48 protein-coding genes are annotated in these 52,204 nt (G+C 61.2%); 3 read left to right on the forward strand and 45 right to left on the reverse strand.

All coding sequences use genetic code 11. From position 1 onward, the window contains the following. Positions 1–48 precede the first annotated feature (48 nt). The 27 genes from DWX39_RS03435 to pyrR all read right to left on the reverse strand — a co-directional run bounded on the left by DWX39_RS03435 (position 49) and on the right by pyrR (position 27,094). Complete coding sequence (locus DWX39_RS03435) at positions 49–2,295, reverse strand: polyribonucleotide nucleotidyltransferase (protein WP_117758516.1); 2,247 nt, start codon at positions 2,293–2,295, stop codon at positions 49–51. A 150-nt stretch (positions 2,296–2,445) separates the two neighbouring features. Next, positions 2,446–2,724 (reverse strand): 30S ribosomal protein S15, encoded by a 279-nt coding sequence (gene rpsO / locus DWX39_RS03440; RefSeq protein ID WP_035138510.1) that lies wholly within the window; start codon positions 2,722–2,724, stop codon positions 2,446–2,448. Positions 2,725–2,862: 138 nt separating this feature from the next. Then, positions 2,863–3,612 carry a DNA repair protein RecO gene (gene recO / locus DWX39_RS03445; protein ID WP_117758517.1) on the reverse strand — a complete coding sequence of 250 codons (750 nt, stop codon included), beginning with the start codon at positions 3,610–3,612 and terminating at the stop codon, positions 2,863–2,865. 15 nt (positions 3,613–3,627) lie between these two features. Then, a complete protein-coding gene (gene era / locus DWX39_RS03450; protein WP_199411439.1) occupies positions 3,628–4,695 on the reverse strand; it encodes a GTPase Era in 1,068 nt (355 codons plus the stop codon). A 12-nt stretch (positions 4,696–4,707) separates the two neighbouring features. Further along, positions 4,708–5,085, reverse strand: coding sequence for a diacylglycerol kinase family protein (locus DWX39_RS03455; protein WP_022094706.1), 378 nt, complete (start codon positions 5,083–5,085; stop codon positions 4,708–4,710). Between the two features lie 9 nt (positions 5,086–5,094). Further along, positions 5,095–5,604, reverse strand: coding sequence for an rRNA maturation RNase YbeY (gene ybeY / locus DWX39_RS03460; protein WP_117758518.1), 510 nt, complete (start codon positions 5,602–5,604; stop codon positions 5,095–5,097). Continuing rightward, positions 5,601–6,587, reverse strand: coding sequence for a PhoH family protein (locus tag DWX39_RS03465; RefSeq protein WP_117758519.1), 987 nt, complete (start codon positions 6,585–6,587; stop codon positions 5,601–5,603). The genes ybeY and DWX39_RS03465 overlap by 4 nt, the downstream gene beginning before the upstream one ends. After that, the gene (locus DWX39_RS03470) at positions 6,568–7,860 is read right to left on the reverse strand and encodes a MiaB/RimO family radical SAM methylthiotransferase (RefSeq protein ID WP_117758520.1); all 1,293 of its coding nucleotides are present in this window, start codon (positions 7,858–7,860) and stop codon (positions 6,568–6,570) included. The genes DWX39_RS03465 and DWX39_RS03470 overlap by 20 nt, the downstream gene beginning before the upstream one ends. 9 nt (positions 7,861–7,869) lie before the next feature. Further along, entirely contained in the window at positions 7,870–9,018 is a 1,149-nt protein-coding gene (gene dnaJ / locus DWX39_RS03475; protein ID WP_117758521.1) for a molecular chaperone DnaJ, read from the reverse strand. A gap of 81 nt (positions 9,019–9,099) precedes the next feature. Next, complete coding sequence (locus tag DWX39_RS03480; RefSeq protein WP_199408765.1) at positions 9,100–10,203, reverse strand: DnaJ domain-containing protein; 1,104 nt, start codon at positions 10,201–10,203, stop codon at positions 9,100–9,102. A 58-nt stretch (positions 10,204–10,261) separates the two neighbouring features. Further along, complete coding sequence (gene hemW, locus DWX39_RS03485; RefSeq protein WP_089573389.1) at positions 10,262–11,494, reverse strand: radical SAM family heme chaperone HemW; 1,233 nt, start codon at positions 11,492–11,494, stop codon at positions 10,262–10,264. Positions 11,495–11,496: 2 nt separating this feature from the next. Then, the gene (dusB, locus tag DWX39_RS03490) at positions 11,497–12,540 is read right to left on the reverse strand and encodes a tRNA dihydrouridine synthase DusB (RefSeq protein WP_089573390.1); all 1,044 of its coding nucleotides are present in this window, start codon (positions 12,538–12,540) and stop codon (positions 11,497–11,499) included. 4 nt (positions 12,541–12,544) lie between these two features. Then, positions 12,545–14,356, reverse strand: a complete 1,812-nt coding sequence (gene lepA / locus DWX39_RS03495) for a translation elongation factor 4 (protein WP_117735177.1) — start codon at positions 14,354–14,356, stop codon at positions 12,545–12,547. Positions 14,357–14,452: 96 nt separating this feature from the next. After that, the gene (gene rpsT, locus DWX39_RS03500) at positions 14,453–14,719 is read right to left on the reverse strand and encodes a 30S ribosomal protein S20 (RefSeq protein ID WP_022094714.1); all 267 of its coding nucleotides are present in this window, start codon (positions 14,717–14,719) and stop codon (positions 14,453–14,455) included. A gap of 133 nt (positions 14,720–14,852) precedes the next feature. Continuing rightward, complete coding sequence (holA, locus tag DWX39_RS03505; RefSeq protein ID WP_117758522.1) at positions 14,853–15,815, reverse strand: DNA polymerase III subunit delta; 963 nt, start codon at positions 15,813–15,815, stop codon at positions 14,853–14,855. A 78-nt stretch (positions 15,816–15,893) separates the two neighbouring features. After that, entirely contained in the window at positions 15,894–18,197 is a 2,304-nt protein-coding gene (locus DWX39_RS03510) for a DNA internalization-related competence protein ComEC/Rec2 (RefSeq protein ID WP_117758523.1), read from the reverse strand. Further along, positions 18,194–18,907, reverse strand: coding sequence for a helix-hairpin-helix domain-containing protein (locus DWX39_RS03515; RefSeq protein ID WP_117758524.1), 714 nt, complete (start codon positions 18,905–18,907; stop codon positions 18,194–18,196). The genes DWX39_RS03510 and DWX39_RS03515 overlap by 4 nt, the downstream gene beginning before the upstream one ends. A 213-nt stretch (positions 18,908–19,120) precedes the next feature. Then, positions 19,121–20,365, reverse strand: coding sequence for a tRNA uracil 4-sulfurtransferase ThiI (gene thiI / locus DWX39_RS03520; RefSeq protein WP_117758525.1), 1,245 nt, complete (start codon positions 20,363–20,365; stop codon positions 19,121–19,123). Continuing rightward, positions 20,366–20,647, reverse strand: coding sequence for a DNA-directed RNA polymerase subunit omega (locus DWX39_RS03525; RefSeq protein ID WP_035138532.1), 282 nt, complete (start codon positions 20,645–20,647; stop codon positions 20,366–20,368). 5 nt (positions 20,648–20,652) lie between these two features. Beyond that, entirely contained in the window at positions 20,653–21,222 is a 570-nt protein-coding gene (gmk, locus tag DWX39_RS03530) for a guanylate kinase (RefSeq protein WP_117629178.1), read from the reverse strand. Next, positions 21,223–21,531 (reverse strand): integration host factor, actinobacterial type, encoded by a 309-nt coding sequence (gene mihF / locus DWX39_RS03535; RefSeq protein WP_006236130.1) that lies wholly within the window; start codon positions 21,529–21,531, stop codon positions 21,223–21,225. Positions 21,532–21,770: 239 nt separating this feature from the next. Further along, positions 21,771–22,487: an orotidine-5'-phosphate decarboxylase gene (pyrF, locus tag DWX39_RS03540; protein WP_117758526.1), complete on the reverse strand. Its 717-nt coding sequence runs from the start codon at positions 22,485–22,487 to the stop codon at positions 21,771–21,773. After that, positions 22,481–23,389 carry a dihydroorotate dehydrogenase gene (locus DWX39_RS03545; RefSeq protein WP_199411071.1) on the reverse strand — a complete coding sequence of 303 codons (909 nt, stop codon included), beginning with the start codon at positions 23,387–23,389 and terminating at the stop codon, positions 22,481–22,483. Before DWX39_RS03545 ends, pyrF begins: the two co-directional genes overlap by 7 nt. Before the next feature lie 14 nt (positions 23,390–23,403). Then, positions 23,404–24,171, reverse strand: a complete 768-nt coding sequence (locus tag DWX39_RS03550; RefSeq protein ID WP_117758541.1) for a dihydroorotate dehydrogenase electron transfer subunit — start codon at positions 24,169–24,171, stop codon at positions 23,404–23,406. Positions 24,172–24,287: 116 nt separating this feature from the next. Continuing rightward, complete coding sequence (locus tag DWX39_RS03555; protein ID WP_117758528.1) at positions 24,288–25,577, reverse strand: dihydroorotase; 1,290 nt, start codon at positions 25,575–25,577, stop codon at positions 24,288–24,290. Continuing rightward, entirely contained in the window at positions 25,561–26,505 is a 945-nt protein-coding gene (locus tag DWX39_RS03560) for an aspartate carbamoyltransferase catalytic subunit (protein ID WP_035138537.1), read from the reverse strand. The genes DWX39_RS03555 and DWX39_RS03560 overlap by 17 nt, the downstream gene beginning before the upstream one ends. A 4-nt stretch (positions 26,506–26,509) precedes the next feature. Then, positions 26,510–27,094 (reverse strand): bifunctional pyr operon transcriptional regulator/uracil phosphoribosyltransferase PyrR, encoded by a 585-nt coding sequence (gene pyrR, locus DWX39_RS03565; protein WP_006236123.1) that lies wholly within the window; start codon positions 27,092–27,094, stop codon positions 26,510–26,512. Positions 27,095–27,546: 452 nt separating this feature from the next. Between pyrR and rpmB the strand changes: the two genes are divergently transcribed. The 3 genes from rpmB (at position 27,547) to DWX39_RS03585 (ending at position 31,775) form a co-directional block, all read left to right on the forward strand. Next, positions 27,547–27,735 (forward strand): 50S ribosomal protein L28, encoded by a 189-nt coding sequence (rpmB, locus tag DWX39_RS03570; protein WP_022094725.1) that lies wholly within the window; start codon positions 27,547–27,549, stop codon positions 27,733–27,735. Between the two features lie 538 nt (positions 27,736–28,273). After that, on the forward strand, positions 28,274–30,922 hold the full coding sequence (adhE, locus tag DWX39_RS03580; protein WP_117758530.1) for a bifunctional acetaldehyde-CoA/alcohol dehydrogenase: 2,649 nt from the start codon (positions 28,274–28,276) through the stop codon (positions 30,920–30,922). An 88-nt stretch (positions 30,923–31,010) separates the two neighbouring features. Continuing rightward, entirely contained in the window at positions 31,011–31,775 is a 765-nt protein-coding gene (locus DWX39_RS03585) for an aminoglycoside phosphotransferase family protein (protein ID WP_006236119.1), read from the forward strand. 177 nt (positions 31,776–31,952) lie between these two features. Here DWX39_RS03585 and DWX39_RS03590 read toward each other — a convergent pair whose 3' ends face one another. The 18 genes from DWX39_RS03590 to ppdK form a co-directional block, all read right to left on the reverse strand. Then, on the reverse strand, positions 31,953–33,674 hold the full coding sequence (locus tag DWX39_RS03590; RefSeq protein WP_233508850.1) for a proline--tRNA ligase: 1,722 nt from the start codon (positions 33,672–33,674) through the stop codon (positions 31,953–31,955). Then, on the reverse strand, positions 33,675–34,757 hold the full coding sequence (gene ispG, locus DWX39_RS03595; protein WP_117758531.1) for a flavodoxin-dependent (E)-4-hydroxy-3-methylbut-2-enyl-diphosphate synthase: 1,083 nt from the start codon (positions 34,755–34,757) through the stop codon (positions 33,675–33,677). A gap of 13 nt (positions 34,758–34,770) precedes the next feature. Continuing rightward, positions 34,771–36,132 carry an RIP metalloprotease gene (locus DWX39_RS03600; protein ID WP_117758532.1) on the reverse strand — a complete coding sequence of 454 codons (1,362 nt, stop codon included), beginning with the start codon at positions 36,130–36,132 and terminating at the stop codon, positions 34,771–34,773. Positions 36,133–36,157: 25 nt separating this feature from the next. Next, positions 36,158–37,345: a 1-deoxy-D-xylulose-5-phosphate reductoisomerase gene (gene dxr, locus DWX39_RS03605; protein WP_117758533.1), complete on the reverse strand. Its 1,188-nt coding sequence runs from the start codon at positions 37,343–37,345 to the stop codon at positions 36,158–36,160. Continuing rightward, positions 37,345–38,259, reverse strand: coding sequence for a phosphatidate cytidylyltransferase (locus DWX39_RS03610; RefSeq protein ID WP_233508851.1), 915 nt, complete (start codon positions 38,257–38,259; stop codon positions 37,345–37,347). The genes dxr and DWX39_RS03610 overlap by 1 nt, the downstream gene beginning before the upstream one ends. Positions 38,260–38,261: 2 nt before the next feature. Then, on the reverse strand, positions 38,262–39,056 hold the full coding sequence (locus DWX39_RS03615; protein WP_117758534.1) for an isoprenyl transferase: 795 nt from the start codon (positions 39,054–39,056) through the stop codon (positions 38,262–38,264). Position 39,057: 1 nt separating this feature from the next. Continuing rightward, on the reverse strand, positions 39,058–39,594 hold the full coding sequence (gene frr, locus DWX39_RS03620; RefSeq protein ID WP_006236112.1) for a ribosome recycling factor: 537 nt from the start codon (positions 39,592–39,594) through the stop codon (positions 39,058–39,060). Positions 39,595–39,596: 2 nt separating this feature from the next. Beyond that, entirely contained in the window at positions 39,597–40,319 is a 723-nt protein-coding gene (gene pyrH, locus DWX39_RS03625) for a UMP kinase (protein WP_040359955.1), read from the reverse strand. A gap of 117 nt (positions 40,320–40,436) precedes the next feature. Next, entirely contained in the window at positions 40,437–41,306 is an 870-nt protein-coding gene (gene tsf / locus DWX39_RS03630) for a translation elongation factor Ts (protein ID WP_022094736.1), read from the reverse strand. A gap of 45 nt (positions 41,307–41,351) precedes the next feature. Continuing rightward, a complete protein-coding gene (rpsB, locus tag DWX39_RS03635) occupies positions 41,352–42,080 on the reverse strand; it encodes a 30S ribosomal protein S2 (protein WP_006236109.1) in 729 nt (242 codons plus the stop codon). A 219-nt stretch (positions 42,081–42,299) separates the two neighbouring features. Further along, positions 42,300–43,220, reverse strand: coding sequence for a tyrosine recombinase (locus tag DWX39_RS03640; protein WP_117635268.1), 921 nt, complete (start codon positions 43,218–43,220; stop codon positions 42,300–42,302). Then, entirely contained in the window at positions 43,217–44,554 is a 1,338-nt protein-coding gene (gene trmFO / locus DWX39_RS03645) for a methylenetetrahydrofolate--tRNA-(uracil(54)-C(5))-methyltransferase (FADH(2)-oxidizing) TrmFO (protein ID WP_117635269.1), read from the reverse strand. The genes DWX39_RS03640 and trmFO overlap by 4 nt, the downstream gene beginning before the upstream one ends. A gap of 14 nt (positions 44,555–44,568) precedes the next feature. Beyond that, a complete protein-coding gene (locus DWX39_RS03650) occupies positions 44,569–45,504 on the reverse strand; it encodes a DNA-processing protein DprA (RefSeq protein WP_369832162.1) in 936 nt (311 codons plus the stop codon). Then, complete coding sequence (locus DWX39_RS03655) at positions 45,501–47,024, reverse strand: YifB family Mg chelatase-like AAA ATPase (RefSeq protein WP_117758535.1); 1,524 nt, start codon at positions 47,022–47,024, stop codon at positions 45,501–45,503. The genes DWX39_RS03650 and DWX39_RS03655 overlap by 4 nt, the downstream gene beginning before the upstream one ends. After that, complete coding sequence (locus tag DWX39_RS03660; protein WP_117758536.1) at positions 47,024–47,509, reverse strand: YraN family protein; 486 nt, start codon at positions 47,507–47,509, stop codon at positions 47,024–47,026. Before DWX39_RS03660 ends, DWX39_RS03655 begins: the two co-directional genes overlap by 1 nt. A gap of 189 nt (positions 47,510–47,698) precedes the next feature. Further along, positions 47,699–48,487 carry a ribonuclease HII gene (locus DWX39_RS03665; RefSeq protein ID WP_117583230.1) on the reverse strand — a complete coding sequence of 263 codons (789 nt, stop codon included), beginning with the start codon at positions 48,485–48,487 and terminating at the stop codon, positions 47,699–47,701. 93 nt (positions 48,488–48,580) lie between these two features. Next, positions 48,581–48,922 (reverse strand): 50S ribosomal protein L19, encoded by a 342-nt coding sequence (rplS, locus tag DWX39_RS03670; RefSeq protein WP_117583231.1) that lies wholly within the window; start codon positions 48,920–48,922, stop codon positions 48,581–48,583. A 210-nt stretch (positions 48,923–49,132) separates the two neighbouring features. After that, on the reverse strand, positions 49,133–51,883 hold the full coding sequence (gene ppdK / locus DWX39_RS03675; RefSeq protein WP_117758537.1) for a pyruvate, phosphate dikinase: 2,751 nt from the start codon (positions 51,881–51,883) through the stop codon (positions 49,133–49,135). Positions 51,884–52,204: the final 321 nt, after the last annotated feature.

The following is a 52,204-nucleotide window of genomic DNA, read 5'->3' on the forward strand; positions in this document are numbered from 1 at the left end:
GCGACCCCTGTCCGGAGTCGCCCTTGCGGTGCTGGTTATGTACGGCTGTTACTCGGCGTCGTGGTGACGGCGGGGCTTGCGGCCTCCGTTGTCGCCGGGACGGCGCGGACGGTCGCTGCGCTCGGAGCGCTCGCGACGCGGACGCTCACGACGCTGGAAGTGCTCGCCGTCGCCCTCGGAGGTACCCTCGGCGCGAGCCGGGGCCTCGGGCTTGTCAAGACGATCGAGCGAGATCTTGCCGCGATCGTCGACCTCGATGACGACGACCTTGACCTCGTCGCCCACATTGAGAACGTCCTCGACCTTCTCCACGCGGCCCTTGGCAACGCGGGAGATGTGAAGCAGGCCGTCCTTACCGGGCAGCAGGTTCACGAAGGCGCCGAAGGGCTGGATGGAGACCACGCGACCGGTGTACTCCTCGCCCGGCTCGGGAACCTTGATGATGAGCTTGATGCGCTCGACGGCCTGGTCCACGGACTCGCCGGTGCCGCCGACAAAGACGGTGCCGTCCTCCTGGATGTCAACCGAAGCGCCGGTCTCGTCCTGGATGCCGCGGATGACCTTACCGCCGGAACCGATGACGTCGCGGATCTTATCGGTCGGAACCTGGATGGAGACGATGCGCGGAGCGGTGCTGCGCGTGGTATGACGCGGCTCGGGGATCACATCGAGCATCTTCTGCAGGATGAAGGCGCGACCCTCCTTGGCCTGCTGCAGAGCGCGGGCCAGAATGTCGAAGGTAAGGCCGGTGGCCTTATTGTCCATCTGCAGAGCGGTAATGCCCTCGGTGGTGCCGGTGACCTTAAAGTCCATGTCGCCCAGGAAGTCCTCGAGACCCTGGATATCGGACAGGACCACGGTCTTGCCCTCCTCCTGGATCAGGCCCATGGCGATACCGGAGACCGGGCGCTTAATGGGCACGCCGCCGTCCATAAGGGCGAGCGTAGAGCCGCAGGTCGAAGCCATCGAAGAGGAGCCGTTGGACTCCATGACCTCGGAGACGACGCGGATCGCGTAGGGGAACTCGTTCTCGTCGGGAAGCACCGGAAGCAGGGCGCGCTCGGCCAGGTTGCCATGGCCGATCTCGCGGCGCTTGGGGCTGCCCATACGGCCGGTCTCGCCGGTGCAGAACGGCGGGAAGTTGTAGTGGTGCATGTAGCGCTTGCCCTCGGTGGGCTCGATGGTATCCAGACGCTGGCCCTCGTTGAGCATGCCGAGCGACAGGACGGAGAGCACCTGCGTCTGGCCGCGCTGGAACAGGCCGGAGCCGTGAACGAGCGGCAGGTAGTTGTCCTTCACCATGATGGGACGGATCTCATCGGCGGCACGACCGTCAACGCGCTCACCAGTCTCGACGACCATGGTGCGCATAGCCTTCTTCTCGAGCTTCTTGAGCGCCACGGGGATCTCGCGCTCCCAAGCGGCCTGCTCCTCCTCGGTAAACTCGGCACGGATGGACTCCTTCAGAGCCTCGACCTTGCCGATACGGGAGAGCTTGTCGGCGTCGCGCAGGGCGGCTGCCATCTCGTCGTAGTGGGCGAAGATGCGCTCCTGGACCTCCTCGACGGGCTGATCTAGCGGGTACTCCTTCTTGACGATGGGGCCGTTGACCTGCTCCCACTCGGCGACGAACTCGTCCTGAGCCTGGCAGAAAGCAGCAAGGGCCTCCTGGCCAAACTTCATGGCAGCGAGCATGTCGTCCTCGGAGATCTCCTCGGCGCCGGCCTCGACCATCGAGATGAAGTCGGCAGAGCCGCCCAGCTCCAGGTCCAGGTCGGAGTTCTCGCGCTCCTCGTAGGTGGGGTTGACGATAAACTCGCCGGTCTCCACGTTACGGCCGATGCGCACGCAGGCAAGCGGGCCCTCGAAGGGCACGCCGCCGAGCGTCATGGCCAGGGAGGCACCCATGACGTTGATGACGTCAAAGGGGTTGACCTGGTCGGCGACGAGCGAGGTAGCGACGATGTGCACCTCGTTGCGGAAGCCGTCCGGGAAGCTCGGGCGAATCGGACGGTCGATCATGCGCGCGGTGAGCGTGGCCTTCTCACTGGGACGGCCCTCACGCTTGAGGTAGCCACCCGGGATGCGGCCGGCGGCGTACATCTTCTCGTTGAAGTCGACGGTCAGCGGGAAGAAGTCGTAGTTCTTGCGCTCCTTGGAGACGACCACGGTGTCGAGCATCGTGGTGTCGCCCTGCTTGACCAGGCAGGCGCCGGTGGCCTGCTTGGCAAGCTCGCCCGACTCAAAGGTGTAGGTCTTGCCGTACAGCTCAAAGGTCTTGGATACGAGTGTCATTGTTCTCCTTTACCCCGCAGGCCCCTTGCCTGCAGGCTCCTCATGTGACGCGGGCCCCCTGCCCCCGCCACGCTTCAGAGCGTGATTGTTCGCGCCCTTACACAAAAAGAGCGCCCCGCTGCGCAGGACGCTCTTAGCATGTACAAATCCTTACTGGATGTTGTCGCGGATGCCCAGAGCCTTGATGAGCTCACGGTACTCGACGATGTCGTTCTTCTTGATGTAGGAGAGAAGACGACGACGACGGCCGACGAGCATGAGCAGGCCACGACGGGTGTGGAAGTCCTTCTGGTGGGACTTCATGTGCTCGGTCAGCTCCTTGATGCGCTCGGACAGGATGGCGACCTGAACCTTGGGGTTGCCGGTGTCGACCGGGGTGTTACCGAACTGGGCAGTCAGCTCAGCCTTGCGCTCTTTGGAAACAGTCATTGTTTCACCTTTCGTTTCTTGTCGCCCGCGGGCGACACTATTCGCCTCGGACTGGGAAGCCGCCGGTGGAGCGAGCATCCAAGGTCGAGGTACCAACAGGTCGGTATGTTACCACAAGCAACCCGCGCCTGCGCATCATCACCGACCCAACATGAATTCCATCGCACGGAGGCGCTGATCGGCATGTGTTGCCGCCCAGACGTGCGAAAGCCCCAACAAAAAGGCGGCAGTATGGGAATCGATCCTCTCGGCCATGAGCGCATCGAAAGTCATGGACATAAGGGCACGCAGCCATGCGACCTCACCGGTCGATACCAGCTCGGCACCCGGAACGCTCGACGCGCACGAGCCGCACATGAGCCCGCCGGCCTGGGGCGAAAAATACGACAGCATGGGGTCTCCGCACAGTACGCAGGCCGAAAAATCGGGTCGGTAGCCAACGTGCGATAGCAGCTTAAACACATATGCCGCCACAAGCAGATCCATATGCGCCGTGTCGAGCCCGCTGCCCACCAGAGCAAGCGCTCGCTGCGTGATGGCAAAGGTAAACGGGTCCTCGGCATCCTCGAACGAGCACACGCGCGCGACCTCGGCGATCGCGCTTGCGGCGCAGGTCGTCTCGTAATCGGGTGCTGCGCCGAGCGGCGCCTCCATAAGCTCGGCCTGGGAAACCACGTCGAGCGACCGCCCATGCGCGAGCAGCATATCGACGGTACAGAACAGCTCGCAGCGCGCAGCCAGGCGCCCACCGGGTTTACGGGCGCCCTTTGCCACGGCACGAACCTGCCGACCCCGCTCGTCAAGCATCGTCAGGATCAGGTCCGTCTCTTTGAGCTTCGTCTTGTCGAGAACGAGCACCTTCGTGCGATATGTCCGGGAGCCTGCCATGCGTGCCGCGCGCCCTTAGTCCTCGGCGTTGTAGCCAAAGCGGCGAATCTGGGCCTCGTCGTCACGCCAGCCGGCCTTGACCTTCACGTCCAGCTCCAAAAAGACCTGCGTGTCAAAGATGCGCTCAAGATCGCGACGGGCGTCGATACCGATATGCTTGATCATCTCGCCGCCCTTGCCGATGATGATGCCCTTTTGGCCCTCGCGCTCGACGTAAATGGTGGCGTGCACGCGCAACACCTTCTTGGTCTGCTCGAGCGCATCGCAGATCACGCCAACGGAGTGCGGAATCTCATCACGGGTGCGGCGCAAGACCTTCTCGCGCACAAACTCGGCAACGAGCGTCTCGTCGGAAGCGTCGGTACCCATGTCCTCGGGGAACCAACGCGGACCCTCGGGCAAAAAGTGAGCAACGGTCTCGATAAAGGCATCGACGTTGAAGTTCTTGACCGACGACGTCACGATCTCGTCGTCATATTCCATGAGCTCGTGGGCGGCCTTAAGCTGCTCCATGACCTGTGCGGGATCGGCCTCATCGGCCTTGGTGAGCACCAGGACCTTCTTGGAACGAGCGCATCTGACTCGCTCGGCAACCCAGGCGTCTCCCCTGCCGATCGGTTTGGTGGCATCAATCAAAAACGCGACGACATCGACATCGTTCAGCTCGAACAGCGCGCTCTTGTTGAGTTCGGATCCCAGACCGTCCTTGGGCTTGTGGATACCCGGGGTATCGACAAAGACCAGCTGGTAGCCGGGACGGTTGACGACGGCGCGCATGCGGCGGCGGGTCGTCTGGGCCACCGGCGAGGTGATGGCGACCTTTTTGCCATAGCAGGCGTTGAGCAGCGTGGACTTGCCGGCGTTGGGGCGGCCGACCAGGGCCACAAAGCCGCTGCGGAAACCGGGTTCAACGTCGCCAAAGCCCGCGAGGCCATCGTCCTCGTCGCACAGGGCGTCGAGTTCCTCGTCACTCATGCCCTCAAACGGGTCAAACTCCTCGACTTCCTCGAACTCCTCGGCATCCACCACATCCAGGGACTCGTCGTCCAGAGTTTCATCGATAGGCAGCATATTGTCGGACATGGAAATCCCTTTCTAAATAAAGTCGAGCGCGTGGGCAAATACCAGCAAGCCCACAATCGCGGCGGTGATGGAAAGTACGTATACGGAGGCGGCGGCGATATCCTTCGCACGCTTTGCCAGCGGATGGAGCTCCTGGGTCGCCAGGTCGACAATCGCCTCCATGGCGGTGTTGCACAGCTCGCCGTGAATCACCAGGCCACAGCAGATGATAACCGTAGCCCACTCGGCAATGTCGAGTCCCACGATGCAGCCGGCGATGACGGTGCACACGCCCGCCACAAGCATGACCTTAATGTTGCGCTCGGTCTTGACGGCGGTGACGAAGCCCTCCATGGCGTAGGAGAACGACTTTAAGAAGGACGGATGGTCCTTGTTCGATCCGGGAATCATAGACGGCTCCTAGTCGTGGGCGTGATTGGTGATGGGACCGACGTGGACCAGCTTGGGGTCCTCGCCGCGCTCGAGCGCCAGATCGCGCAGGATGGCGTCCTCGCGGGCCTCCATGACCTCGGCCTCGTCGTCATCAATGTGGTCATAGCCCAGCAGGTGCAGAATGCCATGCACGAGCATCAGGCGGCACTCGTCGGCAGGGCTATTGCCAAAGCCGGGGGCCTGACGGGCAATGACCTGCGGGGCCAGGATGATATCGCCGAGCTCGAGCGTCTCGTCGGCGGGAATATCCTCGTCAAAGGCCGAGTCACATTCAAACGAGAGGACATCGGTGGTGCGGTCGATACCGCGCCACTCGTGGTTGAGCTCGTGCATCTCGTCTTCATCGACATACGAAAGGGAAATCTCAACTTCACGCTTAACGCCCTCGGCGGCAAGCACAACCTCGCAGATGTGCTCTACCTCCTGCGCGTCGAGCAGCGTATCGAGCTCGGCATCGTTGCTGATCAATACACTCAACGGGACTCCTTTCGGTCGTGCACGCGCTTCTCGCGTACATCATCATAAGCATCGTATGCCTCGACGATACGCCCAACCAAGGCATGACGTACCACGTCGGCACGCTCGAGGTGAGAGAATGCGACATCGTCGACACGGCCCAAAATCCGCTCAACGTCAGCAAGACCGCCGCGACGACCCACCAGGTCACGTTGGCTCAGGTCGCCGGTAATCACAAACTTGGAGTTAAAGCCCAGGCGCGTCAGGAACATCTTCATCTGCTCGGGCGTGGTATTTTGGGCCTCGTCGAGCACCACGAAGGCATCGCTCAGCGTACGGCCGCGCATGTAGGCAAGCGGGGCGATCTCAATCACGCCGCGCTCCATAAGCTCATCGGTGCGTTCGCGATCCATCATGTCAAAAAGGGCGTCGTAGAGTGGACGCATGTAGGGATCGATCTTTTCCTCGAGGGTACCGGGCAAAAAGCCCAGGTTCTCCCCCGCCTCGACAACCGGACGCGCCAAGATCAGACGACACACCTCGTGACGCTTGAGCGCGGCGACGGCGAGGGCCATAGCTAGATAGGTCTTACCGGTACCGGCGGGACCTAGGCCAAACGTGATGGTATGCGAGCGGATGGCGTCAACATAGCGCTTTTGTCCGAGCGTTTTGGGGCGAATGGCACGGCCGCGATACGAAAGCAGCACATCATCGCGAAGCGATGTAGCCTCGTGCTCACCGTCGCGCAAGACGGCCAGGCAACGCGAGACATCGTCGGCAGACAGGGTACGACCGGCCGCCGCCTCGCGAAAAGCATGTTCGAAAAAGCGAGCCACGAGCTCGACCTCGTCCGGGTCGCCGCTTACGGAGATCCTATCGCCACGGGCGACCACGTGAGCGCGAACCAAGCTCTCGAGCGCACGAAGGACGCCGTCGCCGGCGCCCAAAACACGCGAGGGATCAACTCCCTCGGGAACGGTAAGTCTAATCTTCGAGGCTTCCATGGACCTCCCTGCGCGCATGGACCAAGCCGGAATCATCGACTCCGATGATAGCAACATCGAGCAGGCACGGGGCTGTAAGTCCACAGGTATCGTCAAGACGGGCATGATGGAACGAGCCGAGCGTCAAATTGTCACCGTACTCAAGCACGGCGCGTTCGACGGTACCCACGCGACGGCGGGCATCGGCAATAGCGAGCTCCTGCGCCGTGTCTCGCATACGGCGGCTGCGCTCGGCCATAGCCTCGGGCGGCACCTGGTCGGGCATGTCGGCAGCAAGGGTACCGGGACGCTTACTGTAGCGGAACACGTGCATACGCGAGAACCCCACGCGGCGGCACAGCGCCAGCGACTCCTCGAACTCCTCGTCCGTCTCACCAGGAAAACCGACGATGACGTCGCACGAAAGAGACGCCTGCGGCAGGATGGCGCGAATCATACGCACCGTGTCCTCAAAGGCCTCCGCACTATAGGGACGACCCATGCGATGCAAGGTCGCCGTACAGCCGGACTGCACGGGCAGGTGCAAAAACGGGGCGATACGCTGCGGATAGCGCGCCATAACCTTAAGCAGGCGCTCAGAGATATCCATGGGCTCGACCGAGGAAATGCGCACATGCGCAATAGTCGTGCGCTCCATGATGGCCTCGAGCAGCTCATCGATTTCGACATGCTCGTCGGTCGCGCTCTTGCCATCGTAGGCACCCAGGTTCACACCGGTCAGCACCACCTCGGGCACGCCGGCCTCCTGGGCCTCGCGAACTTGCTCAAGCACGGACTCGACGGGCACGGAGCGCTCGGGGCCGCGCGCCTTCCACACAATGCAATAGGTACAGCGATGGTTGCAGCCGTCCTGGATCTTCACGCCCAGGCGAGAGCGACCGAGCGCATCGACCACCTCGCCATCGCTGCAGGCGGGAACGCTATCGGACTCAACGCCCAGCACCTCGCAGACACGTTCGGCGACATCGATCTTGGACGGCTCGGCGATCACGCGATCCGAAAGCTCCAACAGCTCCTCGGGATGCAAATTGACCACGCAACCGGTCACGAGCACATAGGGCTCATTTGGATGGGCCAGCGCATGACGGACGGCCTTACGGGTCTTGGCCTCAGCCTCGCCCGTAACGGCACAGGTGTTAATGACGATCAAATCGGCATCCTGGGGCTCCACAATAGCAAAGCCCAGGCGCATAAGATCGGCAGTGATACGGTCAGACTCAACCCGGTTGACACGGCAGCCGAGGTTGACGACGGAAATATGGGGTGCGAGCACGCGGGCTCCTTAATCGAGGATATCGTCGAGGGCACTCTTGATACGGTCGGTCACCGACTTCTTACCGGAAGCGACGTCATCGCCCATCTCATCGGCAAAAGCACGGAGCAGCTCGCGTTGCTTATTGGAAAGATTGGTGGGAACGACCACGCGCAGTTGCACGATCAGGCGGCCACGCGAACCGCCACCGCCAATGCGCGGCATGCCGTAATTATTGACGCTCACGGTGTCGCCGTACTGGGCGCCGGCGGGAACCGTCACCTTAACGACCTCGTCGGGCATAATGCCCTCGACCTCGATCTCGCAGCCGAGCGCAGCCTGCGCAATCGAGATATCGCTCACCAGGTACAGGTCGTCACCGTTGCGCTTAAAGCGCTCATGGTCGGCAACGCGCACGTTGACAATCAGGTCGCCAGAAGGCTCGCCGCGAAGGCCGGCCTCGCCAAAGCCGCTCACACGCAGCTGGCGACCGGTCGAAACGCCGGCGGGAATATCGATGTCGATCTTTTCGTGCGAAGGCGTGCGGCCCTGACCGTCGCAGGTCTCGCAGGGATGGTCGATAACCGTGCCCTCGCCATGGCAGTCGGGGCAAGGCGAGGAAGACTGAACCTGGCCCAAAAACGATCGCTGAACCGTCGTAACGTAGCCCGTACCGTGGCAGCGACTGCACTGCTTTTCCTGTGCACCCTCGGCCCTACCGGTACCGTTGCAGTCCTCGCAAGGAGCAAGGCGATCATAGCTGATAGTCTTTTTGCAGCCGAGTGCCGCCTCCTCGAGCGTCACCGAAAGCGAGATGGCCATGTCACGTCCGCGACGACGCTCACGACGGCTGCGGGCGCCACCACCGGCGCCACCGCCAAAGAACGACGAGAACAGGTCGTCCATGCCCATGCCACCAAAGATATCGTTGATGTCGACATAGCCCGAACCACCAGGGCCGTCCGCGGTGCCGTAGCGGTCGTAGTTTGCACGCTTCTGCTCATCGGAAAGAACGGAATATGCCTCGTTGAGCTCTTTGAACTTGGCCTCGGCCTCGGGGTCGTCCGAAACGTCCGGGTGTACGGTACGGGCCTTCTTTAGAAACGCGCGCTTAATCGTCCGCGCGTCGGCATCCTTTTCGACGCCAAGTACCTCGTAGTAATCCCTATTTTCCGACACGACCGAATCCTTCCGACTTTCATTATTGTCACAGTGCGTCCTATACCCAAGCTGGGGCGGCCGCAAACAGAGGGTTTGATGTTAGTACATTCCGTACGGCGAAAGCATGGCACGCTGCGAGCAGCTCGCAAACCAAACCGACACGAGTGCGAACATGAAGCCGTTGGCAAAACCGTTGGCAAACTGCATCGCGCCGCGTTTCCACCACAGCAGGCTGCGATGAAGCACGCCGTCCGAGAGCACCATGAACAGGCCCATGGCAAACGGAATAAAGCACATCATGGCAAAGGCCGAGAACACGCCCGAGATGGCCGACAGCACCAAAAACGGCGCCACAATGCCCATCAGGTAAAAGCCAGTACGAGCTTTGCCTTCCAAGCGCTCGGCCTCAACATGGGCGCGGCCGACCAGGTCGCCGCCCGCGGCACCGTTAGTGCCTGCGTGGCCCATGCCGCTAATGCGGACCTCGTCGCCATCGTGCGTGCCGGCAGGAAACTCAATCGTCTGCTCGGAGGTCACACGGGTTCGCCCGCTGCCACCGCAATCGGGGCAGGGGTCGGCCACGACCTTACCGGAACCGCCGCACTCGGGGCAGACCGACTGGAACGTGCCCGCACCAAACAGGAAGGACAGGTCGACGTCGATGTGGCCGCGGCCACCGCAGCTCGGACAGGTGTGGGCATGCTCTGAAGAAACGGAGCCCGATCCGCCACAATGCCCGCAGGTGTCAAAGCGGGTATATCGAACGGTCTTGTGGGCACCGCTCTTGGCCTCCTTGGCGTCGAGCTTGATATCGACGACCACGTTGGCGCCGTTCTCGGGATTGTAGGCAGCCTGCCCGCGACGCTGCTGGCCCCAGGCGCCACCAAAGGGAAAGCCGCCCTCAAAGGGATTGCCATAGCCCGTGCTGCCGGCGTAGCCGCCACCATAGGGCGAAGCCGTAGGAGCACCGGCAAAGGGATTGCCAGATCGCATGGCGTCGTAGCGCGCACGTTTTTGCTCATCCGAAAGCACGGCGTAGGCCTCGGAAACCTCTTTAAACTTTTCCTCGGCATCCGGTTCTTTGTTGACGTCCGGATGGAGCTTACGGGCCTTTTGCTGGAAGGCCTTTTGAATATCACGCGAGGTGGCGTCCTTGGAGACACCCAGAATCTCGTAGTAATCTTTTTCGTTCATCGTCGCCATGCGCGGCAACCTCCTGCTCACAGCAGCGTATATATTCCGGTAATTCTACCCGAGCGGCCTAAGCTAGATCCCAAAACAGCTCGAACAGAACATTTCCATCGAGCCAGCCCAGATGGGTCGGCGCCAGACGAGCTCGAACATGGCCCGCGACGACATCTGCCGTAGTGAAGGGTCCCTCATGACCCCAGAGCGTCTCGGGCACCCAAGTGGCAAGATCCAATTCGAGCGCACGATCGCAGGCAGCTGCCAGCTCGCCCGTTGGGATGACGCAAGCTGCACGAGCCAACAGGTCGGACGCAACACCGCGCGTCATGCGACAAGCGAGCATCAAGTCTTCGGCGACAGCCTCGCGCTGCGACAGATATTCGGCCTCGAACGCCGTCGCGTCATCGTCGCGTTGCACCAGACGCACACGGTACGCATCGCCTCGAGCAGACACGCCGGGGAACAAACCTGCAAGACGGTCGAAATCCTCGGCATCGAGCATACCCGCGGCAGAACGACCCAGGCCCAGGTAGCCCCGTCCGGTCCAGTAGGCAATGTTATGGGCGCACTCATGGCCGTCGAGCGCATAGCTTGCCACCTCATAGGGGTGATAACCGGCCGCACCCAGGAGCTCGCGTGCCACGTCCATGCATGCGGCCTGAAAATCCTCATCAGGCTCAAGCGACTCGTCGCGGCACGCCATGCGATAAAGGGGCGTCCCCTCCTCGAGCGTGAGCGGGTACACCGATACATGATGCGGCGCCGCCGCCAGCACGCCATCGAGCGTGCTCCGCCAGCTTGCGGCCGTCTGCCCGGGAAGGCCGCACATCAGGTCGCACGACACATCGAGGCCAGCGTCCTTCACCGTCGCGATAGCCGCAAGTGCCCGATTAGCATCGTGAATGCGGCCAATAGCAGCCAGCTCGGTATTGTCGAGGGTTTGCACGCCCAGAGAGATGCGCGTGACGCCCGCCTCGGCAAGCGCGGTGGCGAGCTCAGCAGTCAGCGACTCGGGATTGGCCTCGCAGGTAAACTCAACGGGCTTGCACCACATGGAGATACGACGGGCAAGTTCTACCAGGCGCTCCCCTGCCAGCGACGGCGTGCCGCCGCCTACGTAGACTGTGCGGATCTGCCTGAGTGCCCCAGCGTTGCCAAAGGCATCGAGCCGCGCATACAACTGCTCAAAATAGGCATTGAGCGCAGCGTCCAGGTCGCACGGGGCAAAGCTGCGCGAGTCAAAGTCGCAATAGCGGCATTTTTGAGCGCAAAACGGTACGTGCACATACAGTGCGGTAACGGCCACCCTTAGGCCTCCAGCGGATGGGCGGGCACCGACTCGCCAGCTGCAAGTGCGGCCTCGCAGGCCACCACATCGCGCTCGATATCATCGACCAACGCCATGAACTCCTCGTATGTGGAGCAGCGCACCACCTGGGCGCGCCAGGCGGCAGCATGGGGCATGCCCTTGAGATACCAGCTTGCGTACGTACGGGCACGCGACATGAGCGGCAACAGCTCGTGCGTAAGCGTCAGGTGCTCGCGCAGGGCATCCAGACGCTCGACCGAGGTGCGAGACGGCACCGGCGTGGCGTCGAACGCAAGGGCGCGAGCATCGCCGAACACCCAAGGATTGCCATAGATACCGCGCGCGATAAACACGGCACGGGCGTCGGAGCTGCGCAGACGCTCCGCCGCATCCTCAGCCGAGAACACATCGCCCGAACCGATCACGGGAATCTCAACGGCGTCGGCAACCTCATCGACGACCGACCAATCGGCCTGGCCCGTATAGAGCTGCGTGGCGCAGCGGCCATGCACCGCCACCGCGGCGGCACCGGCGCCTTCGAGCATCTGGGCAAACGTCGCGGCATTACGGTCCTCAGCATAAAAGCCCTTGCGAATCTTGACGGTCACGGGCACGTGCGCCGCGCCCACCGTCGCCTCGACGATCTTCTCCGCCAGGTCGGGCGTGCGCATGAGCGCCGAGCCCTCGCCCTTGGTAACGACCTTGCGGGCGGGACATGCCATATTGATATCGATGAGCGACAGGCGATCGCCAACGCGCTCCTCGACGGCGGCGACGGCACTCGCAAATTGATCGGGCTTGGAGCCAAAGAGCTGCACGCAAATCTGCTGCTCCTCGTCGGCCGGCAGCACCAGGCGCCACGTTTTGTTGCTGGCATAGGCAAGGCCTGCCACGCTCACCATCTCGCTGTAGGCAAGGTTGGCACCGCGGCGGCGGCACATGATGCGGTAGGCAGGGTCGGTCACACCCGCCATGGGAGCCATAAGGAACGGCTGCTCGGCATAGGCGCCCAGCAGCCGCTTGCTGTATTCAGAAAGCACCATAGACCTACTCGTCCACCTTGAGGATCGCCATAAAGGCCTCCTGCGGGACCTCGACCGATCCGATGGCCTTCATGCGCTTCTTGCCCTCTTTCTGCTTCTCGAGCAGCTTGCGCTTACGCGAGATATCGCCGCCGTAGCACTTGGCAAGTACGTCCTTGCGACGCGCCTTGACGGTGGAGCGGGCAATAATCTTGTTGCCGATAGCACCCTGGATGGGCACCTCGAACAGCTGACGCGGGATGATCTCCTTAAGCTTGTCGCACAGGCCACGGGCCAGGCCATAGGCCTTGTCCTTGTGGACGATAAACGACAGCGCGTCCACCTCATCGCCCGAAAGCAAGATATCGAGCTTAACGAGCTCGGAGGGACGGTACTCGTTGAACTCGTAGTCGAGCGAGGCATAACCCTTGGTACGGCTCTTGAGCTGGTCAAAGAAGTCCAAGATGAGCTCGGCGAGCGGCATATCGAAGCGCATCTCGACCGATTTGCTCGTGAGGTGGATCATGTCGGTCGTGACGCCGCGGTGCTCGATGGCGAGCTGCATGACGGCACCCGTGTACTCAGGCGGGCAGATGATCTTTGCCTTGAGGTAGGGTTCCTCGATACGCTCGATGCGCGTGGCCTCGGGAAGGTCCTGCGGACTGCGGACATCGATCATCTCGCCGTCGGTCTTGTAGACGTGATAGTCGACCGAGGGGCTCGTGGCAATGAGGTCCAGGTTGAATTCGCGCTCCAGGCGTTCCTTGACGACTTCCATGTGTAGCAGGCCCAAGAAGCCCACGCGGAAGCCAAAGCCGAGCGCCACCGAGGTCTCGGGCTCCCACACCAACGATGGGTCGTTAACGTGCAGCTTATCGAGCGCGTCACGCAGGTTCTCGTAGTCCTTGTTATCGATTGGGAACAGGCCCGTATAGACCATGGGCTTGGCCTCGCGGTAACCCGGAAGCGGCTCGGGGCAGGGGTTCGACGCCCAGGTAAGGGTGTCGCCCACGCGAACGGCCTCGGGGTCCTTCAGGCCCGTGACCACATAGCCGACCTCGCCAACCGTCAGCGCGTCAACCGGGGTCTCGGCAGGACGCTTGACACCCACGCCGTCGACCAAAAAGTCGCCCTCTGCCTGCATCATGCGCAGGGTATCGCCCTTTTTGATGGAGCCGTCAAAGACGCGCACCGTGGCGACGACGCCACGATACTCGTCGAAGTACGAATCCAGAATAAGTGCCTTGAGAGGGGCATTTGCATCGCCCTTGGGAGGCGAGATCAAAAAGACAATGGACTCCAGCAGATCATGGATGCCCTCGCCGGTCTTGCCCGAGACACACACGGCATCATCGGCAGGAATCGCCAGGTCATCCTCGATCTCGGTCTTAACCTCATCGGGATGGGCAGAGGGCAGGTCGATCTTGTTGATGGCCGGCACAATGTCCAGATTGGCGTTCATGGCGAGCGTCGCGTTGGAGACGGTCTGCGCCTCGACGCCCTGCGTGGCGTCGACAACGAGCACCGCGCCCTCACAGGCTGCCAGCGAGCGCGAGACCTCATAGGTAAAGTCAACGTGGCCCGGCGTATCGATCAGATTGAACTGATACGTCTCGCCATCGTCGGCGTCATAGGACACGCGAACGGCATTGGACTTGATCGTGATGCCGCGCTCGCGCTCGATATCCATGGTATCGAGCAGCTGCGACTCCATGTCGCGTTCGTCGACGGTATGGGTGAGCTCGAGGATGCGATCGCTGATCGTGGACTTGCCATGGTCGATGTGCGCAACGATTGAGAAGTTGCGGATGTGGGAAATGTCAATTGAAGTATTCATGCGGACTATCTTACCCGAGCGGTACAAAAAATGGAGCCTGTTCCATAAAACAGGCTCCATTTATGCGCGCAATCTGTGTGGTGTGAAATTTACAACTTAGGCGTTGATGCTGTTCACGAGCTTGGCAAGACCGGACTTGCGGTTGGAAGCCTGGTTCTTGTGGATAACATGCTTGGCGGCAGCCATATCGAGACGCTTGGTGACGGTCTTGAGGGCAGCCTGGGCCTTCTCGGCGTCGCCCTCGGCGACGGCAGACTGGACGTGCTTGGTCAGCGTCTTGAGCTCGGACTTGACAGCCTTGTTACGCATGCGAGCTGCCTCATTGGTGCGGATACGCTTCTTCTGAGACTTGATGTTTGCCACTTCTGGAGTTCCTTTCGAGTTCCTTGCAAAAAATGTATGACACCTCTGAGACACGGTGAGGTCATGCAAGCGCCTACTATAGCACGCTCCCCCTCAAAGGGATAGAACGAATTTGTCAAATAGGCAGGTATCATCACGATTTTCTCAAGATGTTCGTAATCCAGAGCAAAAGCGCGGTCTGAGAATCGGCCGAACCCTTCAGCGCGAGCTCCACATCGACCGCGCCCTCGAGCGCGGCAACGAGCTCTGCCATCGAAAAGCGACGTGCCCAGGTCAGGTGATTCTTGACCTGCCAGGACTGGAGCTTAAGTGTTGCGGCCAGCTCACGACCCTGTCCGCGCGCCTCGAGCGCCTTGGCAACGATAAGCTCGCGGATGCGGCCGCACAGCAATGTGTAAGTCCACACATAGCTCTTGGCGGGCAGTAGATTGAAGAGCTCGAGCGAGCGTCGCATGTCACGGGCCGAGACCGCATTGAGAAAGTCCCAGGGTTGAACCTCGGCCGTACGGACAATCCAGCGCTCAACGTCGGCAAGCTCAATCTGGGGCGCCTCGACCATCTGGGCAAGCTTAGCCAAGTCGTTATCGAGCATGCGCGTGTTTTCGCCCGAACGCGAGACGAGCTCCTCGGCGGCCGCCGTCGAAATCGACTTACCGCGCTGCGTCGCCATCTGCTGAACACGGCGCGGCAGTTCCCAGCGCTTGGTACCCGAGCAATCGACGATAGCCTTCTTGTCGATCTTGGCGATTGCCTTATACAGGCGCGTATTCTTGGCAAGTGAGTCGGCGATGATGAGGCAGACCGTAGTGGGGCTGGGACTCGCCAGATACCCAACGAGCGGCTCCGAGACCGCCTTGGCGAGCTTTGAGCAGCCATCGAGGATTACCAGACGAAACTCGCTGCCCATCGGAAAGGTGTTAAGCGATCCGATAATGGACTCGATATCGGGGTCCTTGGTCATGTCTCGCTCGTCGAGGTTGAACTCGACCATACCCGACTTTTCCAGACGCGCTTTCATACGCGAGACGGCGTGATCGCGCTTAACTCCGTCGGTACCGACGATCAGATATGCCGGCAGCAAACCGGTTTCGGACATTGCGCTCCCCTCCCGCAGGCCTTCGCATTCGTTCCGTGCCATTCTAGCCCAGGGGCCCACCACACGCCAACGACGTCGTCACGGTCGCTGGCATCGCATCACAAAGCCATTCGCAGTCGGTGCGACGGTAATGTCGCCGTGTTCGATGGTACACGCGAACACACCACCCGCTTCCTTAACGGCATCGATGCAGGCATCGGACGGATGGCCGTATCGATTCCCCTCACCGGCGCTTGCGAGGGAAAGCTCGGGCTTCAGGACGTCCAGCAACTCACCATCGACTGAAACCTTGGAGCCGTGATGCCCAAGTTTAAGTACATCGATATCCCCCACCTCCTGCACGAATTCCCGTTCTTGGTCGAGCTCGGCATCACCGGTGAGAAGTATTCGCAGGCCCTTACCTTCCTGAACATAAGAGAGCAGCAGGACAAGCGAGTCCTCATTTCCCTCGCCATCCACGGACTCGAATGGCCACATCACGCGGGCGCAAAATGAGCCGATGTCGACCGTATCCCCACGGCGCACCTGCCGATACTCCACGCCGGGTCGGTTCAATACCTCGGCAGGAGCATCCTCCAGCGCATCCGCCGCCACGGCAATCGTTCCGACCGAAAACTGTTCGAGCACGGCAGGCAAACCACCCCAGTGGTCCTCATCCCAATGCGTCACAAAGACGGCATCGATATGGTGCACGTTATTGCGAACCAACGCCGCCACCACGCGCTCGTCGAGCCCGCAGTCGACGAGAGCTACTGCGCCGCCTTGGCGGATAAGAATCGCATCGGCCTGGCCCACATCGAGCAGCGTCACCGAAGGCGGAGCGAATCGATCCCAATAGACGTACGGAATCGCAGCCAAGAGCATCAGGCATGCAAGCCCCGCCGCCATAGGACGTGCACGGGGACGCGGCCACCAGACCAGCAGAACCGCCAGAAAACACGGCAATAGGTAAATCCACATGCTATCGGGCGGCACGCTCACGTATGCACCCGGCACGGCGGCAAACAGCTGCTCGAAGAACAGCGCGCAACGGGCGGCAATCATGGGCACAACGAGCGCCCAAGTCCGCAACGGTCCCACGAGCGAAAAGGGAGCCAGCACGATCGACACAGCGAGCAGTACGCTCACCACCGGACCGATGACCGCATTTGCCAACGGAGCAATGAGCGAGAACGTACCGAATGCAGGAATGGTAATGGGAAGGGTCGCCAACTGCGAGCACAGCGTGACGGAAAGCATGCCGGCAACGCCCGATGGCACACCCAGCTCACCCAAAGCGTAGGTCGCATAGGGGCAAAAGCACAGAATGGCTAAGACGCTGGCACATGAAAGCTGAAAGCCCATCTCGAACAGCACCGTCGGCCTCAGTAGCACAAAGATGGACATGGTTACGAAGAGTGCCGATGCGCCGTGCCGACGACGACCCGCTCCGTTTACGACAAGCGTCGCGAACACCATGCAGCACGCGCGCACGGCCGAGGGAGACGCGCCCGTAAAGGCAGCGTAGCCCACAAGCGTTATCGCCAATATCACCCGCTGAAAACCACGTGAGCACCGAGTCTTTTGCAATACGCCCTCGATCACAAACCCCACGATAGCCAGATGGCTGCCCGAGACGGCGATAAGATGCGCCGTTCCCGTCACCGAAAACCAGTCGCCCGCCGGCTGGGCGCGCAGCTCGGCCGAACGACCACAGACGACACCGGCTATGAGCGCACGTGCCGGGTCGGTCGCAGGCGCGATGGACGCAAGCAGCCAATTTCGCAGCCGAAGCAGCGGCCCCGGAGAGCCCTCATCGACCGACACAATCCGAACGGCTTTAACCTTGCGCACCTCGCCTCGGAGCACGCGCAATCGTCCATACGCATCGTTCTCAAAACGTGAAACGCGACCGATAACACGCACGTGCGCCCCGACCTTGAGCTCGCGGTCGCACGATAGGCGAACCGTTGCCAAGTTCTTACCGTCCGCGCGTACCTCGCAGGTATAGGAATACACGTCGTCGTTTATGGATGGATCACCCTGCACGACAAACTCGAGGCTGCTTGCCGCTCGACCGTCGAGCGCCTTCGAGGCGTTGAGCGCGCCCGCAGCCCACCACGCCGAGACGACCGCTCCCGCCACGAGACCGACGGACGCGGCATACAGCCACCGCTTCCAAGGGGCAAGCCGCGCACAAGATTGAGCCAGCACAACGAATACCGTCGCCGCAACGGGAATGGCCCATAGCAGCCCGACCGCCGGCGCCTGCTCCCTCAGCAGCGCATCAGCGGCCACGTTGAGCACCAAGGCGCAGCTCATGCACATGCCGGCACACAGGGCCATCGTCCACGGCATCAGGGGCCGCGGAGGCATCACATGTTCGCGCTCGGTCGCACTCATACGCAGATGCAATCTTTGATTTTGGCAAGCTTCTTCTCGCCGATTCCCGACACACGCATCAGATCGTCAACCGAGGCAAAAGCACCGTTCTTTGTACGCTCATCGATAATCGACTGTGCCACGGAGGGACCGATGCCCGAGAGCGTCTGCAGCTCTGCCGCGCTTGCCGTATTGATGTTGACTAGGCCCGTTGCGCCACTCACGCCCAATGATGCGGAAGCCCCACCATCAACACCGGCTTCCGCAATGGACGCCTGCTGCTCCCCCACCGTTGGAACGTGAATCTTCTGCCCATCGACGACCTTGGATGCCCGATTGAGCCCCGTAACGTCTGCCTCGGGCGCCAGCCCGCCGGCGGCATCAATCGCCTGAGCCACCCGCGCCCCGTCTTTGAGGCGATATACACCGGGTGACACCACGGCGCCATCAACATCGACATAGACCTCTGCCGCGGCAGACGCCTTAGGCGAAGAGCCTTCGGATGTCTTTCCGCTCGAAGCATCGCCGGATCCCGGCTCCACTAACGTGCCCGAACCATCAGTGCGCTCAAACGACACACCGCCGGCACCGCCGCCAAGGTTCGCCATCGCCAGCCCACTCGCCATCGCAATGACGACCAGTATCGCCATCACCACTGCCTTATGACCGAGCAGTTTGCCCGCCCAGCGGTCCATCTTTTTGACTCGTTCGTGTTGTTCGCGCTGCGCCATAGCAAAACCTCCCAACACCATCGTGTCAGGAAAGGAGCTCCACAACAGCCACGCCCCAAAACCGGTTTTTGCGGTCAAACCAAAAACCGACCAAAACCTTGCACAAATCTGTCCATTTATTCAGGCACACGTCAGCAAATGAACGCTTAGCCGCAAAATGCCCAGATAGCAAAAGACCGACGATGCAGGCGCATCGTCGGTCTATGCACAAATTTACTCGTAATCTTGGTAAATCTCACGCGGAGCAAGCTCCGAATGTTTGCGTTTTAAGGTCTTAGGGGCCTTATATGTGTTGCTCTCGAAGTCGATGTACTCGGTCTGCTTGAGCAGGCGCTCAATCATCTCCTCGTGATCAAACAGTTCCCAGGCCTCATGCACGGCATCGAGTTTAGCGTGCGTCTCGGGTCGGCGCGGCATAAACAGCGTGCAGCAGTCGGGAGCGGCCTCAGTCGAGATATCGAACGTACCGATCTCCTCAGCACGCGCGATGATCTCCTGCTTGTCCGAACCGATGAGAGGACGGAACACGGGGATCTTCACGGCCTCGTTGACGGCCATGATGTTCTCAAGCGTTTGGGAGGCAACCTGCCCAAGCGATTCGCCCGTAACGATGGCCTTGGCGCCCTCGATGTGCGCAATGCGCTCGGCAACCGAATACATAATGCGACGATACATGATCACACGCAGGTTGCTGGGGCAGGTGACCGAAATCTCACGCTGGCAGTCGCCAAACGGCACCACGTACAGGCGGCCGATCTGGACACCCGGCTCAAGCGCACGGATGATGTCCTGCACCAAATACTCGCTCGTATCAGGCGTCTGCGGACGACCGGAGAAATGCACCGGCACGCACACCGCGCCGCGACGCGCGAGCATCCAGGTCGCCACCGGAGAATCGATACCCGACGACAGCAGCGTCACGACCTTGCCGGCAGAACCCACCGGCAGACCGCCCACGCCGCGCTCGGAGCGCGCGTACACGTAAACGCTACCCTGGACCACCAGTACGTGCACCATCGCATCGGGGTCGTGCATTTGAACCTTTTTATCGGGGAAGGCCTCACACAGTACCTCGCCCACCTGACGATTGATATCAATCGAGGTGAGCTCATAGTCGGTATTGGAGCGCTTGGCGTGCACCTTAAACGAATCGAAGGAACCAAACTCGCGCAGCGCCTTCACGGCGGCGGCGCAGTACTCCTGCGGGTCGCGGTTGGTGTGATACGCCAAAGACACACGGGCAACGCCGGGAACGGTGCGAATGACACGCGCCGCCTCGTCGGCCTGATGCTCGTTAAAGGTCACGAGGATATAACCGGAAATTCGAGACACGGCGTTCACGGAAAAGGCGGCCAAGGCCGCCTTGATGTTATCCATGAGGATATGCTCAAAATGTGCGCGGTTCTTGCCCTTCAGTCCAACCTCGTGATAGTGGACCAGGCAGACGCGAGCCGCCATTTAGGCTTCAGCAACCTTGTGGCCAAGCGCCTTCTCGTAACGAGCCTCGTCGTAAGAGATGTCACCGTCGACAATCTCGTCCATAGCCATCGAGATGGTATCGGCACCGGAAAGCCCAATGGTGATGTCATCGACATCCTGGACGGCAAGCACGCGGTTGTGCTGGCCACGCAGCATGCTATTGATGTCGCAGGCGCGCTTGGAGGCAAGCGAAGCGAGCAGGAAGCGGTTGTGATCGGTCTTCTCCAGAAGATCGTCAATGCAAGGCTTTACAACGGACACGGACCTCAGATCCTTTCATGCATATCGAGAACGCGAACGAGCTCATCGGTCGCGCGGTCGAGATCGTCATTCACCACGACGTCGTCGTAGCGGTCGGCAAGGGCAAGCTCATCGGCGGCGTTTGCCATACGCAGCTCAATCGTCTCGGGCGTCTCGGTACCGCGACCGACTAGACGCTCGCGGAGCACCTCAAGCGAAGGCGGCTTGATAAAGATCAGCACGGCCTCGGGGAAACGCTCCTTCACCTGCAGGGCGCCCTGGACATCGATCTCCAAAATCAGAGACGAGCCCGAGGCGAGCTTGGATGTGACCTCGCTCACCAACGTGCCGTAGCAGTTACCGTGGACCTCGGCCCACTCAACAAACTCACCGTTTGCCACGCGGCGGTCGAACTCCTCGCGCGTCAGAAAAAAGTAGTTGACGCCGTCGACCTCACCTTTGCGTGGTGCTCGCGTGGTAGCCGAAACCGTCAGACCCAGGTTCGAGCGGCGCTCGCGCACACGAGCGACGAGCGTACCCTTGCCTGCGCCTGACGGTCCAGAAATCACAAAGAGCTTGGAATCCTGAGCGCTCACTTATTTGGTCAGCTGCTCGAGGAGCTGCTCGCGCTGACGGACGCCGAGGCCCTGGACGCGACGAGTAGCGGAGATACCGAGCTCCTCCATGATCTTGGCGGCCTTGGCCTTGCCATAACCGGGGAGAGACTCGATGAGGGTGGAAACCTTCATGCGGGAAGCGATGGGGTCATCGGAGTTGAGCACGGACTCGAGGGACTTCTCGCCCTTCTTGATCTGCTCGCGAAGCTCAGCGCGGGCGTGACGTGCGGCAGCAGCCTTCTCAAGAGCCTGCTTGCGCTGCTCGTCGGTAAGCTGAGGGAGTGCCATTCGTACCTCCAAATAGTTGGGTTATATCTGATTCAATAATTGGCATTTTAGCACGTAGAACGTACAAAATGCCTAATCGCGGCTCCATAGGTTAGACGATACCCGCAAAAAGTGCAATATACTGCGCCCAAAGTTAAGCCCCTGACCTGCGATTCCACACAAAGGATGGGAAAGTTTACGCAGGCACAGGGGCTATTTTGTGCTAATGAGACCCAAAAGTGGTGACTTAGGGGAATCTTTTACGCGACGTTTTCTACCAGCTCGGCGACGATGGCGTCAAAGGCGGCAACCGGATCGTCGGCACCGGTGATGGGACGGCCCACCACAATGTGGCTTGCGCCACGCTCGATAGCCTGGGAAGGCGTCGCCACGCGGGACTGGTCACCAAGGGCGGCACCCACCGGACGCACACCCGGAGTCACGATCAGGGCATCAGGACCCAGCAGCTCACGCATGTCATGAGCCTCCATCGGTGAGCACACGATGCCATCGATGCCGTTGGCCTGGGCAAGCTTTGCCAAGCGGGCGGCCTCCTCGGCCACGGGCGACTCGACGCCGATCTCGGCCAGCGCATCCTGGTTCATACTCGTGAGCACGGTAATGGCGACGAGCTTGGCGCGGTCCTCGCGCGCCTCCTCGGCACCCTCACGGCACGCGGCGAGCATGGCGCCCGAACCCAAACCGTGGACCGAGAGCAGGTCGGCACCGGCAAGCGAGGCCGAACGGGCGGCACCGCGCACCTGATGCGGAATGTCATGGAACTTGAGGTCGAGGAAGACCTTAAAGCCCAGGTCCTTGAACGTCTTGACGATCTCGGGGCCCTCAGCGTAATAGAGCGTCATGCCGACCTTGAGCCAAGCGGCATGACCAGAAAGCTCGTGGGCGAGCTCGAGCGCACGCTCACGGTCGCAGTCGAGGGCGACGATAACGCGGTCGCGGGCATCGGTCTCTAGCATTCGAAAGCACCTACCAGCTCGTTGATGTCCTTCACGCCCTGGGACTCCGCCCAGGCCTCGAGCTCGTGCGCGATCTTGAGCGAGGCGCACGGATCGACGAAGTTGGCCATGCCGACCGACACGCAGGTAGCGCCAGCCAGGATAAACTCGGCCGCATCCTCGCCCGTCATGACGCCGCCGACACCGTTGATGGGGATATCGACGGCCTGAGCGACCTCCCAGACCATGCGAACGGCGATGTGGTGGCACAGTGGACCCGAAAGGCCGCCCTTGGGTTTGGCAACGCGGGACTTGCGGGTGTGCACGTCAATGGCCATGCCCTGGATGGAATTGATGACCGAAAGGCCGTCGGCGCCTGCGGCCTCGAGGGCTTTGGCGATCTCGGCGACGTTGACCGGAGCCATCTTGACGAACAGCGGCTTATCGGTCACCTTACGGCAAGCAGCCATAACGGCAGAGGCGCCCTCGGGCGAGGAGCCCATGGCGGCACCGCCGGCGGCGATATTGGGGCAGCTCACGTTGATCTCATAGCCGGCAGCCCAGGGGCACAGCTCGACATACATCTCGAGCGCGCGGACAAACTCGTCAACGGAATGGCCGGCGACCTGACAGATGACCTGGCAGCCGTCCTTGGACAGCTGTTCGAGCCACGGACCGGACTCACGGGCAAAGGCGGCCACGCCAGGGTTCTGAAGGCCCACGGAGTTGATCATGCCGCCCGGGATCTCGGCCATGCGGGGCGCGGGGTTGCCGGGCCAGGGCTCGGCAGCGCAGCCCTTGGTGGTGATGGCACCCAGCTGGGAGACATCAAAGAAGTTCTGGAACTGCCAACCGTAGCCAAAGGTACCGGCTGCGGTGTTGATGGGGTTCTGCATCTTGACGCCGCCGAAATCGACGGCCATATTCACGGTACCCACTAGAAGACCACCACCTTGGAAGCATCGAACACGGGGCCGCACATGCAGGCGCCCTTCATACCGTCGACCGTCTCGACGTTGCAGGTGTTGCAGGCGCCAAAGCCGCAGCTCATCATGCGCTCGAGCGACACCTCGCAGTACACACCGGCCTCAGCGGCAGCGGCGGCGACCTTCTTCATCATGACGGCAGGGCCGCAGCTGGCCACGTAGTCGTAGCCGCCCTCGCCGAGCAGCTCGGCTGCCGGTTCGGTGCAAAAACCGTGCGTGCCCAGCGTGCCATCGTCGGTGCATACGTTAACCGTGGCGCCCAGCGCGCGGAACTCATCGACACCCACGGCCTTGGAAGCGGTGCCAAAGCCCAGGCACACGTCGACATCCACGCCCTGCTCGGCAAGCATGCCAGCGAGGCAGAGCACGGGCGGAACGCCGATGCCGCCTGCCACGAGCAGCGCCTTCCTGGTGCCCTCGGGAACAAGCCAGCCGCGGCCGCCAGGGCCCAGCAGATTAGAGGTGGAACCGGGGGCCATCTGCGACAGACGGCGGGTGTCGTCGCCCACGACGGCGTACCACAGCTCGACGGTGCCGGCCTGGGCGTCGGCGCGATAGAAGCTCAGAGGCACGCGAAGCAGCGAAGAGGCATCGCCGGGCACGGCGATGTTCACAAACTGACCGGGCTTGAGCGCACTTGCAAGCTTGGGGGCCGAGATTACGAGCGAGAAGATGCCCTCGGCGATCTCCTGGTTCGAGACGACCTCGAAGTCGTGCATGCGTGCAGTGGAAGGTGTGGGCATAGACGCTCCAATCCCCCATGCGGTTGCATGGTTCAGGCGAACAGAAAGCGCGGCACCGCAAGGGCGCCGCGCACAAAAGCGATAAGGCTATGCTAGCAGATGCAGCCGTCGGCGAGCGTCTGCTTGCCGCCGACAAACACATCGGTGGCACGACCGGTGAGCGTGCGGCCGGCAAAACCGGAGTTCTCGGCGCGCGACTCGTAACCGTCCTCGCCGACCGTCCAGGTGGCGGACGCGTCGAACACGGTCAGGTCGGCAACGGAGCCCGCCTTGACCTGAACCTGGTCGAGGCCCAGGATCTCACGAGGCTTGATGGCCATGAGCTCGACCATGCGGCCCATGCTCATCTTGCCCGTGTTGACCAGCTCGGTGAGCACGAGCGACAGCGAGGTCTCGAGGCCGATCATGCCGAAGGGCGCAAGCTCGAACTCGCGCGCCTTCTCCCACGGAGTGTGGGGAGCGTGATCGGTGACGATAGCGTCGACGGTGCCGTCGATGACGCCCTGGCGGATGGCCTCGGCGTCCGCCTCGGTACGCAGCGGCGGGTTGACCTTGAGCGAGGTGTTGTAGGTCTCGTCCAGGTCGTTCTCGGTCAGGAACATGTGATGCGGCGTGGCCTCGCAGGTAACCTGAACGCCAGCGGCCTTGCCGGCACGCACGAGCTCCAGGCCATGGGCGGTGGAGATGTGCTGGATGTGCAGCTTGGCGCCGGTCAGCTTGGCAATCTCGATGTCGCGGGCGATCTGGAGCTCCTCGCCGACAGCCGGCCAGCCCTCGAGAGCCAGACGGGTCGAGACCTTGCCCTCATTGATCTGGCCGTGACCGACCAGGTCCTCGTCCTGGCAGTGGCTCATAAAGACCTTGCCGAACATCTTGCCGTAGTCCATGCAGCGACGGAGCATGCCCGCGCCCTGCACGCCGCGACCGTCGTCGGTGAAGGCGACGGCGCCGTGGGCGACCATATCGCCCATCTCGGACATAGCCTCGCCCTTAAGACCGCGGGTCATGGCGCCCGACGGATAGACGCGGCAGTGACCGACCTCGGCAGCACGGGACTTGACGAACTCCACGACGGTGCCGTTATCGGTGACGGGATCGGTGTTGGGCATGGAGCACACGCCGGTAAAGCCGCCCTTGGCAGCTGCGCGGGTGCCGCTCTCGATGTCCTCTTTGACCTCGTAGCCGGGCTCGCGAAGGTGAACGTGCATATCAACCAGGCCGGGGACGAGGTACTTGCCGGAAAGGTCGCGGACCTCGGCTCCCTCGACGGCGAGATTCTCGCCGACCTCGGCGATCTTGTCGCCGTCAATCAGGACGTCAACGACACCGTCAAGCTCGACGGACGGGTCGACGACGTGGGCATTCTTAAGAAGCAAGGCCATTATCGGCACCTCCAAGCAGCAGATACAGGATAGCCATACGCACGCAGATACCGGCGTAGACCTGCTCCAGGATGACGGAGCGTTGCGGGTGGTCGGCCATATAGGAGTCGAACTCGACGCCGCGGTTGATGGGGCCCGGGTGACAGATGATCGCGTCGGGCTTCATGAGCTTCTCGCGGTCCTTGGTCAGGCCGAAGAGCTTGTGGTACTCACGAATGGTCGGGAACGGAGCGCCCTCGAGGCGCTCCTGCTGCACGCGCAGCATGTAGACGACGTCCAGCTCGGGGAGTACCGAATCGAGGTCGCTCGTCACGTGGTCGCAGCCCAGGACCTCGGGCGCCGGCGGCAGCAGCGTGCCGGGGGCGACGGCGTAGGTCTCGCAGCCCATGATCTTCAACGCGGGGATCAGCGAGCCGCAGACGCGGGAGTGCGCGATATCGCCGACGACGGCGACCTTAAGACCGTGGAAGTCGCCCTTGTGCTCCCAGATGGTGTACAGGTCGAGCAGGGCCTGCGTGGGATGGTTGTGCTTGCCGTCGCCGGCGCAGATGACGCTCGCGGGCGAGTTCTGCGTGACGATGTAGGGAGCACCGGCGTGCTTATCGCGAACGACGATGCAATCAATCTTGTAGGCGTTGAGGGTCTCGACGGTGTCGACGAGGCTCTCGCCCTTGACCGTGGAGGTCGAGGAGCCGCCAAAGTTGAGGCTGTCGGCCGAAAGACGCTTCTCGGCGAGCTCGAAGGAGCTGCGGGTGCGCGTCGAAGGCTCGTTGAACATGTTGACGATGGTCTTGCCCTTGAGCGTGGGGACCTTCTTGATCGCACGCTCATTGACCTCGGAGAACGCCTTGGCGGTCTCGAGGATGAGCTTGATGTCCTCTTCGGAGTACTCGGTAATGTCGATCAGGTGCTTATGGTTGAACGCCACGGTACTACTCACCTCCCAGCGGCGCGGAGCCCACGTGGGAACCCGGCGCGACGTCGTTAATCTCGACGGCGGTGTGGCCGTCGACTTCCTTCATATATAGGTGCACGTTCTCCTCATGCGACGAGGGAACGTTCTTGCCGACAAAGTCCGGCGAGATGGGGAGCTCACGGTGACCGCGGTCAACGAGAACTGCCAGCTCGATGCGGCTCGGACGGCCCAGGTCCATGACGGCATCCAGAGCGGCGCGGATAGTACGGCCCGTATACAGGATGTCGTCCACCAGCACGACGCGCTTGCCGTCGACGCTGAAGGGAATGTTGGTAGCGTGGATCGCGGGAGCGAAATTGGTCGCATAGTCATCGCGGTAGAAGCTGATGTCCAGGCTGCCGAGCGGAACGTCGACGCCCTCGATCTCCTTGATCTCCTCGGCGAGCTTCTTTGCCAGAAGGTCGCCGCGCGTGACGATGCCGACCAGAGCGAGGTCTTCACAGCCCTCGTTGCGCTCGAGAATCTCGTGCGCGATGCGGGTCATCGCTCGATTGACGGCGGTCTCGTCCATGATGACCGCCTTGGGGGAAGTCGTGCCCATCGATCTCCTTCCTCACATGTCTTGACTGCTGACACAGTCAAAAAAAATAGATGCCCGACCGCTTAAAGCGGACCAGACACCCACAGGAAGGGCTGCTCTTTGGCAGCTATGTAATTCCATGTGGGTATCTCGTACCCCTTTAATGGTCAAGGGATAGTGTAGCCAACCTCGAGCTTAATTGCGAGCATAAATACAGGGCAATCCGTAAACGGGCGCAGGTGCTCCATAAACCTATATATATTTGTGGGACGAGCTTGAAAACGCACGCACGAGCTGGCATAATCCCCTCTGCTGCACGCAAATCGGATCTACGTCCAGGGCCGTGGCGTGAGCACTATCGCCAAAAGAGGAATATCTCTGTGTAGATTACGCACAGGGAGCTGCTTCTGTGCTATAGTTCAGGCTTGTTTGTTAACGCGACATGTTCGTTTGTCGCCCAAGGAGGGTCAGTTATGTCCAAAGTTTGCGAAGTTTGCGGTAAGCACCCCGTTGCCGGTCGCTCCATCAGCCACTCTCACCGCGTCACCAACCGTAAGTTCCGCCCCAACATCCAGCGCGTTTACGTCGTCGTCGATGGTCACCGTCGCAAGATGAACGTTTGCTCCACCTGCCTCAAGTCCGGCAAGGTTGCGCGCTCCTAAATAAGGTCTTACCAACAAGTACCTCGGACTCTCCGGGTCAAAGACCTCGCGTTCACATAGAACTTACCAAAGGCGTCCTCCCATGTGGAGGACGCCTTTTTTTCAATCATTGGGAACAGACTTACATGAGTGTTTTCGAGCATAGGGGCCGCATCACAAATATCAAAAGGATCGTAGCCCAGCTGATATGCTTTGCAACTTGACCAGCAGTACGACTCGAGCGAGTCAAGCGCACCTTTCACAGGATTGAGATGGATGTAATCGAGCAGCTGCACCGCCTGCGTGTCCGACTCAACCGCGACCCGCGAATATCGATTATCAAACAGTTGCCCCGTTCTCCCCGTTTTCCCATTGAAATACTCATGCAAGTCTGTCCCCAATGAGCAGGGTGATGCAGTAGGCTGATAGTATTTAGTTAAAACGCTTCATTAGGTTGAAGCGTTTTAGTATGCCTTTTACGGGAATCTTACCGTTCGCCGAATAATTTCTTGCTATCATGCAAGGCGTAGGGTAAATCTCCGATCGCAAGGAGACACAAATGGTGAAAAAGTCACCGGAAAACACTACTCCCGCAATTGTGGACAACGTAGAGGCGCTTGAGGCTAAGCTCGCTCAGATGCGAGAGGCCCAGGCGCTTTTTGCTACGTACACGCAGGAGCAGGTCGACAAGATCTTCTACGAGGCCGCCATGGCCGCCAACAAGGCTCGTATCCCGTTGGCGAAGATGGCCATCGAGGAGACCGGCCGCGGCGTTCTTGAGGACAAGGTCATCAAGAACCACTACGCCGCAGAGTACATCTACAACGCTTACAAGAACACCAAGACCTGTGGTGTCCTGGAGCGCGACGAGGCCTACGGCATCACCAAGATCGCCGAGCCCATCGGCATCGTGGGCGCCGTCATCCCGACGACCAACCCCACCTCCACCGCGATCTTCAAGACGCTGATCAGCCTGAAGACCCGCAACGGCATCATCATCTCGCCGCACCCGGCAGCCGCCAAGTGCACCATCGCCGCCGCCAAGCTCGTGCTTGACGCCGCCGTCAAGGCCGGCGCCCCCGAGGGCATCATCGGCTGGGTCGATGTCCCCTCCATCGAGCTGACCAACATGGTCATGCGTGACGTCGACATCATCCTCGCCACCGGTGGCCCGGGCATGGTCAAGGCCGCCTACTCCTCGGGCAAGCCCGCCCTGGGCGTTGGCGCCGGTAACACCCCGGTCATCATCGACGACACCGCCGACGTGCTGCTCGCCGTCAACTCCATCATCCACTCCAAGACCTTCGACAACGGCATGATCTGCGCTTCCGAGCAGTCTGTGACCGTCATCGACACCATCTATGACCAGGTTAAGGCCGAGTTCCAGAAGCGCGGCTGCTACTTCGTCAAGCAGGGTGCCGAGATGGAGGCCCTGCGTGCCGCCATGTTCAAGAACGGCGCCCTCGATCACCGCATTCCCGGCATGGCTGCCGCCAAGATCGCCGAGCTCGCCGGCATCGAGGTTCCCGCCAAGACCAAGATCCTGATCGCCGAGGTCACCTCCACCGACCCCGCCAAGGAAGAGTTCTCCCACGAGAAGCTCTCCCCGGTCCTGGCCATGTATCACGCCAAGGACTTCCAGGAGGCCGTCGACAAGGCCGAGCACCTGGTGCTCGCCGGTGGCCCGGGCCACACCGCCTCTCTGTACGTGCACCCCGCCCAGGCCGAGAAGATCAGTCTGTTCGAGCACGTCATGAAGGCCTGCCGTATCGTCATCAACACCCCGTCCTCGCACGGCGGCATCGGTGACCTGTACAACTTTGGCATGAAGCCGTCTCTGACCCTGGGCTGCGGCTCCTGGGGCGGCAACTCCGTCTCCGAGAACGTTGGGGTGAAGCACTTGATCAACGTTAAGACTGTGGCCGAGCGCCGTGAGAACATGCTGTGGTTCCGCGCTCCCGAGAAGGTCTACTTCAAGAAGGGTTCCACGCCCGTCGCCCTCGACGAGCTCGGTACCGTTATGGGCAAGAAGCGCGCCTTCATCGTCACCGACCAGTTCCTCTTCAAGAATGGCAACACCCGCGCCATCGAGGCCAAGCTCGACGAGATGGGCATCGCCCACGACTGCTTCTACGACGTCGAGCCCGATCCGTCGCTGCAGTGCGCACGTCGCGGCGCCAAGCAGATGGCTCTCTTTGAGCCTGACGTGATCATCGCCGTCGGCGGTGGCTCCGCTATGGACGCCGGCAAGATCATGTGGATGATGTACGAGCACCCCGAGTGCAAGTTTGAGGACATGGCCATGGACTTCATGGACATCCGCAAGCGTATCTTCACTTTCCCCGAGATGGGCAAGAAGGCCTACTTCGTCGCCGTCCCGACCTCTTCGGGTACCGGCTCCGAGTGCACGCCGTTCGCCATCATCACCGACAAGGAGACCGGCATCAAGTGGCCGCTCGCCGACTACGCGCTGCTCCCCAACATGGCTATCGTCGACGCCGACAACTGCATGACCGCCCCGCGCGGCCTGACCGCTGCCTCCGGCATCGACGTCATGACCCACGCCATCGAGTCCTACGTCTCCATCATGGCTTCCGACTACACCAAGGGCCTCTCCGAGCGCGCTGCTAAGCTCGTCTTCGAGAACCTGCCCTCCAGCTTCACGAACGGCGCCAAGGACCCGCATGCCCGCGAGGAGATGCACAACGCCTCTTGCATGGCCGGTATGGCCTTCGCCAACGCCTTCCTGGGCCTCAACCACTCCATGGCTCACAAGCTCGGCGCCTTCCATCACCTGCCCCACGGCCTCGCCAACGCCGTCATCCTGACCCGCGTTATGCGCTACAACGCCGCCGAGGCTCCCGTCAAGATGGGTACCTTCTCCCAGTATCCTTACCCCAACGCGCTGCACAACTACGCCGAGATGGCCAAGTACTGCGGCATCGAGGGCAAGGACGACAAGGAGGTCTTCGAGAACTTCATCACGAAGCTCGAGGAGCTCAAGGACTTCATCGGCGTCAAGAAGACCATCGCCGACTACGGTGTTGACGAGCAGTACTTCCTCGACACCCTCGACGAGATGACAGAGCAGGCATTCAACGACCAGTGCACCGGCGCCAACCCGCGCTACCCGCTCATGAGCGAGATCAAGGAGCTCTACCTGGACGCCTACTACGGCCGCGAGCCTCAGGACTACGCCGTCTGCTAGTTTTAGCACGGTTTTTAACGGCGGGGGTGCACGGGTTTTTCACCCCCCCCCGCCGTCGCTTCTATCGCATCGTTGAAAGGATGCAACCATGCTGCTACCCGATTCCAAGACCGAGCTCGTCCGCCGTGGCAACAAGGTCGTTTACGACCTGGGCGACAAGATCGTCAAGGTCTTTAACGAGACCAAGCCTGTCTCCGACGTGTTCAACGAGGCTTTGAATCTTGCCCGCATCAATGAGTGCGGCATCCGCAGCCCCAAGGCTCTCGAGGTTTCCCAGCTCGAGAACGCCAACGGCTGGGCGCTCGTGACCGAGAAGGTTCCGGGCACCACCCTTGCCGAGAAGATGACTGCCGAGCCCCAGCGCTTTGGTGAGTATCTCGAGATGTTCGTCGACCTCCAGATCGAGATCCACGGCTACACCTCCCCGCTGCTCAACCGTCAGCGCGACAAGTTCGCCCGCATGATCGACAGCCTTGATCAGCTCAATGCCACCACGCGCTACAACCTTCAGGAGCGTCTGGACGGCATGACCAAGGAGTTCAAGGTCTGCCACGGCGACTTCAACCCCTCCAACGTCATCGTCGGCGACGACGGCCAGCTCTATGTGTGCGACTGGGCACACGCCACCCAGGGCTCCCCTGCTGCCGACGTTGCCACCACCTACCTGCTCTTCGCCCTCAACAGCAAGGATCAGGCTGAGGCCTACCTGGAGCTCTACTGCGACCGCGCTGACATGCCCATGCAGGTCGTGCGTCAGTGGACGAGCATCGTCGCCGCTTCCGAGCTCGCTCGTAAGCGCAACGTGAACGATGAGTTCCTGAAGAACTGGATCGACGTCGTCGATTATCAGTAATATCTGAGCGATTTATTTCGCATCGGAGGCACAAGAAAACCCCGCAGCTCATATGGGCTGTGGGGTTTTCCTTTTAGATATCGAGGATGCCACAAGATAAAAGGACGGCCCCACATCTCCCCGATCTGGAGAAATGTGGGGCCGTCCCGTATATCGAACTACAAGCGAAATCGTCGATTAACGGCGGGCCGCCTTAACAAGCTCGGCAACCTTGGCGACGACCTCGTCGATCGCCACGTCCTCACGCTCGCCCGTGGCACGGTCCTTGAGCTCCACAGTACCATTCTTGAGGCCGCGCTTACCCAGAACGACCTGATACGGGAAGCCCATGAGGTCGTTATCGGCAAACTTAAAGCCGGGACGCTCGTCACGGTCATCGACGACAACCTCGATACCCTCGGCGCACAGGCCCTCGACGATTTGGTCGCAGACGGTTGCGCACTCCTCCTTCTTGGGATCGAGCGGAATCACCGCGACCTCGTACGGGGCAACGGAGACCGGCCAGACGATGCCGTGTTCGTCGTTGTGCTGCTCCACGACGGCAGCAAGCGAGCGGGACACACCAACGCCGTAGCAACCCATGATGAGCGGCTTCTCCTTGCCGTCCTCGTCCATAAAGGTGGCACCCATGGCCTCGGAGTACTTGGTGCCCAGCTGGAACACCTGAGAGACCTCGATGCCGCGGGCAGCAGAGAGCGGCTTGCCGCAGTGCGGGCAGGGATCGCCGGCAACGACGGTGACCAGATCTGCCCACTCATCGACGGTAAAGTCTCGCTCGGGGCAGGCACCGGTAAAGTGATAATCGACCTCGTTGGCACCGCAGGCCCACTGCTTGGACTCGCGCAGGCTCTCGTCACACACCAGACGGATGCCCTCGGGCAAGTTAACCGGTCCGATAAAGCCCTTGTGCAGACCGTTCGCCTGAAGCTCCTCGTCGGTCATCATGCGATAGCCCTTGCCAAAGACATGCTCGGCCTTGCAATCGTTGAGCTCGTGGTCGCCCGGGACAATGGCCACGACGGGCTTGCCCTCGGCGTCGATGAGTGCCAGAGACTTGCGCGTGCCGTTCTCGGGGAAACCGAAGAACTTTGCAACGGCCTCGATGGTGCCCATGCCCGGAGTCTCGACCTTGGTAAGCGCACCGTCGCCAGGACCCTCGGTCACAACGACCTTGGTGCTTGCGGCCTCATCGTCGGCTGCAAAGCCGCAATCGTCGCAGTAGACGAGCGAAGCCTCGCCGGCGTCAGCCAAAGCCATGTACTCGACGGAGGTATCGCCACCGATCTCGCCGGAGTCGGCGACAACGGGCAGAGCCTTGATGTAGCAGCGCTCGCAGATGTTGGCGTAGGCCTGCTTCATCTTGTCGTACTCCTCCTGCAGACTCTCCTGCGTGGCGGAGAAGCTGTAGGCGTCCTTCATGATGAACTCGCGGCCGCGCATCAGGCCAAAGCGGGGACGGAACTCATCGCGGAACTTGTCCTGAATGTGGTACAGGTTGACGGGCAGTTGCTTATAGGAGCGCAGCTCGTTGCGCACCAGGGCAGTCACGGTCTCCTCGTGGGTGGGGCCCAGCACGAACTCGCGACCATGACGGTCGTCAAAGCGCACAAGCTCCTTGCCATAGGCATCGATACGGCCGGACTCACGCCACAGCTCGGCATCGACCATAATGGGCATCATGAGCTCCTGGGCGCCGGCGGCGTCCATCTCGTCGCGCACGATATTCTCGATCTTGCGGATCGAGCGCCAAGCAAGCGGCAGGTAGGAATACAGACCGGCGGCCTCCTTGCGGATCATGCCGGCACGGAGCAGCAGGCGGTGGCTGGCGAGCTCAGCGTCCGCCGGATCCTCTTTAAGCGTCGGCGCATAGAGCTTAGACATATACATTGCTCGGGTCATTTATTTCTCCTCAATAAGTTTGTCGACCTCGGCCATAAGCGCGTCGACAATTTGATCCTCAGCTACTTTACCAATGATCTGGCCATGCGAAAAGAGCAGGCCCTGACCACGTCCGCAGGCAACACCCAGGTCGGCGTCAGATGCCTCTCCGGGGCCGTTGACCGCACATCCCATCACGGCGATCGAAAGCGGCGCGGAATAGTTCTTAAGCCGCTCGGTGACCTCCTCGGCGATGGGAATCAGGTTAACCTGGCAGCGGGCGCACGTGGGGCACGAGACAATCTCGGGACCACGGCGACGCAGGCCCAGCGACTGTAGAATTCCCCAGGCGACCGGCGGCTCCTCAGCCGGATCGGCCGTGAGCGACACACGCATGGTGTCACCGATGCCTTCGGAAAGCAAGATACCCAAGCCTACAGAGCTCTTGATGGTGCCCTGAAGCTTGGTCCCCGCCTCCGTCACGCCCAGGTGGAGCGGAACATGCGGTATCTCGCGCGACAGGGCGCGATAGGTATCAAGTGTCGTCTGTACGCGATGGGCCTTGGCGGATAGCACGATGTTGGTAAACCCACGGTCCTCAAAGTGCCGCACAAAGCGATCGCTCGACATCACGAGCTTTTCGGGCTGCGTGAGGTCGTCGCGCTCGGCAATATCTTGCTCAAGCGAGCCCGCGTTCACGCCAATGCGAATCGCGCAGCCCGCGGCACCCGCGGCATCGATGACGGCATCGACCTTAGCCCAATCGCCGATATTGCCGGGGTTGATGCGCAGCTTAGAGGCACCAGCCTCGACAGCGCCAATGGCAAGCTTATGGTTAAAATGGATATCGGCGACGATTGGCACCGGAGACTCGGCACAAATCGTGCGAAAGCCCTCGAGCGCAGCCTCGGTAGGCACGCTCACGCGCACGATATCGCAGCCAGCCTGCGCCAACGCGCACACTTGCGCAAGCGTTGCCTGGGCATCAGCAGTATCGGTGCAGGTCATAGACTGAACCACGACCGGAGCGCCACCACCGATCTGCACGCCGCCCACATGCACGGGGCGCGTCAACTCGCGAGGCAAAGGATGGGATAAAGACAATCCAAACACTCCCCTACAGAATAAATCGAAGGATGTCGGAACGAAGCATATAGACAAACAGCAGTGCAAAGAGCGCGATGCCGACATAGCTGACGATTGTCTGCACTTTGAGCGGCAACTCGCGGCCCGCAATCTTTTGAATGATCTCGATGACCAGCTTGCCGCCATCGAGTGGTGGGATGGGCAGCAGGTTCATAAAGCCAAGCGAGAACGAAATGAGGGCGGCAAAGGAAAGGAACGTGGCAGGGCCGGCAGCAGCGGCCTGTGAAGACATAACGCTAATACCCACGATCGAAGAAGACTGATCGAGAATCTCCATCGTATGCTGCGGCTGGAGCAGGCGCATCACGCCCTCCGCTGTCTGCGCAACATACGAGAAGGAGAGGCGCGCCGAGGTGATGGGGTCCAAACGGACCACCTGCGTAGAGGCATAAACGCCCAGACGTTCGTCCTCTTTGAGTGTGACCGAGGTCGAGCACTGCTTGCCATCGCGCTCATACTCAATAGCAATATCGTCCTTACCGGCAGCCTTGCCGATGGCATCGTAGACATCCATCCAAGTGGAACATGAGACACCGTCAACCGAAAGGATCGCGTCACCGCCCTCGATACCCGCCTTGGCGGCAATAGACCCCTCGTCAACCTGACCGATCACGTTGGTATCCATCGGCACGGTGACACCCGCAATGGAATAGATGCTCATAAGGAGCAAAAAACCCGTCAAGATATTGACGATAATGCCCGCGAGCAGCATAAAGGCGCGCTTGAGAAAGCCTTGGCCAAGATAGGTGTGCGAGCGCTCTTGCGCAAGGAACTCGGCCTCGCCGCACGGCAGCTCCCACACATCGCCCTCGGCAGTCGCATGTTCGCGATCGAAACGACGACCATCAAAGGTGGTATAGCCTGCCGTGTCTCGCGGCAACGTCTGATATTTGGTGGGATAGTAGCTCGGCGAGGGCTTCTCCCCTTCCTCATACCAGGGCGCGATGGAGCCCCAGCCCAGCAAAAGGGCGCATGCCTCGAGCACATCCTCCTCGGAAAGCTCGAGCTCGACAGCAAGGTCGGCCACGGTCACGCGACCATGACGATAGATAGCCGCGAGCACGCGGTCGGCGCACGAAACATCGGTCGGATCCATACCGCAGATGGCAGCGTAGCCACCCAGCAGCAGCGGGGTCACGCCAAACTTGGTTCCAATGCGACGCGACGTGTAATGGATGTCAAAGCGGCACGGCAGACCCAAAAAGAACTCGGTCACACGGACGCCGCAGGCACGCGCCGCCAAAAAGTGGCCGCCCTCGTGCAAAAACACGAGGACGGAAAGCATCAGCAGGCCCCAAAAGACCGATGAGAGAACGCTCAGAACAGTATCCATAAAACGAAAAAGCAATCCTTATGGGTTAGGAACGGGTTGCGGCGAGCACCTGCGCAGCCTTTTCACGCGCCCACGCATCGATGTCGCGAAGCTGCTCAAACGAATCGACCACCTGCATATCGTGGGCGTCCATGCAGGATTCCACAATGCGATCGATATCGGTAAAGCTGCAGCCATCGTGCAGGAAGGCATCGACGGCGACCTCGTTGGCGGCATTGAGAACGCACGGCATGGTGCCACCCGTCTTGCCGGCACGCTCGGCCAGTGCCAGACAGCGGAAGGTATCCATGTCGGCAGCATCAAACGTGAGCTGCCCCAGCTCGCGGAAATCGATACGAGGCGCCGGAGTATCCCAACGCTCGGGATACGAGAACGCGAACTGGATGGGGATACGCATGTCGGATGCACCGAGATGCGCCATCACGGAGCCGTCGGCGAACTCGACCATAGAGTGAATCTTGGACTGACGCTGCACGACCACGTTAATGAAATCGAGGTCGCAGTTAAACAGATGCATGGCCTCAATGCGCTCCAGGCCCTTGTTCATGAGGGTGGCGGAGTCAATGGTGATCTTGGCACCCATGGCCCACGTGGGATGCGCGAGGGCATCGGCACGCGTCACGCGATCGAGCTCGTCGCGCGTGCGGCCAAAGAACGGACCGCCCGAGCAGGTGAGCCAAATGCAGTGGGCCTCGCGCGGGTTCTCCCCCAGATAGCACTGGTAGATGGCGGAATGCTCAGAGTCGACCGGAATAAGCTGGCCCGGTTGCGCCAACGGCATAAGCAAGTCGCCACCGACGACGAGGGACTCCTTGTTGGCAAGGGCAAGGCGCTTATTCGAGGTCAAGGCCGCATGGCTCGCCTCGAGACCGGCGGCGCCCACAATAGCGACGAGCACGCAGTCGACATCGTCGCGACGCGCGAGCTCGCAAACCGCCTGCGCGCCAACGCCGAGCTGTGTGCCCTCGGGCAACTCCTGCAGCACGGCGTCATCGCCATGAGCGACATCGGCAACGGCAACCGCCGGAACCGAGAACTCGCGGGCAGCGGCAACGAGCTCCGAGGTGCTGGAATTAACGGACAGCGCCGTCACCTGCAGGCGATCGGCATGCTGGCGGCACACATCGAGCGCCTGGGTGCCGATAGAGCCCGTACAACCCAGGAAGGCAACGCGAAGGCGTCCATCGGGGCCATACGTCGTCTGGAAGGACATTACAGCACGCCTCCGATCATCAGCAACAGCTGTGCGGTGATGCAACCGAAGATAAGCGAATCGCTACGATCGAGCATTCCGCCGTGGCCCGGGATAAGGTTGCCGGAATCCTTGACGCCCACACCGCGCTTGATGCGGGACTCGATAAGGTCGCCGATAACGCCCAGAATAGACACGGCCACGCCGCACAGCAGCGCATAGGGCAGGCTGAGCTTGTAGAAGTGCGTCGCCCACAGGATGAGCCAAATCAAAACCGAGCCCAAGATGCCGCCGGCAAACCCCTCCCAGCTCTTTTTGGGGGAGATCTTGGGAACCATCTTGTGTTTGCCGATACGGCTGCCCACGATGTAGGCAAACGAATCGGAGACCCAAAGGGACGCGCAAACGCCCACTGAAAGCAGGGCGCCGGCAAAACCGGGCACGGCATCGCGCAGCAGCACGATAGCCGACAGCATAAAGCCAGTGTAGATGGGACCCATGAGCGTCACGGCCACATCAGAGATGCGGGTACGCGGCGACCAAACATACCAAATGCCCACAGCGAGCATCAGGGCAAAAAGCAGGGCATTCAGCAACATCGAATCGCCCAACGCCGACAGCGGAAAGAGTACGGCGGCAGCGATACCCATGCGCTCGTTAGCCATCTTGCCATCGAGCCTCGTCATACGGAAAAACTCATAGCAGCACAGACCGCTCATGACAGAAACAAAGATGGCCGTGGGCACGATACCCAAAACCAGGCACAGGATAAAGACAACGGCGTAGACGATACCGGCGGCGGCACGGATGATAAAGCCCGCCAGCCACGAACCGGTGCCGCTCTTTGCTGCAGGTGCTCCCGCAGCGGCAGCCTTGCGCGCAGGCGCCGCGGAAACTGGCGTCTTGGGAGCAGATGCCTTGGGACGATCGGACACGATTAAGCCTCCTCGGTCTTACTCAGTCCACCAAACCTACGGTCACGGCCCTGATAGGCCAAAATGGCGTCGACAAGGCCCCAACGATCAAAGTCGGGCCAATAGGTATCGGTGACGTAGAATTCGGAATAAGCCACCTGCCACAGCAGATAGTTCGAAAGGCGCAGCTCACCAGAGGTGCGAATCACAAGTTCGGGATCGGGAAGACCGGCGGTATAGAGGCGGGAAGCCACCATGTCGTCATCAATTGCGGCAGGGTCGATCTTACCGGCGGCAGCGTCGGATGCGATCTGACGGACAGCGCGGGTAATCTCGGCACGCGCGCCGTAGTTGACGGCAAGCGCCAGCGTCATACCGGTGTGATCGGCGCACTCGGCAAGACCGCGCTCAAAAACGTCGCGAGTCTTCTTGGGCAGCGCGGAAATGTCACCCAAAAAGACTACGCGCACATTTTCGCGCTTCAGAAGCGGCAGCTCGTCGATAAACGTCTTGGCAAACAGGTGCATCAGAACGTTGACTTCGTGCTGCGGTCGATTCCAGTTTTCGGTCGAAAATGCATAGGCCGAAAGCACGTCGACGCCCAGGCGCACGCAGGCGGTAATGATCTCGCGCAGCGAGACGATACCCGCCTTGTGGCCCTCAGTGCGTGCAAGACCGCGCGACGTGGCCCAACGACCGTTGCCGTCCATGATGCACGAGATATGGTGCGGAATGTTATTGAGGTCAAGGTCGGAAAAACCGACGCCCGCAGGGGCGTCGGCAAAGTACTCGACCAGTTTATGCTCGTCGTATTGCACCTTAGATCTCCATGACCTCGGCTTCTTTTTCCTTCAGAAGCTCCTCGACCTTGGCGACATACTCATCGGTGTGCTTCTGGACCTTGGCCTGCTCGCGACGGACATCGTCCTCGGTGAGCTCCTCATCGCGCTCGAGCTTGTTGTTGAAGTCGCGACGGATGTTACGGATAGACACCTTGGCCTGCTCGGCGTACTCGCGGCACTCCTTGACGAGTTCGCGACGGCGCTCCTCAGTGGGGGCCGGGAACGGCAGACGAACGACGGTGCCATCGGAGTTGGGGGTAATGCCCAAATCGGAAGCGCCGATGGCCTTGACGATAGCGTTGATGAGCGCCTTGTCCCACGGCTCGATGAGCAGCATGTGAGCCTCGGGGGTCTTGACGGCGGCAACCTGCGTGACCGGCGTGGGGACACCGTAATAATCGACGGTGATGTCGGACAGAATGTTGGCGTTGGCGCGACCGGTACGGACCTTGGAGAAGTTATGCTTGAGGGACTCGAGCGACTTGTCCATATGGGCGGTGATGTTCTCTGCCATGCTTAATCCTCCTGATAGACGAGCGTGCCGACGGGCTCACCCGCGAGCGCGCGCTTGACGGTGTCCTCGCCATCGATGTTGAGGACCAAAATCGGCATACGGTTATCCTGGCACAGTGCCGTAGCTGTGGAATCCATAACCTGCAGACCGCGGACGAGAACCTCGTGATAGGTAATCTTGTCAAAACGGACGGCATCGGCGCACTTGACGGGATCCTTGTCGTAGATGCCGTCAACCTTGGTGGCTTTAATCAGAATCTCGGCGCCGATCTCGCACGCACGAAGAGCCGCGGCGGTGTCGGTCGTAAAGTACGGATTGCCCGAACCGGCAGCGAAGATGACGACGTTGCCCTTGGACAGATGGTTGATAGCGCGGCGACGAATATAGGGCTCGCAGATCTCGTTCATCTGGATAGCGCTCATCACGCGGCAAGGAACATCGTTGTGCTCGAAGGCATCCTGCAGGGCGAGCGCGTTCATAACGGTTGCCAGCATGCCCATGTAGTCGGCCTGAGCACGCTCCATGCCACCGGCAGCGCCTGCCATGCCGCGGAAAATATTGCCGCCGCCGACAACGACGCCGACCTCATGGCCAACGGCGAGCAGCTCCTTGACCTGCTTGGCAAGATGATCGGTAACCTTGGGGTCGATGCCATATTGGCCGTCGCCCATCAGTGCTTCGCCGGAAAGCTTAAGAAGCACGCGTTTATATCGGATGTCGGACAAAGCGATCCTCCTTTAATTAGACTCTCAATATGATATCAAAGGCTCTGATAAGAGCCATGAAAAAGCAGGCTGTGAGTAAAACCCACAGCCTGCTCATTACCAGCTACAAGAGCTTATTTACTCGCCACGGACCAGACGGTCAAAGGCAACGACGGTAATGGTGTCGCCGAGCTCCTTGGAGACCTGCTCAGCGTACTTCTTGATGGTGAGGGAGCTGTCCTTGATGAACTCCTGCTCGGTGAGCACGGACTGCTTGTAGAACTTCTCCAGACGGCCAACAGCCATCTTCTCCTGGATAGCCTCGGGCTTGCCGGACTCGGCAGCCTGGGCCATGTAGATCTGCTTCTCGTGCTCGACGGTCTCGGCCGGAACCTGATCGCGGGTAGCGCAGATCGGGGCGACGGCGGCAACCTGAAGGGCAACGTCGTGAGCGAAGGTCTTGAAGGACTCAGCCTGAGCGGTCTCGGCCTTCTCGAAGGCGAACTCGACGAGGACGCCGATCTTACCACCCATGTGGATGTAAGAAGCGAGCGCGCCGTTCTCGGCCTTGCGGGCAGCGAAGCGGGAGATCTTCATGTTCTCGCCCATGATGTGAATCATCTCGGTGAGCTCGGAGGAAACGGTCTCCTCGCCCATCGGCTTCTCGAGCAGAGCATCGACGTCAGCAGGCTCGGTGGTGGCGACAACCTCGGCGACCTTGGAAGCAAAGCCGGTGAACTTGGCGTTGGAGCCAACGAAGTCGGTCTCGCAGGAGAGCTCGAGCAGAGCGCCGGTCTTGCCATCCTCGGAGACGAACGCGGCTACAGCGCCCTCGTTGGTCTCGCGGCCAGCCTTCTTGGCAGCCTTGGCGAGGCCGTTCTTACGCAGAACGTCGACAGCAGCGTCCATGTCGCCGTCTGCCTCGACGAGAGCCTTCTTGCACTCCATCATCGGGGAGTCGGTCATCTCGCGGAGCTGCTTGACCATAGCGGCGGTAATCTGGGCCATTGTGGTTCCTTTCAAAGAGATGAAAAAGAATTAACTAAGACTGATTTACTCGGCCTTGGGCTCAGCGGCCATCTCGGCCTCGGAGACCTGCTCCTTGCCGGAGCCAGCGAGGCAGGCGTCAGCCATGAGCTCGCACATAAGGGTGACAGCGGAGATAGCGTCATCGTTGCAGGGGATGCCGTACTCGACCTCGTCGGGATCGGAGTTGGTGTCGATCAGAGCGACGACGGGGATGTTCAGGCGCTGGGCCTCCTTGATGGCGTTCTCCTCGCGCTTGGTGTCGATGACGAAGAGAGCCTGAGGCAGGCCCTTCATGTCGCGGGCGCCACCGAGGTTGGTCTGGAGCTTGGTGAGCTCCTTACCGAGAACAGCCTGCTCCTTCTTGGGCAGAACAGCCATGCGGCCGTCCTCGACCATGGCCTCGAGCTCCTCCATGCGGTTGATGCGAGAGCGGATGGTGACGAAGTTGGTCAGCATGCCGCCGAGCCAACGCTGGTTGATGTAGGGCATGTTGGCGCGCTCAGCAGCGTTCTTGACGGCCTCCTGAGCCTGCTTCTTGGTGCCGACGAACAGCACGTTGCCACCCTTGGCGACGTTCTTGACGAAGGTGTAGGCCTGATCGGCGTCGAGGATGGTCTGCTTGAGGTCGAGGATGTAGATGCCGTTGCGCTCACCGAAGATGAACGGCTTCATCTTGGGGTTCCAGCGACGGGTCTGGTGACCGAAGTGGCAGCCGGCCTCGAGCAGGGTGCGGATATTAATCTTGGTAGCCATGTTAAACCTCCTGTGGTTTGCCTCCGCGCGGGGTCATCCTCCAAAACCAACCCGGACATGTGCTACCAAAGCCCGGGCACCACGGTATGAAGTAGCCGCGCGTGCGTGATAAAAACATGTTGCCGTGAAGCAACCTGATGAATGATAGCAGGAATGCTTCTTCCTGCCAACCCGCAATCAAAACCACACACCTGAGTGCGGCGCGGGACGTCCCAGCCACTATTCGCCTCGGGGATGGGCTTGAGCCACGGCACGTTTGAGCCGATCGGGCGTGAGATGCGTGTAGATCTGCGTCGTGGACAGGCTCGCATGACCCAGCAGCTCTTGAACCGAGCGCAGGTCCGCGCCGCCCTCGAGCAAGTCGGTCGCAAAGGTATGGCGCATCGCATGCGGGGCGATGTCGGCCGGAATGCCGGCGAGCGTCGCCAGCATATGAAACCGCCGCCTGAGCATGGCGGCACTCATGCGATTACCGCGCGCCGATATAAGCAGCGGATGCGGCCCGGTAGCGGGGTCACGACGCTTTGCCTGAGCGAGCAACTCCGGCCTCCCCTCCTCAATATAGAGACGCGTCGCCTCGAGCGCACGACGATACAGAGGGACGATACGTTCTTTGCTCCCCTTGCCCCACAGGCGCAGCGTGCGTTCGGACCACGCAATGGACTCCACATTGAGTGCTGCGAGCTCAGAGATACGGGCGCCCGAGGCATAGAGCAGCTCGAGCATCGCCGCATCGCGCAGTCCCGCGGGTGTTGAGGTATCAGGCGTCTTGAGCAGCGCCTCCACCTGATGGGTCGTCAGCACACCGGGTAGATCGCGCGGGAGCTTGGGCGAGGAAATTGCCGAGACCACATCGCCCTCCACGACCCCCTCGGCAGCCATCCACCGATAGAGCGAGCGAATGGCAGACAGGTGTGCCGCAAGCGTTCGGGGAGTCACCTGCTCACGCGAAAGCTCGGCAAGATAGCGACGAATGGTGCGCACGTCGGCAGCGAAAGAATCTATATTCTCACGCTCGCACCAGGCAGCAAAGCGCTCCAGCCTCGAGCCATAGGCCGTCACCGTGTTGGGAGAAAGTCCCTCGACGCGTGAGATATAGGCAATAAACGAGTCGACGGTGTCGTACAGGTCAAAGGCTATGACCGGTCGCCTCCAAACAGATCGGGGCGAGTGGCCAGATAGGCATCAAGGGCCTCGAGCGCACGGTCCGCATAGGCCTGGTAGCGGTCGCGCTTGCTGCGGCGCTTACCATCCTCGAGTGGCGGCACCAGGCCAAAGTTGACATGCATAGGCTGATAGCCCACCGTGGCCGGATCGGTAGCATAGCCCACGAGCGCGCCCAAAGCACCCACGCGCGGCAGCTCGACGGGAGCGGCCCCGACAGCCTCGGCATAGGTGTTGAGTGCCGCGAGCAGACCTGTCGCCACGGCTTCCATGTACCCCTCGGTGCCGGTGATCTGACCGGCCAGGCGCACGCCGGTACCAGGCACGGCAAAGGTGCCATCGAGCACGTGCGGCGCATCGACAAAGGTATTGCGGTGCATGACACCGTAGCGGAAGAACTCGGCGTTCTCCAGACCCGGCACCATATGGAAGACGCGCTTCTGCTCGCCAAAGGTCAGGTTGGTCTGGAAGCCCACCAGGTTATAGGCGGTCTTCTCCTTGTTCTCGGCACGCAGCTGAATCGCCGCCCAGGGACGACGACCGGTTCGCGGGTCGGTGAGGCCGACGGGCTTCATGGCGCCAAAGCGAATGGCGTCCTTGCCGGTGCGCGCAACTTCCTCGGCAGGCTGGCAGGCCTGGAACAGATCGCCGCCCTCAAAGTCCTTGAGCACCACGCGGTCGGCCGTGGTAAGCGCCTCGATAAAGGCCTCGTACTCTTCCTTGTTGAGCGGAGCGTTGAGATAGTCGCCGCTCCCCTGCTCCTCGTAGCGCGACTGCGAGAACAGCACGTCCATATCGAGCGTGGAGGCATCGACGATCGGCGCCGCGGCATCGAAGAACGCAAGGGCGTCGCCACCGACGAGCTTCACGACCTCTTCGCTCAACGCCGGCGAGCACAAGGGGCCGGCGGCAATGACCACGTGACCTTCGGGAATCTGCGTGACCTCGCCGTGAACGATCTCGATATTGGGACGGGCGGCAACCTCGTCCTCGACAAGCTCGGAAAACTTGACGCGGTCGACCGCCAAGGCGCCACCGGCGGGAACAGCCGCGCGATGGGCGCAATCGAGCAGGACCGAACCCATGCGCTCAAGCTCGGCCTTCAGCAAACCAGCCGCGGAATCCGGACGGGTCGACTTAAACGAATTGGAGCAGACGAGCTCTGCCAGGTGATCGGTATGGTGGGCCGGGGAGCTCACCTGGGGGCGCATCTCGCACAGCTTTACGGCAAACCCGCGATCTGCCAGCTGGATCGCGCACTCCGATCCCGCCAGACCGCCACCGATAACCGTCACCTGATCGAACTGCATCTGCAAACACCTTTCTAATTGACACGTTTTCCATTGTGACCGAAGGGCGTCTGGGCGTGAAGGGCAAACTTGGAGGGCGCATACCTTCCATCCATCATGCGCTCGATAAGGCCCTCGAGCTCAAGCGAACCCAGGAGCTTAAGTACGCCGACGGCATCAAGCGAGACGAGCGCCGCAATGTCATCGACCTTGAGCGGAGAGGCGATGAGCGCATGCATCACGGTCTGCTGCGTTGGATCCAGGTCGGCAATGCCGGGAGCATCGGGGCGCGAGTAGCGCAGGGTGCCGTAGATGCGTGAGATAGCCATCTCGATAGATTCCTCGTCGATGATGCAGCAGGCACCGTTCGCAATGAGGTAATTCGTGCCACGCGACTCGGGCGATAGGATCGACCCCGGCACGGCAAGAAGTTCGCGCCCCAAATCCATAGCAGCCTCGGCTGTAGAAAACGTCCCGGAAGGCATACCCGCCTCGGATACAAAGAGGGCTTGCGACAGGGCCGCGATCACGCGATTGCGGCGCGGAAAGGCAAACTTGCGCGGACCCATGCCCCACGGAGAGATCGACACGATCGCGCCGCCCGTATCGAGCGTGCGAGTAATAAGCCCCGCGCTCGAACGCGGGTAAACCACGTCGGCGCCCGTCCCTAGCACCACGACGTGTTTGCCGCCGGCGTTGACCGCAGCCCAACCCGAGGCCTGGTCACAACCGACCGCGCCGCCCGAAACAACCGTCACTCCCGCCTCGACCGCCATCTTTGCCGCAAGCTCTGCCACGGCAAGACCATACGGAGAGGCCTTGCGCGCGCCGATGATGGAGAGCGCAGGCGTCGAAAGCACCTCGGGGTTGCCGCGCACAAAGAGCGTCTGGGGTACATCAGATAGCTCCAAAACGGACTCTGGATACAACGCGTCACCTGGATGCAGTTCGAAGGTCCCCTCGGCCATCATTGGTCCCTCCTTCCCTGGTACATCGCCGCCTCGAGCACGTGATCCTGCGTCACCTGCTCGCTCTCGGCGACATCGGCGATGGTACGTGCGATACGCACCAGGCGCACGATGCCGCGGCCCGTGAGATGCGTGCGCTTCGACAGGCCGAGCACACACTTCTCCGCCGCATCATCGAGCTCAAAGGTCGAAACGACGCCGTCAATGGACCGCGTCTCGTCATCCTCGACCTCGGCATCCGCATCGTCCATACGGGACTCGCGCCAGGCGCGAAAGGCGCGACCGCGCACAACGTAGTCACGCAACTCGGCCGACGACATACCCTCCGCACCCTCGATAATCACTTGGGGGTCGGGACGGGTCACATCGATCATCATGTCGATACGGTCGGCTAAAGGACCGCGCAGCTTTGCCCGATAGCGCTCCACCATCGATGCCGAGCAGCGGCATGGCACCTCGCGATCGCCCAAAAAGCCGCAGGAGCAGGGATTGCTCGCGGCCAGCAGCTGAAAGCGCGACGGGAAGGTAAAGGCCCCGTCGACGCGTACGATCCTCACATAGCCGCGTTCGATGGGCTGACGCAGCGTCTGCAGCACACCCGTGGGAAACTCGGCAAGCTCGTCCAAAAAGAGCACGCCGCCATGAGCCAGGCTGATCTCACCCGGATGCACCGGGCGTCCTCCGCCAATGAGACCCGCCGTTGAAATACTGTGATGGGGGCTTCGAAACGGCCGATGACCTGCCAATAAGCCATCGATGTTCTCGCCCAAGACCGAATGGATGCACAGCGCCTCCTGCTGATCCTCAATGGAAAGCTCGGGCAGGATGCCGGTCATACGGCGCGCAAGCATCGTCTTGCCCGATCCCGGGGACCCAATCATGAGCAAGCCGAGTTCTCCTGCCGCCGCAAGCGCCATGCCGCGTTTAGCGACTTCCTGCCCCAGTACGTCGGCATAGTCGAGCTCGGGCTCAAAGGTCGCCTCGACGCCCTCGGAATCCAGATAGTGCCGAGCCGCCTCGCCCATGCCATGGGCAAGCTGAGACAAATGATCGATGAATCCACAATCCACGCCCGCGAGCGGCACATGCTGATCGGACCTGCCGGCGATAAAGGACAGCCCCATATCACGCGCCAATAGCTGAAACGCCACCTCGCCCTTGACGGGAAGCACCGTACCGTCCAAGCCGAGCTCGCCGGCGATAAGGCAGCGATCGAGGTTGTCACGGGGAATCTGCCCATCGGCCGCCAGAACCGCGATGGCGATGGGCAGATCAAAGCCGCTACCGGTCTTGCGAATATCGCCGGGTGCCAGGTTGACGGTAATGCCAGAGCGCGGGATCTCGAAGCCTGCCGAGCGCATAGCGCACCGGATACGCCCGCGCGACTCCATCACCTCCATACTCGGAATGCCGAGCATCTGGATGCCCGGAACGCCACCGGCAAGCGAAACCTCGACGGTGACGGGAATTGCCTCGACGCCGCGGATACAGGCCGCGTGTACGGCAAACGTCTCAAACGCCATCACGACACCTGCCAATCGAACGCATTGTACTGGTGCTCAATCTCGGCGATATGCCCGCCGCGGATGGTGACGCCCACGGCATCGAAGCGAATCGACCTGAGCGGATAGTGCTCCATGAGATAGTAACTTGCGATACGGCGATACCGACGCTGCTTTTGGGCGTCCACGGCCTCCTCGGGAAAGACCCGCGTGGTGCAATCCAGGGCGACGCGTCTCGTCTTGACCTCGGCCATCACCACGACATCATCGAGCTCATCGAGCAGCACCAGATCGGCTTCGCCCTCAATGCAACGATAGCCCTGCTCCAACAAGGTGTATCCACGCTCGTTAAAGTAATCGATGGTGATCAGCTCGCCCAGCATGCCGAGCTCGCGGGGACTGAGCCCCTTGATAAACTCGGGCGTAATCGCCCCGCAGTCGAGCTCGCCGTCTTCCCAGCGCTCCTTGAGTTGCTGCGTCTTGCTCTTTTTGCTTGCGGCACACATGGGGTCTCCTTTCCCGCACACTGCATTGCCCCGATGATGAGGGCGCCTTTCATGCGGGTAAGTACCGGAAACAAACCAAAAGCTGACCAAATACCGACAAAAAACGGGCCGTACGCAACTATCACGTTGCACACGGCCCGCTACCAGCAGGTTTATAAAACGCCAGAGGTCCCTGTCTCCACAATTGGCCTAGAAAAGGCGCTCAGTCTGCAGAAAGTTTCCGCAAAAGCTCACACGATGCAGCGGACAAAGTCCATGTTTGCGAATCGCCTCGATGTGCTCGGGACTTGCGTAGCCCTTCGACTCGGCCAAATGATACTCGGGGTACTCGGCGTCGTACTCGACCATCATCTCGTCACGCGTGACCTTGGCCATGATGGACGCCGCGGCGATACAGGCGATTTTGGCATCGCCCTTCACCACGTCGCGCTCGTTGGGAACGGCGCCCAAGGGGTTACCGTCCATAAGCACGCAATCGGGCTCGAGCCCCGTATCGGCCACGGCGCCCGCGACGGCAGCGCGGATGGCGCGGGCCATGCCCATATCGTCGATATCGGCAGGCGCGATATGGCAAAAACCAATCGCCGTCGCGACCTCGGCAATCTTCACCGAGAGCAGCTCGCGGCGCGCCGGCGTGAGCTTTTTGGAATCGTTGATGCCCCAGACGCGCGGCTCCATGGGAAGGCACACGGCGCACACCGTCAAAGGACCGGCCACCGAGCCGCGACCCACCTCGTCGACACCCACGACCACGCCATCCCCACCGAGCTCGTGCATCAGCTCGTACATACCGTTGACGCGCTCGCGCTCGGCAAGTTCCTTGGCATGGCGCTTAAGGGCGCGCTCGCAAGCCTTGATCACTTGCTGGCGCGGATCCTCGCGATAATGCTCCACGAGGGCGGGGATCTCCTCAAACGTGGCGCTCGCCAGCTCGCCGGCAACCTGCGATGCCGAAACCGAGCTCGTCATGTTGGCCATATCGGGGCCTCCTTGCATGCAAATCAGATAAAAAGAAGGGCCACCCGAAGGTGACCCTTTTGTCCAAACGAGTGGACAGACGCTGCGATCTTCTTAGCGCTTCTCGGGGATGCGAGCAGCCTTGCCCACCTTGTCGCGGAGGTAGTACAGCTTGGCGCGACGGACGCGACCATGACGGACGACCTCGAGCTTGGCGATCTTGGGGCTGTGAAGCGGGAAGGTACGCTCAACACCGACACCGAAGGAAATCTTGCGGACGGTGAAGGTCTCACGGGCACCGGCGCCGGCCATGCGGATGACGTCACCCTGGAAAACCTGGATGCGCTCGCGGTCGCCTTCCTTAATGCGGTAGTGAACCTTGACGTTGTCGGCAACGCGGACCTGCGGGATGTCCTCGCGGATCTGCTGACGCTCGATTGCGCGGATGTAATCCATGTGCAATTCCTTACTCTTCTAGAGGTGCCGTACCACCTTGGCCGGCACGTAGTTGAACAAACGTATTCGAGTATACACGCGCGGGTTTCTGCTGCAAGAACAATTTTTTGCGCAGACAAAAAGACAAAACCCGCACATGATAACCGCCCGCTTCACGAATGAGACGGGCGGTATGAGGGGGGGCTACGCTAGGCGTCTAAACGCTAAACGCTAGGCGGAACGCTTGGCCTCGAGCTTGGCCTGGGCGGCAGCTAGGCGCGCGAGGGGCACGCGGTAGGGCGAGCAGGACACATAGTCCACGTCGGCCACGTTAAACAGGCCCTTGATGGACTTGGGGTCGCCGCCGTGTTCGCCGCACACGCCAAAGTGCATGTCGGGATTGGTGGCGCGGCCCTTCTCGACGGCCAAGCGCACGAGCTCCAGCACCGCCGTGTCGATGGTCTCGAAGGGGTTGTCCTTCAGGATCTTCTTGTGCAGGTACAGCGGAATGAACTTGGCCTCGGCATCGTCGCGGGAGAAGCCGAAGGTCGTCTGGGTGAGGTCGTTGGTGCCAAAGCAGAAGAAATCTGCGTGATGGGCGATCTCGTCGGCGACCATGCAGGCGCGCGGCAGCTCGAGCATCGTGCCCACGGGAATGTTGAGCTCGACACCTTCCTCGGAGGAAACCTCGGCGATGGCACGCTCAATGACCTCGCGGGTCTGGACATGCTCTGCCGTGATGGAAACGAGCGGAACCATGATCTCGGGGCGTGGGTCGACACCATCCTTGATAAGGCGGGCAGCAGCCGTGGCCACGGCGCGGACCTGCATGAGCGGCAGATCGCCAAAGACGACGGACAGGCGCACGCCGCGCAAGCCCAGCATGGGGTTGGACTCGACCATGCCGTCAATGCGACGTAGGCGGGCGCGCAGGGCAGTGAGCTCCTCCTCGGGAGCGCCGGCGGCCTCCTTCTTGGTGATGGCGACCTCGAGCTCGCGAGGATTATCCAGGAACTCGTGCAGCGGCGGATCAAGCAGGCGAACGACCACATCGCGACCGGACATGGTCTTGAACATGGCTAGGAAGTCCTCGGTCTGGACCTTGAGCAGGTCGGCCAGGGCCTGCTGCTTCACGGCCTCGTCGTCGGACAGGATGAAGCTCTGGATGATGTTCTTACGATCGCCCAGGAACATGTGCTCGGTGCGGCACAGGCCGATGGCCTCGGCGCCAAACTCGAGGGCGAGTGCGGCATCCTCAGGGTTGTCGGCGTTGACGCGCACATGGTTGGCGTGGCCACAGGTCTCGTCCAGGCGAATCTCGTCGGCCCAGGACAGGATGGTGTCCAGATCGCCGGTGAGTTCAGCGGAGACCAAATCGACAGCGCCATCGACGACGATGCCCTGGGTACCGTCGATGGAGATGACATCGCCCTCGTGCAGTACGCGGTCGCTGCCATCGATGTGCACGACCTTCTCGGCGGCGTCGATGTGGAAGCGCTCGACACCGCAGACGCAGGGTGTACCCATGCCGCGGGCGATAACGGCTGCGTGGCTCGTCTTGCCACCATGGCTGGTGAGGATGCCCTCGGCAGCGACCATGCCCTTCAGATCGTCGGGGTTGGTCTCCCAGCGAACCAGGATAACCTTGTGACCCTCGGCGGAACGCGCAACGGCGTCATCGCTCGAGAACACAACCTCGCCCACGGCGGCACCGGGGCTGGCGTTAAGGCCGGTAGCAAGTGCCTCATACTTCTTGGAGGCATCGAACTGCGGGTGCAGGAGCTGATCGAGCTGTGCGGGGTCGATGCGCCCCACGGCTTCCTCGCGCGTGATCAGGCCCTCCTCGACCATCTCGATGGCGATGCGCAGGGCGGCCGTGGCGGTACGCTTGCCCACGCGGGTCTGGAGCATCCAGAGCTTGCCCTGTTCGATGGTGAACTCGATATCGCACATATCGCGATAATGATCCTCGAGGGTCAGGAACACGCGCTCGAGCTCCTCACCTGCAGACTCGAGGCCCGGGGTGGTCTTGAGGTCGGCGATGGGCTCGGTATTGCGGATGCCGGCGACGACGTCCTCGCCCTGGGCGTTAACCAGAAAGTCGCCGTAAAACTCCTTGGTGCCGTCGGCCGGGTTGCGCGTGAAGGCGACGCCGGTCGCGGAGGTCTCGCCCTTATTGCCAAAGGCCATAGCCTGAACGTTGACGGCGGTGCCGAGTTCGTCGGAGATACCATGCTGCTTGCGGTAGATGCAGGCGCGCTCGTTCATCCAGCTGCCAAAGACGGCCTGGATGGCAAGACGCAGCTGGAGCTCCGGGTCGTGCGGGAAGACGGGCTTGCCGTCAGCGACCTCGAGCTCGGGGTACAGGGCGGCCTCGACGTTGTCGGAGAAGATCCCCTTGAAGGTCTCGACGAGCCCCTGCAGGTCCTCGGCCGAAAGCTCGGAATCGACGCGAACGCCGGCGACCAAGCGTGCCTGGGTCAGAGCGTTCTCGAACAGGTCGGCGTCGACGCCCATGACGACGTTGGAGAACATCTGGATAAAGCGGCGGTAGCTATCCCAGGCAAAACGCGGGTTTTGCGTCTGGGCGATAAGGCCCTGAACGGAATCGTCATTGAGGCCCAGGTTGAGGACTGTGTCCATCATACCGGGCATGGAGAACGGAGCGCCCGAGCGAACCGACACGAGCAGCGGGTCGGAGGCGTCGCCGAGCTTCTTGCCACAACGGGCCTCGAGGTCGGCCTCAGCGGCAACGATCTCATCGAGTGCGCCCTCGGGCCACACGTTGCCGGCACCGGAGTACTCGACACAAGTCTGGCAGGTAATGGTAAAGCCACCGGGAACCGGCAGGCCGATGCGGCTCATCTCGGCAAGGTTTGCGCCTTTGCCGCCAAGCACGAAGTACATGGACTTGTCGCCCTCGGTGACACAGGTGCCCTGGGCGTCGGTTCCAAAACGGTAAACCCTCTTGCAATCGCTCACGATACTTCCCCTTCCATGCGCTTACGCGCACGACCGTGGTAACGAATCGACCCGCCGGATGCGGGCCGTGAGGGAACTATACGGCGGGTTTTGGGCAGGCTTGAGCAGAGGGTGCGCGGTTTGGTAAACGTGCTAAAACTAGCGGTAAACGGTAGGTAAAGTTGGTTACCTTATGAAGATACCACTACAAGAAGAATGCAGGTCAGATGCGATGTTTTTGCTAAATCGCTTTATCAATTCAGGCTATTTAGCCACTCCGATGATTTTTCTGGGACGGGGATTAAAAAAGGCTCTGTTAGACCAAGATTGACATACATGTGT

Source organism: Collinsella sp. AF19-1LB, from assembly GCF_003459655.1.
Lineage (GTDB): Bacteria > Actinomycetota > Coriobacteriia > Coriobacteriales > Coriobacteriaceae > Collinsella.

What these genes read in the sequence shown, in the direction of transcription:
- DWX39_RS03435 (WP_117758516.1), bottom strand. Translation starts at nt 2,295, where the DNA reads ATGACACTCGTATCCAAGACCTTTGAGCTGTACGGCAAGACCTACACC.
- rpsO (WP_035138510.1), bottom strand. Translation starts at nt 2,724, where the DNA reads ATGACTGTTTCCAAAGAGCGCAAGGCTGAGCTGACTGCCCAGTTCGGT.
- recO (WP_117758517.1), bottom strand. Translation starts at nt 3,612, where the DNA reads ATGGCAGGCTCCCGGACATATCGCACGAAGGTGCTCGTTCTCGACAAG.
- era (WP_199411439.1), bottom strand. Translation starts at nt 4,695, where the DNA reads ATGTCCGACAATATGCTGCCTATCGATGAAACTCTGGACGACGAGTCC.
- DWX39_RS03455 (WP_022094706.1), bottom strand. Translation starts at nt 5,085, where the DNA reads ATGATTCCCGGATCGAACAAGGACCATCCGTCCTTCTTAAAGTCGTTC.
- DWX39_RS03465 (WP_117758519.1), bottom strand. Translation starts at nt 6,587, where the DNA reads ATGGAAGCCTCGAAGATTAGACTTACCGTTCCCGAGGGAGTTGATCCC.
- DWX39_RS03480 (WP_199408765.1), bottom strand. Translation starts at nt 10,203, where the DNA reads ATGGCGACGATGAACGAAAAAGATTACTACGAGATTCTGGGTGTCTCC.
- dusB (WP_089573390.1), bottom strand. Translation starts at nt 12,540, where the DNA reads ATGGTGCTTTCTGAATACAGCAAGCGGCTGCTGGGCGCCTATGCCGAG.
- lepA (WP_117735177.1), bottom strand. Translation starts at nt 14,356, where the DNA reads ATGAATACTTCAATTGACATTTCCCACATCCGCAACTTCTCAATCGTT.
- holA (WP_117758522.1), bottom strand. Translation starts at nt 15,815, where the DNA reads ATGTCCGAAACCGGTTTGCTGCCGGCATATCTGATCGTCGGTACCGAC.
- DWX39_RS03510 (WP_117758523.1), bottom strand. Translation starts at nt 18,197, where the DNA reads ATGAGTGCGACCGAGCGCGAACATGTGATGCCTCCGCGGCCCCTGATG.
- DWX39_RS03515 (WP_117758524.1), bottom strand. Translation starts at nt 18,907, where the DNA reads ATGGCGCAGCGCGAACAACACGAACGAGTCAAAAAGATGGACCGCTGG.
- thiI (WP_117758525.1), bottom strand. Translation starts at nt 20,365, where the DNA reads ATGGCGGCTCGCGTCTGCCTGGTCCACTATCACGAGGTTGGACTGAAG.
- mihF (WP_006236130.1), bottom strand. Translation starts at nt 21,531, where the DNA reads ATGGCACTCCCTCAGCTTACCGACGAGCAGCGCAAGCAGGCTCTTGAG.
- pyrF (WP_117758526.1), bottom strand. Translation starts at nt 22,487, where the DNA reads ATGCTAGAGACCGATGCCCGCGACCGCGTTATCGTCGCCCTCGACTGC.
- DWX39_RS03545 (WP_199411071.1), bottom strand. Translation starts at nt 23,389, where the DNA reads ATGGCCGTCGATTTCGGCGGCGTCAAGATGCAGAACCCCATCAACACC.
- DWX39_RS03550 (WP_117758541.1), bottom strand. Translation starts at nt 24,171, where the DNA reads ATGCACGACTTCGAGGTCGTCTCGAACCAGGAGATCGCCGAGGGCATC.
- DWX39_RS03555 (WP_117758528.1), bottom strand. Translation starts at nt 25,577, where the DNA reads ATGGCCTTGCTTCTTAAGAATGCCCACGTCGTCGACCCGTCCGTCGAG.
- pyrR (WP_006236123.1), bottom strand. Translation starts at nt 27,094, where the DNA reads ATGGGCACGACTTCCCCCAAGGCGGTCATCATGGACGAGACCGCCGTC.
- rpmB (WP_022094725.1), top strand. Translation starts at nt 27,547, where the DNA reads ATGTCCAAAGTTTGCGAAGTTTGCGGTAAGCACCCCGTTGCCGGTCGC.
- adhE (WP_117758530.1), top strand. Translation starts at nt 28,274, where the DNA reads ATGGTGAAAAAGTCACCGGAAAACACTACTCCCGCAATTGTGGACAAC.
- DWX39_RS03585 (WP_006236119.1), top strand. Translation starts at nt 31,011, where the DNA reads ATGCTGCTACCCGATTCCAAGACCGAGCTCGTCCGCCGTGGCAACAAG.
- DWX39_RS03590 (WP_233508850.1), bottom strand. Translation starts at nt 33,674, where the DNA reads ATGACCCGAGCAATGTATATGTCTAAGCTCTATGCGCCGACGCTTAAA.
- DWX39_RS03600 (WP_117758532.1), bottom strand. Translation starts at nt 36,132, where the DNA reads ATGGATACTGTTCTGAGCGTTCTCTCATCGGTCTTTTGGGGCCTGCTG.
- dxr (WP_117758533.1), bottom strand. Translation starts at nt 37,345, where the DNA reads ATGTCCTTCCAGACGACGTATGGCCCCGATGGACGCCTTCGCGTTGCC.
- frr (WP_006236112.1), bottom strand. Translation starts at nt 39,594, where the DNA reads ATGGCAGAGAACATCACCGCCCATATGGACAAGTCGCTCGAGTCCCTC.
- tsf (WP_022094736.1), bottom strand. Translation starts at nt 41,306, where the DNA reads ATGGCCCAGATTACCGCCGCTATGGTCAAGCAGCTCCGCGAGATGACC.
- rpsB (WP_006236109.1), bottom strand. Translation starts at nt 42,080, where the DNA reads ATGGCTACCAAGATTAATATCCGCACCCTGCTCGAGGCCGGCTGCCAC.
- trmFO (WP_117635269.1), bottom strand. Translation starts at nt 44,554, where the DNA reads ATGCAGTTCGATCAGGTGACGGTTATCGGTGGCGGTCTGGCGGGATCG.
- DWX39_RS03650 (WP_369832162.1), bottom strand. Translation starts at nt 45,504, where the DNA reads ATGATGGCCGAGGGGACCTTCGAACTGCATCCAGGTGACGCGTTGTAT.
- DWX39_RS03655 (WP_117758535.1), bottom strand. Translation starts at nt 47,024, where the DNA reads ATGGCGTTTGAGACGTTTGCCGTACACGCGGCCTGTATCCGCGGCGTC.
- DWX39_RS03660 (WP_117758536.1), bottom strand. Translation starts at nt 47,509, where the DNA reads ATGTGTGCCGCAAGCAAAAAGAGCAAGACGCAGCAACTCAAGGAGCGC.
- DWX39_RS03665 (WP_117583230.1), bottom strand. Translation starts at nt 48,487, where the DNA reads ATGGCCAACATGACGAGCTCGGTTTCGGCATCGCAGGTTGCCGGCGAG.
- rplS (WP_117583231.1), bottom strand. Translation starts at nt 48,922, where the DNA reads ATGGATTACATCCGCGCAATCGAGCGTCAGCAGATCCGCGAGGACATC.